The 57,671-nt window shown below is 61.2% G+C and carries 47 protein-coding genes and 3 pseudogenes (2 of these 50 only partly in view); 24 read left to right on the forward strand and 26 right to left on the reverse strand.

What is annotated here, in order from left to right; genetic code table 11:
• On the forward strand, positions 1-102 hold the 3' portion of the coding sequence (locus tag ACEWE8_RS08075) for an aldehyde dehydrogenase (protein ID WP_197888495.1). Its footprint begins 1,392 nt before the window's first position; the window shows 102 of its 1,494 coding nt (coding positions 1,393-1,494); its start codon lies off the left edge, out of view; the stop codon is at positions 100-102.
• Positions 103-153: 51 nt separating this feature from the next.
• Positions 154-1,632 carry an APC family permease gene (locus tag ACEWE8_RS08080; protein ID WP_197888494.1) on the forward strand — a complete coding sequence of 493 codons (1,479 nt, stop codon included), beginning with the start codon at positions 154-156 and terminating at the stop codon, positions 1,630-1,632.
• A gap of 400 nt (positions 1,633-2,032) precedes the next feature.
• Here the strand turns inward: ACEWE8_RS08080 and ACEWE8_RS08085 are convergent, their stop codons facing one another.
• From ACEWE8_RS08085 to ACEWE8_RS08105, 5 genes are all read right to left on the reverse strand, one after another.
• Entirely contained in the window at positions 2,033-2,353 is a 321-nt protein-coding gene (locus tag ACEWE8_RS08085; RefSeq protein ID WP_197888493.1) for a hypothetical protein, read from the reverse strand.
• Between the two features lie 668 nt (positions 2,354-3,021).
• Entirely contained in the window at positions 3,022-4,149 is a 1,128-nt protein-coding gene (locus ACEWE8_RS08090) for a TniQ family protein (protein WP_197888492.1), read from the reverse strand.
• A complete protein-coding gene (locus tag ACEWE8_RS08095) occupies positions 4,150-5,043 on the reverse strand; it encodes a TniB family NTP-binding protein (protein ID WP_232248881.1) in 894 nt (297 codons plus the stop codon).
• 4 nt (positions 5,044-5,047) lie between these two features.
• Entirely contained in the window at positions 5,048-6,913 is a 1,866-nt protein-coding gene (locus ACEWE8_RS08100) for a helix-turn-helix domain-containing protein (RefSeq protein WP_197888491.1), read from the reverse strand.
• Complete coding sequence (locus tag ACEWE8_RS08105; RefSeq protein WP_197888490.1) at positions 6,910-7,467, reverse strand: TnsA endonuclease N-terminal domain-containing protein; 558 nt, start codon at positions 7,465-7,467, stop codon at positions 6,910-6,912. The genes ACEWE8_RS08100 and ACEWE8_RS08105 overlap by 4 nt, the downstream gene beginning before the upstream one ends.
• Before the next feature lie 168 nt (positions 7,468-7,635).
• Between ACEWE8_RS08105 and ACEWE8_RS08110 the strand changes: the two are divergent.
• The 3 genes and pseudogenes from ACEWE8_RS08110 to ACEWE8_RS08120 all read left to right on the forward strand — a co-directional run.
• Positions 7,636-8,280: pseudogene (locus ACEWE8_RS08110) on the forward strand (ATP-binding protein); the annotation flags it as partial.
• 139 nt (positions 8,281-8,419) lie between these two features.
• Positions 8,420-8,680 (forward strand): DUF2790 domain-containing protein, encoded by a 261-nt coding sequence (locus ACEWE8_RS08115; protein ID WP_046786907.1) that lies wholly within the window; start codon positions 8,420-8,422, stop codon positions 8,678-8,680.
• A 219-nt stretch (positions 8,681-8,899) separates the two neighbouring features.
• Entirely contained in the window at positions 8,900-10,207 is a 1,308-nt protein-coding gene (locus tag ACEWE8_RS08120) for an Nramp family divalent metal transporter (RefSeq protein WP_012312181.1), read from the forward strand.
• A 205-nt stretch (positions 10,208-10,412) separates the two neighbouring features.
• Here the strand turns inward: ACEWE8_RS08120 and ACEWE8_RS08125 are convergent, their stop codons facing one another.
• Both ACEWE8_RS08125 and ACEWE8_RS08130 read right to left on the reverse strand, forming a co-directional pair.
• Positions 10,413-10,787, reverse strand: coding sequence for a response regulator transcription factor (locus ACEWE8_RS08125; protein WP_189339969.1), 375 nt, complete (start codon positions 10,785-10,787; stop codon positions 10,413-10,415).
• Positions 10,784-11,776: a response regulator gene (locus tag ACEWE8_RS08130; RefSeq protein ID WP_046786906.1), complete on the reverse strand. Its 993-nt coding sequence runs from the start codon at positions 11,774-11,776 to the stop codon at positions 10,784-10,786. The genes ACEWE8_RS08125 and ACEWE8_RS08130 overlap by 4 nt, the downstream gene beginning before the upstream one ends.
• 241 nt (positions 11,777-12,017) lie before the next feature.
• Between ACEWE8_RS08130 and ACEWE8_RS08135 the strand changes: the two genes are divergently transcribed.
• Positions 12,018-17,075, forward strand: a complete 5,058-nt coding sequence (locus ACEWE8_RS08135) for an AAA family ATPase (protein ID WP_367904012.1) — start codon at positions 12,018-12,020, stop codon at positions 17,073-17,075.
• A gap of 59 nt (positions 17,076-17,134) precedes the next feature.
• On the opposite strand, the gene ycaC (ACEWE8_RS08140) is transcribed toward ACEWE8_RS08135, so the two are convergent.
• Positions 17,135-17,761, reverse strand: coding sequence for an isochorismate family cysteine hydrolase YcaC (gene ycaC, locus ACEWE8_RS08140; protein ID WP_012312177.1), 627 nt, complete (start codon positions 17,759-17,761; stop codon positions 17,135-17,137).
• Positions 17,762-17,834: 73 nt separating this feature from the next.
• Positions 17,835-18,206, reverse strand: coding sequence for an AraC family transcriptional regulator (locus ACEWE8_RS08145; protein ID WP_046786905.1), 372 nt, complete (start codon positions 18,204-18,206; stop codon positions 17,835-17,837).
• 178 nt (positions 18,207-18,384) lie between these two features.
• Here ACEWE8_RS08145 and ACEWE8_RS08150 point away from each other — a divergent pair, with 178 nt between their 5' ends.
• The 6 genes from ACEWE8_RS08150 (at position 18,385) to ACEWE8_RS08175 (ending at position 24,632) form a co-directional block, all read left to right on the forward strand.
• The gene (locus ACEWE8_RS08150; protein ID WP_046786904.1) at positions 18,385-19,359 is read left to right on the forward strand and encodes a GlxA family transcriptional regulator; all 975 of its coding nucleotides are present in this window, start codon (positions 18,385-18,387) and stop codon (positions 19,357-19,359) included.
• 162 nt (positions 19,360-19,521) lie between these two features.
• Entirely contained in the window at positions 19,522-21,309 is a 1,788-nt protein-coding gene (locus ACEWE8_RS08155; RefSeq protein ID WP_046786903.1) for a monovalent cation:proton antiporter-2 (CPA2) family protein, read from the forward strand.
• A 116-nt stretch (positions 21,310-21,425) separates the two neighbouring features.
• Complete coding sequence (locus ACEWE8_RS08160) at positions 21,426-22,337, forward strand: LysR substrate-binding domain-containing protein (RefSeq protein WP_046786902.1); 912 nt, start codon at positions 21,426-21,428, stop codon at positions 22,335-22,337.
• Positions 22,338-22,455: 118 nt separating this feature from the next.
• Positions 22,456-23,718 carry an OprD family porin gene (locus tag ACEWE8_RS08165; RefSeq protein ID WP_367904011.1) on the forward strand — a complete coding sequence of 421 codons (1,263 nt, stop codon included), beginning with the start codon at positions 22,456-22,458 and terminating at the stop codon, positions 23,716-23,718.
• A gap of 367 nt (positions 23,719-24,085) precedes the next feature.
• Positions 24,086-24,355 carry a hypothetical protein gene (locus ACEWE8_RS08170; protein ID WP_039604233.1) on the forward strand — a complete coding sequence of 90 codons (270 nt, stop codon included), beginning with the start codon at positions 24,086-24,088 and terminating at the stop codon, positions 24,353-24,355.
• A gap of 4 nt (positions 24,356-24,359) precedes the next feature.
• Complete coding sequence (locus ACEWE8_RS08175) at positions 24,360-24,632, forward strand: DUF3077 domain-containing protein (protein ID WP_046786901.1); 273 nt, start codon at positions 24,360-24,362, stop codon at positions 24,630-24,632.
• A gap of 159 nt (positions 24,633-24,791) precedes the next feature.
• On the opposite strand, the gene ACEWE8_RS08180 is transcribed toward ACEWE8_RS08175, so the two are convergent.
• From ACEWE8_RS08180 to ycaC (ACEWE8_RS08195), 4 genes are all read right to left on the reverse strand, one after another.
• Positions 24,792-26,633, reverse strand: a complete 1,842-nt coding sequence (locus ACEWE8_RS08180; RefSeq protein WP_172655341.1) for an amidohydrolase — start codon at positions 26,631-26,633, stop codon at positions 24,792-24,794.
• Between the two features lie 306 nt (positions 26,634-26,939).
• Positions 26,940-27,758 (reverse strand): alpha/beta fold hydrolase, encoded by an 819-nt coding sequence (locus tag ACEWE8_RS08185; RefSeq protein ID WP_046786899.1) that lies wholly within the window; start codon positions 27,756-27,758, stop codon positions 26,940-26,942.
• Positions 27,759-27,796: 38 nt separating this feature from the next.
• Positions 27,797-28,363, reverse strand: a complete 567-nt coding sequence (locus tag ACEWE8_RS08190) for an antibiotic biosynthesis monooxygenase (protein WP_080952143.1) — start codon at positions 28,361-28,363, stop codon at positions 27,797-27,799.
• A gap of 115 nt (positions 28,364-28,478) precedes the next feature.
• Positions 28,479-29,108: an isochorismate family cysteine hydrolase YcaC gene (ycaC, locus tag ACEWE8_RS08195; protein WP_012312166.1), complete on the reverse strand. Its 630-nt coding sequence runs from the start codon at positions 29,106-29,108 to the stop codon at positions 28,479-28,481.
• Between the two features lie 304 nt (positions 29,109-29,412).
• On the opposite strand from ycaC (ACEWE8_RS08195), the gene ACEWE8_RS08200 reads away from it, so the two are divergent.
• The 3 genes and pseudogenes from ACEWE8_RS08200 to ACEWE8_RS08210 all read left to right on the forward strand — a co-directional run.
• A complete protein-coding gene (locus ACEWE8_RS08200) occupies positions 29,413-30,810 on the forward strand; it encodes a PAAR domain-containing protein (RefSeq protein ID WP_046786897.1) in 1,398 nt (465 codons plus the stop codon).
• Positions 30,811-31,196: 386 nt separating this feature from the next.
• Positions 31,197-31,820 carry a hypothetical protein gene (locus ACEWE8_RS08205; protein WP_080952142.1) on the forward strand — a complete coding sequence of 208 codons (624 nt, stop codon included), beginning with the start codon at positions 31,197-31,199 and terminating at the stop codon, positions 31,818-31,820.
• Between the two features lie 179 nt (positions 31,821-31,999).
• Positions 32,000-32,158 (forward strand): annotated as a pseudogene (locus tag ACEWE8_RS08210) (mechanosensitive ion channel protein MscS); the annotation flags it as partial.
• Positions 32,159-32,319: 161 nt separating this feature from the next.
• Here the strand turns inward: ACEWE8_RS08210 and ACEWE8_RS08215 are convergent.
• On the reverse strand, positions 32,320-33,606 hold the full coding sequence (locus tag ACEWE8_RS08215; RefSeq protein ID WP_046786896.1) for an FAD-binding oxidoreductase: 1,287 nt from the start codon (positions 33,604-33,606) through the stop codon (positions 32,320-32,322).
• Between the two features lie 141 nt (positions 33,607-33,747).
• Positions 33,748-35,238, reverse strand: a complete 1,491-nt coding sequence (locus ACEWE8_RS08220) for an aldehyde dehydrogenase family protein (protein ID WP_046786895.1) — start codon at positions 35,236-35,238, stop codon at positions 33,748-33,750.
• Positions 35,239-35,373: 135 nt separating this feature from the next.
• Here ACEWE8_RS08220 and ACEWE8_RS08225 point away from each other — a divergent pair, with 135 nt between their 5' ends.
• Positions 35,374-36,264 carry a LysR family transcriptional regulator gene (locus tag ACEWE8_RS08225; protein WP_046786894.1) on the forward strand — a complete coding sequence of 297 codons (891 nt, stop codon included), beginning with the start codon at positions 35,374-35,376 and terminating at the stop codon, positions 36,262-36,264.
• 188 nt (positions 36,265-36,452) lie between these two features.
• Positions 36,453-37,847 (forward strand): VOC family protein, encoded by a 1,395-nt coding sequence (locus ACEWE8_RS08230; RefSeq protein ID WP_046786893.1) that lies wholly within the window; start codon positions 36,453-36,455, stop codon positions 37,845-37,847.
• A gap of 89 nt (positions 37,848-37,936) precedes the next feature.
• On the opposite strand, the gene ACEWE8_RS08235 is transcribed toward ACEWE8_RS08230, so the two are convergent.
• The 3 genes and pseudogenes from ACEWE8_RS08235 to ACEWE8_RS08245 all read right to left on the reverse strand — a co-directional run bounded on the left by ACEWE8_RS08235 (position 37,937) and on the right by ACEWE8_RS08245 (position 40,980).
• The gene (locus ACEWE8_RS08235) at positions 37,937-38,797 is read right to left on the reverse strand and encodes a methyl-accepting chemotaxis protein (protein ID WP_371316822.1); all 861 of its coding nucleotides are present in this window, start codon (positions 38,795-38,797) and stop codon (positions 37,937-37,939) included.
• A pseudogene (locus ACEWE8_RS08240) lies at positions 38,795-39,865 on the reverse strand (Cache 3/Cache 2 fusion domain-containing protein); the annotation flags it as partial. The pseudogene ACEWE8_RS08240 and the gene ACEWE8_RS08235, both read right to left, overlap by 3 nt.
• A 188-nt stretch (positions 39,866-40,053) precedes the next feature.
• Positions 40,054-40,980 carry a LysR substrate-binding domain-containing protein gene (locus ACEWE8_RS08245; protein WP_046786891.1) on the reverse strand — a complete coding sequence of 309 codons (927 nt, stop codon included), beginning with the start codon at positions 40,978-40,980 and terminating at the stop codon, positions 40,054-40,056.
• Between the two features lie 150 nt (positions 40,981-41,130).
• Here ACEWE8_RS08245 and ACEWE8_RS08250 point away from each other — a divergent pair, with 150 nt between their 5' ends.
• Positions 41,131-42,519, forward strand: coding sequence for a NorM family multidrug efflux MATE transporter (locus ACEWE8_RS08250; protein WP_046786890.1), 1,389 nt, complete (start codon positions 41,131-41,133; stop codon positions 42,517-42,519).
• A 74-nt stretch (positions 42,520-42,593) separates the two neighbouring features.
• Here ACEWE8_RS08250 and ACEWE8_RS08255 read toward each other — a convergent pair whose 3' ends face one another.
• Positions 42,594-44,258 carry a bifunctional diguanylate cyclase/phosphodiesterase gene (locus ACEWE8_RS08255; RefSeq protein WP_046786889.1) on the reverse strand — a complete coding sequence of 555 codons (1,665 nt, stop codon included), beginning with the start codon at positions 44,256-44,258 and terminating at the stop codon, positions 42,594-42,596.
• 297 nt (positions 44,259-44,555) lie between these two features.
• Here ACEWE8_RS08255 and rep point away from each other — a divergent pair, with 297 nt between their 5' ends.
• Together rep and ACEWE8_RS08265 are read left to right on the forward strand one after the other, a co-directional pair.
• A complete protein-coding gene (gene rep / locus ACEWE8_RS08260) occupies positions 44,556-46,565 on the forward strand; it encodes a DNA helicase Rep (protein ID WP_046786888.1) in 2,010 nt (669 codons plus the stop codon).
• A 63-nt stretch (positions 46,566-46,628) separates the two neighbouring features.
• On the forward strand, positions 46,629-47,201 hold the full coding sequence (locus tag ACEWE8_RS08265; protein ID WP_012312153.1) for a xanthine phosphoribosyltransferase: 573 nt from the start codon (positions 46,629-46,631) through the stop codon (positions 47,199-47,201).
• 111 nt (positions 47,202-47,312) lie between these two features.
• Here ACEWE8_RS08265 and ACEWE8_RS08270 read toward each other — a convergent pair whose 3' ends face one another.
• The 5 genes from ACEWE8_RS08270 to dadA all read right to left on the reverse strand — a co-directional run bounded on the left by ACEWE8_RS08270 (position 47,313) and on the right by dadA (position 53,005).
• Complete coding sequence (locus ACEWE8_RS08270) at positions 47,313-49,172, reverse strand: acetyl-CoA hydrolase/transferase C-terminal domain-containing protein (RefSeq protein WP_046786887.1); 1,860 nt, start codon at positions 49,170-49,172, stop codon at positions 47,313-47,315.
• A 118-nt stretch (positions 49,173-49,290) separates the two neighbouring features.
• Positions 49,291-49,695, reverse strand: coding sequence for a cytochrome c5 family protein (locus ACEWE8_RS08275; RefSeq protein WP_046787067.1), 405 nt, complete (start codon positions 49,693-49,695; stop codon positions 49,291-49,293).
• 154 nt (positions 49,696-49,849) lie between these two features.
• Positions 49,850-50,398 (reverse strand): cupin domain-containing protein, encoded by a 549-nt coding sequence (locus ACEWE8_RS08280; RefSeq protein WP_039603621.1) that lies wholly within the window; start codon positions 50,396-50,398, stop codon positions 49,850-49,852.
• A gap of 110 nt (positions 50,399-50,508) precedes the next feature.
• A complete protein-coding gene (alr, locus tag ACEWE8_RS08285) occupies positions 50,509-51,582 on the reverse strand; it encodes an alanine racemase (RefSeq protein ID WP_046786886.1) in 1,074 nt (357 codons plus the stop codon).
• A 121-nt stretch (positions 51,583-51,703) separates the two neighbouring features.
• Positions 51,704-53,005: a D-amino acid dehydrogenase gene (gene dadA / locus ACEWE8_RS08290; protein ID WP_046786885.1), complete on the reverse strand. Its 1,302-nt coding sequence runs from the start codon at positions 53,003-53,005 to the stop codon at positions 51,704-51,706.
• 153 nt (positions 53,006-53,158) lie between these two features.
• Between dadA and dadR the strand changes: the two genes are divergently transcribed.
• Positions 53,159-53,647, forward strand: a complete 489-nt coding sequence (dadR, locus tag ACEWE8_RS08295; protein ID WP_003258963.1) for a transcriptional regulator DadR — start codon at positions 53,159-53,161, stop codon at positions 53,645-53,647.
• Positions 53,648-53,649: 2 nt separating this feature from the next.
• Here the strand turns inward: dadR and ACEWE8_RS08300 are convergent, their stop codons facing one another.
• The gene (locus tag ACEWE8_RS08300; protein WP_046786884.1) at positions 53,650-54,003 is read right to left on the reverse strand and encodes a YkgJ family cysteine cluster protein; all 354 of its coding nucleotides are present in this window, start codon (positions 54,001-54,003) and stop codon (positions 53,650-53,652) included.
• Between the two features lie 132 nt (positions 54,004-54,135).
• Between ACEWE8_RS08300 and ACEWE8_RS08305 the strand changes: the two genes are divergently transcribed.
• Positions 54,136-55,428 (forward strand): FAD-binding oxidoreductase, encoded by a 1,293-nt coding sequence (locus tag ACEWE8_RS08305; RefSeq protein WP_046786883.1) that lies wholly within the window; start codon positions 54,136-54,138, stop codon positions 55,426-55,428.
• Positions 55,429-55,469: 41 nt separating this feature from the next.
• On the opposite strand, the gene ACEWE8_RS08310 is transcribed toward ACEWE8_RS08305, so the two are convergent.
• Positions 55,470-55,700 carry a DUF1127 domain-containing protein gene (locus ACEWE8_RS08310; RefSeq protein WP_046786882.1) on the reverse strand — a complete coding sequence of 77 codons (231 nt, stop codon included), beginning with the start codon at positions 55,698-55,700 and terminating at the stop codon, positions 55,470-55,472.
• Positions 55,701-55,878: 178 nt separating this feature from the next.
• Here ACEWE8_RS08310 and ACEWE8_RS08315 point away from each other — a divergent pair, with 178 nt between their 5' ends.
• Both ACEWE8_RS08315 and ACEWE8_RS08320 read left to right on the forward strand, forming a co-directional pair.
• Entirely contained in the window at positions 55,879-57,309 is a 1,431-nt protein-coding gene (locus ACEWE8_RS08315) for a PLP-dependent aminotransferase family protein (protein ID WP_161872405.1), read from the forward strand.
• 60 nt (positions 57,310-57,369) lie between these two features.
• Positions 57,370-57,671 carry the 5' portion of a phospholipase D family protein gene (locus ACEWE8_RS08320; RefSeq protein ID WP_046786880.1) on the forward strand. The gene runs 1,249 nt beyond the window's last position, so 302 of the gene's 1,551 nt are visible here — the first part of the coding sequence; the start codon lies at positions 57,370-57,372; its stop codon lies off the right edge, out of view.

The raw sequence follows: 57,671 nt of genomic DNA on the forward strand, positions 1-57,671 counted from the left end.
GCGCCCTTCGGCGGATTCAAGCAGTCTGGCAACGGTCGTGACAAGTCTCTTCATGCGTTCAACAAGTACACCGAGTTGAAGGCAACCTGGATCAAATTGTAAACCAGAAAAGAAAAATAACTGCTGACAGGACATCGTCCTCAGGGTGAAACAATGAACAGCTCCGAATTTAGCGCACCGGACAGCGATGCTGCCCAGCTTCAGGCGCTTGGTTACAGCTCCAACTTCGAAAGAAGTATGAGTTTGTGGGAAAACTTTGCGTTGGGCTTCACCTACCTATCACCTGTGGTGGGCGTATATACCTTGTTCGGTTTGTGCCTGGCTGCTGGCGGCCCGCCTATGTTTTGGTCCTACCTGCTGGTTGGGCTTGGACAAATGTTGGTGTGCCTGATCTTCTGTGAGGTGGTTTCGCAGTTCCCGATCTCGGGAGGGGTGTATCCGTGGGCTCGTCGTTTGGTGGGTAAGCGCTGGGCCTGGATGGTGGGTTGGATTTATTCCGTGTCGCTGTGTGTAACCATCGCCGCCGTCTCGCTGGGGGCCGGGCCCTATATCGCAGCCATGCTTGGCTTTGAGCCAAACCCGGTGACCAACACATTCGTCGCCCTGGCTTTGACCGTAGCGGCTACCGTCCTGAATTTGAGCGGAACCAAACTTCTCGCCAAGGTCGCAATGTTCGGATTCATCTGCGAGTTGCTGGGCGCGCTCGTTATTGGTGGCTACCTGCTGATCTTCGAGCGGCACCAGCCGTTCTCGGTGTTGTTCAATACCTTCGACATCAGTATCGATGGCAGCTATTGGCCCGCATTCCTGACCGCTTCGCTAGCCGGCATGTTCCTGTATTACGGCTTTGAAGCCTGTGGCGATGTGGCTGAAGAAACGCCCAACCCGAGTAAGCGCATACCCAAAGCCATGCGCATGACGATCTACATCGGAGGCGGCGCAGCAATTTTCGCCGCGTTAGCGCTGATTCTGGCGGTTCCGGACATTGCCAAGGTCCTTTCGGGTGAAGACTCGGACCCCATGGCCACGATCATGGGCAATGCTTTCGGGCCGATTGGCTGGCGAGTCGTGACGGCGGTGATCGCGGTCTCGTTCATCTCCTGTGTGCTCAGCTTGCAAGCAGCAGCCAGTCGCCTGCTTTACTCCTTCGCTCGCGACGAAATGGTTGTGGGTAGCAAGCTGCTCAAGCGCCTCTCGCCCAATACCCGAGTGCCAACTGCAGCTTTGATTACCTGTGGCGTGATCCCGGCTGCAATCGTATGTGCTGGCTTCTATCTGGAAAATGCGATAGCGATCGTAGTCAGCTTCGCCGCTATCGGCATTTACCTGTCCTTCCAGATGATTGTAGCGGGAGCGCTGTTCGCACGTCTTCGTGGCTGGAGACCGGCAGGGCAATTCACCTTGGGTCGATGGGGCTGGATCGTGAATATCCTGGCGCTGGTCTACGGCGTGCTGGCGATCATCAACATGTCATGGCCGCGGTCGCCAGAGGCACCCTGGTATAGCAATTACGGCATCTTGCTCACTGCAGCAGTAGTCATTGCAGTAGGAGTGTTCTACATGGCGGTGTTCAAACCATACGATAAAGGCACAGCGCCGTTTGCCGATGCCTGGACGTTACACAAGCGATAGCGCTTGATTACCGGTTCCTCGGCTTTGCTTTTACCTTCACCGCCTTTAGCCTTCATGGCTTGGGGCGGTGATACACAACTATCCACACCCAGTTTGTATCCCGCGAAGATGGCAGCATGACCGGATAGTTCCAAAGTTTTTCCACACTGCCTGGGTTCAACGCGGAGGGGCTATCTACTACCGGCATCCAGGATGTCCGGACTGGTCAGCGATTCGGTCGCGCAAATATCTGGTTAGGCTGCTGTGTTTCGTCTTGAATTGATGGAGATCGTCGCTTTGATCGCCGGCGGCCACATATTTGGCAAGACCCACGATGCCGTTCCGGTACGGAGGAAAATCAGCGCGCCACATAGGAGTGATTGATCGACAGCAGGCATGGCCATGGAAGTAGTGAGCTTCCTCAACCGACTCTGTCCGCCGGGTTCACAGGAGGGAACAGCTCAACTTTTCCGCTCCTGATGGTTTTCCAACCCCACTCCCGCAGCGCCGAGTTCCGCTCGAACTTACGAATAAACTCTGTAGATGGCTCCCCTTGGCTGATGGACAGTTTATAGCAAGCTCGCATCGCATGATAAACATCGAAGCCCATTTTGCCGTGAATCAGGTGCATCATAATCTTTACGCGCTGAGGCCAAGTAAGGAATTTTCCGTTGCGGTTCGGATTTTGATAGACCATAAGGTTTAAGTGAGCCGAGGCTTCAACATAGGAAAAACTATCCATTGATAACTCCAAGCGGCGTGGCACACCTAAAGTTATAATATTATCGATGATCCAACTCACAACCTGATGAGCTACCTTTCGAGAGGCGAGCTCGATGGCGACCATAGTCAGGACGTTATGAATAACCTGTGTTGCCCGAGTCACAAATTGATCATTTTTTGATCATGCGCTTCAAGTGTTAGAGCTATTAGTCCGGCTAAAGCATCTAGACTGGCACGCCGCTCAAGTTTATCAAGTATCAGCTGGGTGCTAGGCTCACGGGCGGAGTATGTTGAGAATCCCGCATTACCCGTCGTAAACAAGACGTTCAGAACATCTATGCTTAGGCTCTTGAGAATACTGTCTTAAGTCCCATAGCTCAGCTCTGGCTATAGCTGTGCCCAAGCATAGCTCGGCGATGAGCTTGGGCATCTGATCCACTGATCATCAAAAGCGCGCGCCTGGTCACGATCACTGCAAATGACTGGTCAGATCGAATGCAATTGGGTGGTCACGTCGAATGCAAATGGGTGGTCAAGTCCATGCAATTACGCAGCTATAGAAAGAGAGAAATTTTCAAGGGTTTGAGGACAAAGGGCAATCGCCGCACTGCGAGCCAACGCTTTGCGCCTGTGAGTATCGGTCGTCGTAGCCACCTGACTCGTCCGGTCTTCACTCCCCGGTAATACCTAGCGCGTCATCTTCACCAACCGCTTTGCCCAATCTCGCTGCACGCCAAACACCTCACCCAAGGTTTCCCAATTCACCTGATCGCCCTGGCTAGTCAGATAAGCAGCCGCGGCCAGGACCTCCTGTTGGTTTGGCGAATAGACTCGCTGGTCAAGCCGAGAAACCGCATCCTCAACCCAGAAGGGGAGAAGATCGGGGTATTCACTGATTCGGCTACGTGACAAGTGGGCAACGTGACAGGCCTCGATAAATCGGTCTGGCCACTCTTGCAGCAGCCAGGCCGCTCGCAACATTAGGGTGAGCCTACGCTCACTGCGCAAGTACTCGAAATCCTGTCTGGAGGACGCTAATGCAGGCGTCCCGAGTTCCCCGCAGAAAATAGGCTCAAACCTAGGTCCATACTTGCAGTTCAGCAGCCTCAGTATGGCTCTTAGACCAGTGAAGAAAGGAATGCTGCATGGTGCATTGATCGGCAGATACCTCCAAGGGGATAGCTCTGGATGGCTGATCAATGCGATGAGGAAATTCAGTGAGTCGCTGTCCGGCCACTCAGGCTGCCTTGGCTTCACGTTGCCCAAATTCAGAGAGCACTGATAGCAGTGCCGAAGATCCTCTACATACGGGAATTTATGTCTGCCGATGCCATGGCGATGGAACATCACCGGCGCATGACATCGGGGGCAGTCATCCTCCATCACGCAATGATGGATGGGACAAATCACCGTGGACGCGATTCGCCACAACATGCGGTAGTACGGGGTCGAATCAGTCTGCAGGCACATGGGGCAGTACTGCATTCCGGCACGTTTATGGTTTCGGTGGTAGACGCCCAGCGCCAATAACCAGCTAACGTCACCATGCAGAGGCAGCTCCGAGAAAAAAGTCCCTTCATAGGAGCTCAACGTCATGCGCTGAAGCATCGAAAACGGCTGCTGTGTGTGTTGGTTAAGCAGTTGAAGCAGTTGGTCCGATGGATGTCGATCAATGTCCCGCGTCCAAACGGACCCCTTGTACTCGAGCAGACTGTTGAAGAATGTGTGTAAAGGAAAGCCGTTTGAAAAGGCCAGCCGCACTAGCCAGGACGAAAAGATTTCGTCCTCCTTAGGTTGCGGATGGATGGGCAGCATCTATATCTCCACGGCCAACTTCTTTCTTTCAGAAGGTGGTGTGTACCCGCACTTGTTCAACACTTCAGCCGTAATCCTCTCCTCGCCACTGCCTATCGCGTAGGTGCTGGCTAGGTTCAACAGCTGGGACAGCTCGCCAATCGTCCCCTCACACAAAGCCGCCAGCTTCATGGCCAGCATCGGCTCAGCCAAGCCAGAACGGTTTCTCAACGGCAGGACTTTTTCGAACGAGGCAAGCAAGCGGTTGAACTCAGCCCCGACCTTCCATCTTGGAAGAATTTCTGGCGGGAATCGGTTCTGGATCTGGGAGTCGATGCTAACTGCACTGATCAGCGTTTCGTCACCGACACCAACTATGGATATCTGAAGCTCGTTGGTCAGGTACTTAACGGCGTTCAGAAATTCACGCTGCGCAGGAGCTGTGAGAGACAGCATGTTGTGCATTTCATCGAGGACGAGAACCTTGAGCTGTATCTTCCTGAGTATCTCAACCGTCCTCGAGCGCTTGTCAGCAACGGTTCCGTGAGCGAGTCGCTTCAGCAAGGGGTTAAGAATCTCGGTGTACAAACCCACCTCGGTCGGCTTTGGTGGGGTTTGAATCGCGAGCACGGGAGCAATAATGGTTTCCTCCCCTGGATTGTCGGAGGGAAGATGCCGCGAAGCGAAGCGGTCGACCAACTCACTTTTTCCGTTGTTGGTCCGGCCGATCAGCAGCATGTTCGGCATCCGGGTGACGCGTGGGTGACTAAACAACCACTCAAGCCGCGTATCGATCTCCTTCGCGCGAGGGTATCCCAGCCATCTTGGAACTCTGAGCTGCTCAGTACGCTCTTGGTCGCTCATCTGCCGGCATCTTTCAGCAAGCGACCCCACCAGATGTTCAAAGTCGCTCATGGCATCAACCTATCTCGATCTCATCATAGGGCTCCACAGCATCCGGAGTAACCGCCGCTGGCTCCAGCGTCGATTGCGGTTCGGCTACAGTATGAACGCCTTCCCATCCCTTTCGTCTTTCGGCCATGCGCCGTTTTCGCTTTTCAGAGGAGCGAGCTTTTCGAGCCAGCCGAGTTCTCTCGATGGCTTCCTTCTCAACAGCACGCATGCGGCGTATGCCCTCGAATATCGCGACTTCGTTAACTTTTGCGCCTGGCGTTTCGAGGATGCGCCGTGTCACTTCCCGCAGCTCCCAGACGCTAATAGGGGGATGGCTAGAGTTGAAGTAGGGGACCGGATGGTAGATTTTTTCATCAGGGTCAAGAAAGTAAACGACGCTGATATCTCGAGGGTCCTGAACGAAAATGAATTTTCGCGCCTTTCCATCGGTTCCTTTTTCAACAATCCGGGTGCGTAAGACAGGCGCGTAATAGTGGATGCTTTCAATCTTTGCGCCGTGACGCTGAACGGTTCTCAAGAAGTAGGGCGTAAAATCCAGTCTGAATTTTTCTTCATTCTCGATCGGTTCAGGTAGCCCCACACCGGGCTTGTCCTTCGTACCATGCACGCACTGGCTGTAGTAGTTGATCGGTGACATACCACCAAGCCCTTTGTGCGGTTCGTTGTGGTAGACGTAAACAACGAAGATCGTGAACCACAACTCCAGCTCCTTCAGCGTCAAACAAGCCTTGCCTTCAGAGTCGTAATGGAGCTTATCGAGGGTGTTGGAGAAGGTTGTACCTGGCAGTTGGTGACCCTTGGCCATGAAGGTACGAAAGGCACGCTCGATGTGCGGGCCATAATTCGGCTGTTTTCTCGGCCGGTGTTCCAAGATCATCCCGTATTCGTCACATCCACGGGTCAAGGCTTTACCCCTGAATTCCTTGGCGTTATCGACATGAATTTTCTGCATCAGGCCATAGATCGGCCACTCCGCAGGAATATCTCGAGCCGCCAGCCAATAGCTCTTTTGCACAACAGCATGAGCGATACACAGTGCGGCCGAGTTAGCACCGACCGGATCCAACGAAAAGAAAAACCCGCCGATCATGCGCGTGTGCACGTCGATGCTCATGGTCAGGTTCGGACGACCAATCGGGAGACGGTCGATCTCGTCGACGACGATTACATCCACTGGCGTGTGGTCAATCTGCACTACTGAGTTAGGGACATCCGTTGTTGGGAACGACCCTCTGAGAGGCCGATACTTATCCTTTGCAGACCTTGGGCCGAGCCGTTTTTTGTGCCGCTCCTGCTCATCAATGGCCCGGACTCGCTGGTGAATCGTGTTGATATGCGGAGGCTGCAAGCCGAGCTCTTCACACTCGGTTGCAATATCCCCATGCAGCGTCTTTACCGTGGGCCGCTCTTCTACCATGTAGGTTTCTTTAGTCCACTTGGTAATGACGTCTTCTAGCTCCTGGTCCAACCGGAGCTGACCTTTATCCTGCCTGGCCGAGCGCAGGAGCGACGACACCAGTCCAGTCTCTTCAAACCGCTTAATCCATCGGTAGATGGTTGATACGCTTCTGCCCGATGCCGCGGCAGCAGCCTGAACTTCCTCTAGGCTTTTGCGACCATCCACCAGCAGCGGCTGAATGAGCTTGTGACGCTCAACTGCCTCGGCCCAGTCGCAGTCGTCGGCGAAAATATGTTTGGCGGTGAGTGAGGCCTCGCTCACCGGTGAAGCTCTCAATTCACCGGCACGGACAATATGCGTTGACTGATCGTCGGTCAGCCGAATAACGGCCTCCAACAGGCCTTTGAGCTCCAGAACAATGCAGGCTTGGTTACGCCAATAGGCCAAGCTGCCGGGGCGGATCGTTTTCATGATTGGGCCTCTTTCATCGGCCAGATTCGCGAGTTCATGGTGAGTTTCTGGTCCAGGTCACAGCCGATATCGCCGGTGGCGAGCATGTGCCAGAGGGTCGGGATCAATAGGGCTCGGCCCTTCGGGTCAGAAGACAGCGCATGCAGGAGAAAGTCTGGATCAGCCTCACCCAAATCCCAGAGGACATTGAGCACGTGATCCCTCATCGCAGGCTCCACCTTTCGAGCGATGTATGGCCATAGGAACTTCACATTCGCGAGATAGACGGTTCGAATCTCCAACTCTGTGTAAACCCGAAATAGCCAGCCCTTCTCTTTGCAGTAGGCCTTGGCCGCCCGAAATTTAGGCAGGTAGGTCCGCCAGGCAGAACGGAAGTCTTCTCGGAATTTTACTTCGTACAGAATTGAAGGCTCGGGAGGGTCAACGTGTTGGAATTGGATCAGCCCGTCAGGCGTGTACGAACGCGTCTTACCTTCGCCATCAAGGTACTTGATGGTCAGAGGCTGCGGACTGAACTGCCTGACCCGCCGATCAAAGCGGATGAGCTCCATCATGTCCCGCTCCAGAGTCGACTCGTACTTACCCATTTTTGGAACCAACCCAGTAACCCCGCGAGAGGTTCGGCTGATTTGTCGGACCGGCTTTCCAAATAAGTCCATGAATTATCAAATTCCAATGTATTTGATGTGTTTTTAGCATTTTATGATGGTTCTTACAGAAGCAGCCGGCCACAACCCGGTGAAATCACCCTGGCGCACCATGGGGTACTGTTTCTGGATGAGCTTCCGGAGTTCGAGCGCCGTGTACTTGAGGTGCTTCGCGAGCCGCTGGAGTCTGGCGAGATCGTGATTGCCCGGGCACGGGACAAAGTACGCTTTCCGGCGCGCTTCCAATTGGTGGCGGCCATGAACCCCTGCCCTTGCGGTTACCTGGGCGACCCCACGGGCCGCTGCCGCTGCAGCACCGAACAGATCCAGCGCTACCGCAACAAGCTTTCCGGCCCGCTGCTGGACCGCATCGACCTGCACCTGACCGTGGCGCGCGAAACCACCACGCTCAACAATCAACCTTGCGGTGAGACAAGTGCCGATGTGGCGGCCCGGGTGGCCGAGGCGCGCGAGGTGCAGCACCGGCGGCAAGGCTGTGCCAATGCGTTTCTGGACCTCGAGGGGCTGCGCCGGCACTGTGAATTGTGCGCTGCCGACCAGGCCTGGCTGGAGAGTGCCTGCGAGCGCCTGACGCTTTCCCTGCGCGCCGCACACAGGCTGTTGAAGGTAGCGCGCACGCTGGCCGACCTGGAGGGGGCCAGCACGATTGCCAGGGCGCATCTGGCCGAAGCCCTGCAGTACCGGCCCGGTAGTCATTAGCCCTGCGGCCTGCCCCTCATATGCGCACTCAATGCTGCCCATAGCAGCAATATATTTTGCGCGCCAACTAATTGCGCGCAACATTAGTTCCAGACAGCAAGCAATCGTCGCCACCCCTTACTGAATCTGGAGAACGACCATGACCCTTCGCACCGTTTTCGCACTCACCCTCGCTACCCTTGCACTGGGCACCAGCGCCGGCGCCTTTGCCCAGTCCACCGAAGCGACGCCCTACCACTACGGCATGAACCTGGACATCGCCGAAGTGATCAGCCTCGCCCCTTCGGCCACAGTCCAAGGCCAGGCTAGCACCGCGACCATGACCTACCGGGACAGCACTGGCCAGGTCCGGAGCATTCGCTACTACCAACCAGACAACGCTCAAGGCAACCAGAACTAAATGCCCATGCGAGTTCGCAGAAGGCCGTGCAAACGGCCTTTTTCATTTGCAGGATACTGGCACTTTCGAGGCATCTGCTCGCGACACCAGTAGTAACAAGGCATCACCTAAAATCTGTAATACTTAGAAACATTTGAAAACAAAATGTAGTTGTACGACATCCTATCTACTGTGTTCGACTGCGCTCGTTTAACAAGAACAATAATCGGAGACATCCCCATGTCGAGCATTCATTCGGCCGAGGGCAGTGCTGCCACACCCTCTCAAGGCCGTGTAACACGGCTGATCAAACTGCTGGGCCCAGGTATCATCGCGGTGCTGTCCTGGCTTGGCGCAGGTGATCTGATAACCTCATCCGTAGCCGGCGCCAACTACGGTTACGCCATGATGTGGGTACTGGCCGTTTCGCTGCTGCTCAGATACCTGATCGTCAACATCATCGCCCGCTTCCAGCTGTGCAATAACCAAGGCATGACCATCCTTCAGGGGTATGCGCAACTGCACCCCGTATTTGCCTGGTTCATGCTGGCCTATGCACTGCTGATGGGCCACCTGATGAACGCCTACATGATCAAGGGCGCCGGCGAAGCCTTGGCGATGCTGTTGCGCATCGACTATCCGCTGCTGTGCTCGATGGCTGTGGTGCTGGCTGTGTGGATGCTGGTCGGGCGCAACATCTACGCAATGATCGAAGGCGTGATGAAGGTCCTGCTCGCCGTGATGACGCTGGCGTTTCTGGCACTGGCCGTGATGTCTGGCCCGGATGTGGCCGGTATCGTCAAAGGTACGATCGGCTTCAGCATCCCGGCTGACGAAGGCGTGCACGGTGCGCTGCTGGTGGCAGTCTCGGTGATCGGCGCGGTGGCAGGCTCGGTGGCCAACTTCGTGCACCCGTACGTGATGCGCCAGAAGGGCTGGGTAGGCCCGCAACACAAGCGCATCCAGCGCAACGACCTGCTGTTCGCGGTGTTCGTCGGTATCGTCATCAACCTGGCCATCTGGATCGTCGGTGCGGAAATCCTGCGGCCGAACGGCATCGAAGTGAAAACCCTCGGCGACCTGGGCAAGGCGCTGGAAATCTTCTTCGGCCCGATCGGCTGGTACATCTTCTTCATCGGCGTGTTCGCCACGCTGTTTGCCAGCATTTCCGGCAAGACCACGGCCTTCCCGATGCTGATTACCGATGCCTTCCAGCATGTACAGCCGCAGCGGCGCGAGCGTTACGGCAAAGAGTTCCACAAAGACCCGATGCACAAGTGGTTCATGCTGTTCATTCTGGTCACGCCGCTGATCTGGTCGATCCCGGGCATGCCCGACTTCGTGACCCTGACCATTGGCGTCAGTGCGTTGAACATCATCGGCTTGCCCGTCATTTCGCTGGGCCTGCTGATCATGTCCAACCAAAAGTCGCTGCTCAGCAAGGAATACCGCAACAACCTGTTCGAAAACATCGCGCTGGCATTCGCGACCGGGCTGGCGTTGTGGGTGGCCTTCCAGTTGGGTGTGGATCTGCTCGGCCTGGGCTGAGAGCCCCTTGCACCATCGCCGGCAGGCCGGCGATGGTGCACTGAAGGTTAACGCTGCCTGTTCTTGGCGATCTCGATATCGTCCATCAGCGCTCTGGCCAATAGGCTAAAAGCCATGAAGGAGATCGTACCCGGTCCACCCAGCCGTAAACCCATCGCTACTCAATTCTCCAAACAGGCCAATGCTGAAGCATTTGGTTTCAGGTTCAGAAATGTCTTAAAGCTGCCAGTGCTTCTTCGACAACCCGAAGCAAAACCTCTTCGCTGAACGGTTTACCAAGGCATGCCAAGGCCCCGTTGCGCATAGAGGCCTCCACCGCCAAATCATCCCAATGCGCCGACATACAGATCACCGGCAACCGCCAACCCAGCCGCGCCATCTCCCGCTGAACCTCAAGGCCGCTCAACCCAGGCATCTTCAGATCCAACAGCACACAGCCGGCCATCGGTGCCAGGTCAGATGCCAGCAGCTCTTCACCTGAGGCGAACAGCAACGTGGCAACCCCGGTCGAACGCAACAGGTTGGCCAGGCTTTTTCGCACTGAAGCATCGTCATCAACGATACACACCGCACTGTTCATGCCGGGCCCTGGCCCTCGACACGCGATTCGATGACGTGGTGCATGGCTACCAGTTCGACCAGTGAGCGGGACTGCATCTTGTTCATGATGTTCTTCTTGTGGACCTTGGTCGTCACCTCACTGGTGCCGATCTGCTTGGCAATCTGTTTGTGCGAAAGGCCATCGACCACCAACGAGAACACCTGGCGCTCACGCTGGGTAAGGCGCTGGTATTTCTCCTTCACCTGCCGCGCTTGATGCCATTTGCGACCTTGCACCAGGGCACGTGCGCGCGCAGCGTCGAGTACCGCCAGCAACTGGTCTTCGTCAAAGGGCTTGGTCAGAAACTCCACCGCACCTGCGCGCATGGCTTGCACCGTCAGGGGGATGGTGCCGTAACCGGTCATGAAGATGATCGGCCAGGGCAGGTCGAGACGACGCAGCACATCCTGAACCTCCAGCCCGCTGGCCTCCGGTAGGTTCATGTCCAGCAACAGGCACGCGTAGGGCGTTTCGACCTGGCCTTCGAACAATTCTTCGGCCGAGGCATACAACCGATGCGCGATATCCTGCGAACGGAACAGCCGCGCCAGAGCCTTGCGCACCGACGGGTCGTCATCCACCACGAGCACCGGTACGCTCGCACTGTCGCCCATAGGCACGAGGGCCTCTGGCGCATCCTTCAAGGGCGATCTACCCAGCGCAGTGCATGGCAGATCGAGGACAACGTCGACAGCCAGCCGGTAGCCGCGGCGTGGTACCGTCTGGATCAGACCCGGGGCGCCAAAGGCTTTGCGCAGCAAAGAGATCTGCACCTGCAGGTTGTTGTCTTCAACCACCGTGCCCGCCCAGACCTGGCTGAACAGCTCGTCCTTGCCGACCACGCGGCCCTTGGCCTTGATCAAAGTGGCCAGTACCTCGAACGCGCGCCCACCCAATGGGACCGGCTTGCCGTCGACAAAGGCTTCTCGCCGCTCCAACGATACTTGGGCATTGCCTAATCGGATCATGGGCTTCTCTCGCGGGCACGGGCGGTTGCGCGGCCTTGTGCAATCTAGGCCAGCGGGCGCGATGTAACAATTATCCCGAGGGATAGGTTGGCCTTAGGACTATACAAGCGCGCGCCGCTGCACCGGGGCTCATAACGGTCAAGATGGTGCCCATTCCTGCCAAGCGGCCTGCATGCACCAAGCGCAAGGGTTTCGCTGCGTATACTCGCGCCTCTGGATGTCGCCAAGCAGGGGGTGATGGATGCTCGATGAACGCCTTGTGCAAAGGCCCGTCGATTACGCTCAGTCTATCGACGACGGCTGGTTGAGCCGGTGTGACATCACGCAACTGGACCAGGAAGGTGACCTCACCTACTTCCGCCTGCACGACCCCGTCACACGCCTGGCCTGGCTCGCCGTGCGCGCCCCGGTCGAAGCTCCAGCCGCCTGCCAATGCCTGGAGCGCGACTACCGTCTGCACCTTGACCCTGAGTGGGCGGTTCTCCCTTCGGCCTTTCTGCGCTCCGCCGAAGGCCCATTGCTGGTATACCCGGCCGGCCGTTCGATCGCTGACCTCATCGCCCAAGGCCCTGCGGCGCTTGCGCCCTTTCTCCGCGTTGCGGTAAACGCTGCGCGGGCCCTGGCGCAGGCACATGAGCACAATGTGCTGCATGGAGCCTTGCAACCGAAACACATCTGCATCGGGCAAGCGCTACGTGTTCGGCTTGGTTGCTTTCGCGCCGACACTCAAGTGCAGGGCAGCGCACAGCAAATGCCGATCGGCAACTGGTCCTATCTGGCACCAGAGCAGCTCTGCGCCCATGGCACCAGCCGCGATCAGCGCAGCGACATCTATGCCTTGGGCGCGATCCTCTACCAGTTGCTGCTGGGCGAGCTGCCCTTGAGCGGGCGCGACACACTGCACTGGCGCCAACTGCACGCCGGCGTGCAACCGCGGGCAGCCAACGAAGTCGACGCCAGGGTGCCGCTGGCGCTCAGCGACATCCTGGCCAAAGCGCTGGCCAAAGAGCCTGAAGCCCGCTACCAGAGCGCACGTGCCCTGGCCATCGACCTTGACCACTGTCAACGGCAGTGGGCCGCCTCACAGGCCATCGAAGGCTTTGAACCGGGCAGCGCGGACGGTATCGCGCCCAGCCGCGAACGCCTGTACGGTCGAGATGCCGAACAGAAGGTGATCGCTCTGCTGATGAAAGCCTTGCGCCGTGACAGCACACCGCAAGCGCTGTTCGTCAGTGGTGCCACCGGCATGGGCAAGTCACGCCTGGTCGAAACGGCGCTGAAGGCCGGCGCCGACGGTTACTGGGCCATCGGGAAATGCAACAGCCTCGAACAGGCAGTGCCCTACGCGCCCTGGATCGAAATTCTGCAGTCGCTGGCCACGCAATTGCTGGCGAAAAACAGCCAAGACCTCGAAACGCTGCGCCGCGAGATCCTGCGCCGGCTAAAAGGCCGCGGCCGACTGCTGGGCAAGCTGGCTCCAGACCTCAACCTGATCATCGGCCCACTGCCCGAACTGCCGGAAAAACCTACGCGGTCGGCACTGCAGAAGGAGCTACGGGCCATCGTCGAGTTCCTCCACGTGTTCAGCCGGCCCGGCCACCCGCTGGCGCTATTCCTGGATGACATGCAGTGGGCTGACGATGGCACACAGCACTTGCTGGCGGAGCTGTTCGCCAAGCCGCCGGGTAACCTTTTGCTGATTTTCGCCCGGCGCAACGATGCGCACCCCAGCAGCAATGCCTTCACGCCTGCTGCCGCTGTGCGCAGTACCACCTTGAACCTGCGCCCGCTTACCGTGAGCGCAGTGACAGAGCTTATTGGCGAGCGATACCACGTGCAGCAGGAGGCGGCTTTGGAGGTTGCGCAGCTGGTGCACGACAAGACCGCGGGCAACCCGTTTTTCATCAACCAGATTCTCACTGCGATGGTCGAGGATGGGCTGTTTACGTTCGACACCCAAGCCATGCGCTGGTCATGGTCACTGGAAGCGGTGGCGCGCCACCGTTATGCCGATAACGTCGCCGACCTGATGGTCCAACGCATGGCCCGCCTCCCCGCAGTCCAGCGCGATGTGCTGCGCATTGCCAGCGCCGTGGGCAACCGCTGCGATGAGCGGTTGCTAGAGCGCATCCTGGCGCTGCCTGCAGGGCTACCCGCCGAATCGCTCAAAGCACTGACTGCCGCAGGCTTCCTTCTGCCTGGGCAGAGGGGCCTTGGTTTCGCCCATGACCGTGTGCAGGACGCCGCCTACGAACTCACGCCGATGCGTGAACGGGCACAGTTGCATGCGCGGATCGCGCAGGCCATGCAGCTTACATGGCAAGACGATCTGCAAGATGCCGTCTTCGATATCGCCAACCAGCTACAACGCGCCAGCCCGAAAGCGTTCGAAACGAATGACTGCGAGGCCTTCCTGCCATTGCTGCACGAGGCCGCCCTGCGTGCGCGCGACAGTGGTGCCGTTGACCAGGCGGCCGCCTACCTGCACACCGCCGACCATGTGCTACGCGTCAGCGCGACACCCTCAGCCCATGCCGAACACGCCTTCAGCATCGCCTGCATGGCAGCGGAGTGCGACATGCAGCTGTCACGCATGCCGCAGGTTGAGGCCCGCCTCGCCGATTGCCAGAACCGGGCGAGAACGGCCCTTGACCAGGCACGGGTATGCAGGCTGCAGGCACGCCTGCATACCTTGCGCTGCGACTACCAAGCGGCCATCAGCGCAGCGGTCTACGGCCTTGAGCTACTGGGCATCACACTGGACCGCGGAAGCAATCAGGCCCAGGTCGAGGCCAGCTTTGCCCATGTGCAGGCCCTGATCGAGCGCAAAGGCCGCCACTGCCTGGAGTCACTGCCGCGTTGCAATGCGCAGGAAGTGACGGTTGCCGTGGGCCTGCTGGCGACCCTTTCATCATCTTTTTTCGTCCAGGACGATATCTGTTTCCTGCACTTGGCCAAGCTCATGGAACTGTCCTTGAGCCAAGGTGTTGCGCCAGGCAGCACGTATGGGCTCGCCTGGTACGGCGTGATGATCGCCGAGCGCTTCGGTGCCTACCACGATGGGCATGCCTGCTGCCTGGCGGCGCTGAAACTGATCGAGCGTCACGGCTTCGAGGCAGACCTGACCAGCGCGCTGCTTGCCCTGGACCAGGTCAGCGCCTGGACCGCACCCATGGAATTCGCCCGGCGCACTGCCCTGGAGGCTATTGATTCAGGCCGCCTGAGCGGCGACCTGGCAATGAGTTGCTATGCCAGCAATCACTTGGTCTCGGACTCGCTGTTCATGGGGCGCTACCTGCCGGAAGTAGCCGATGAGGTGGCACAGGGCCTGGCCACCGTGCGCAGGTACAGCTACAGCGACATTGAACATATCCTGTTGGCCCAGCAAGCATTCGTCGCCGACCTGTGTGGCAACGCCTTCTCAGGCTCGACCGTAGGGGTGAAATCACGAACGACTCTGTTCTTCAAACACCTGTTCAGCGGCATGTCGGCCTTCTATCTGGGCAACATCAAGCAGGCCATATATAGCCTCGCCTGTGCTGGCGAGCATGCCTGGGCGGCACCCGCGCACATCAACCTGGCGGACTACCACCTGTTTCATGGCCTGGCTCTGGGCAGCCCGGAAGCACCTGGCAGCCTTGCCAGTAAACTGGCCGCGCTGCAGGCAGTGCGCGTGCGCTTTGCCAGCTGGGCCAACTTCAACCCGGTTACCTTCCGCAACAAGCTGCTGTTGATAGAAGGGGTCATCGCCAAACTCAATGGCGACGGCATGGCCGCCATCCGCTGCTTCGATCAGGCGCAGATCGCCGCCACTGCGGCCGGTTTCATTCATGAACAGGCTCTGGCTCATGAACAACTGGCCGAGGTGTGCATCCCCAACGGGTTGATCTCTGGGGCCAACCTGCACCTGCGCATCGCCCGCGACTGTTTTCATATCTGGGGCGCGACCGGCAAAGTACGCCAACTCGAGACACTGCACCCGTTCCTGCGTACCCAGCCGGTACAGGAAACCCACCGTTCTTCCAGCCAGGCGCGGCTGGACCTGGAAGCGGGTATAGAAGCTGCACGGGCGCTATCCGAAGAGGTGTTGCTCGAAGGCCTCATCGAGACGCTTATGGGCCACCTGACCCAGCACTCCGGTGCCGATCACGGCGCACTGCTGATCGTCAGTGGCGCCGAGTTCCAGATGGCTGCCCTGGCCTATATCGATGATGTCGGCCTGCATGTGCGCATGGACAACTGCCAGAAATTCCTCACCCAGGCCCCGCTGTCGATCATCAACGCCACCATGCGCACCAAGAAACCGCTGGTGCTCAACGATGCCCTGAGCGAATGCCCGGAAGCCTTCCGCCAGGAGCTGCAGGCGCGTAATGCGCGCTCGGTACTGTGCCTGCCACTGGTTATTCAGGGTGTGCTGATCGGCCTGGTCTACCTGGAGAACCGCCTGGTGCCGAACCTGTTCGGCGGCCAGCGCCTGGCCATGCTGGAGATCCTGGCATCACAAGCGGCGGTGTCGCTGCAGACAGCAAAGTTCTATACCCGCCTGGCGGAAGACAACCAGACTCGCGCACAGATGGAAGCCGAACTGCGCCGTTCACGTGCGCAGCTTGCCAGCAGTGCGCACCAGCAGGTGATGAACGAGCTTTCGGCATCCATCGCCCACGAAATCAGCCAGCCGCTTCTGGGTATCGCCTCCAATGCCGCAGCCAGCCTGCGCTGGCTCAAGCGCGAAACGCCCGATCTGAAGGAAGCCATTGCCGGCCTTGAAGACATTCGCAACGACAGCGAGCGCGCAGCCAACATCGTGCGGGCACTGCGTTCGCTGGCCAAACAAACGCCGATGCAACTCAAGACGGTGAAGCTGGACGAACTGATTCTGGAAGTAGTGCGGCTGACCTCTGGCGATGCCGGCAAATGCAAGGTGGATGTGCAGACCCGGCTGCATGCAGCGGTAAGCGTGATGGCTGACCCGGTGCAGTTGCAGCAGTTGGTGTTCAACCTCATCACCAATGCGCTGGAGGCGCTGGCGGGCTATCGCAGTGATGGGCGGCTGCAGATTTCATCCGAGGTGCTGGCAGACAAAGTAGAGATCTGCGTCGACGATAACGGCCCGGGTATCGCTCCAGAGGAGCGGGATCAGGTATTCGGGGCGTTCTACACGACCAAGAGCGGCGGTTTGGGGATGGGCCTGGCGATCTGCAATTCGGTGGTACAGGCCCATGGAGGGCAGTTGCAGGCGCAGGTTTCGGCGCTTGGAGGGTGCAGGATTCGGCTTACCATCCCGGTGCAGCAGGTCTGAATTCTGCTGTCTGCACCGGCTTGCAGGCGATTGGGCCGCATAGCGGCCCTTGATTCACATCAACGCGCGCTCAACGCCGCATAGCTGTTCATCAGGTTGCGGTAGTTTGGAATGCGCTGTGACAGCAGGTTGCCCAGCCCTTCGATATCGTTGCGCCAGTCACGGTGCAGCTCACAGGCCACCGAGAACCAGTTCATCATCTGCGCGCCCGCCTCGGTCATGCGCACCCACGCTGCCTGCTGCACGGTTTGATTGAAGGTGCCCGATGCATCTGTCACCACGAAAACCTCGAAACCCTCGGCCAGTGCCGACAGGGTCGGGAACGCCACGCACACATCGGTAACCACACCGGCAATGATCAGTTGCTTGCGGCCGGTGGCCTTGATTGCCTTGACGAAGTCCTCGTTGTCCCAGGCATTGATCTGGCCAGGGCGGGCGATGTACGGCGCGTCCGGGAACATCTCTTTGAGTTCAGGCACCAGCGGACCGTTAGGACCTTGTTCGAAGCTAGTGGTGAGAATGGTCGGCAGCCCGAAGAACTTGGCAAGGTCGCCCAGCGCCAGAACGTTGTTCTTGAATTCATTTGGCGAGAAGTCCTGCACCAGTGAGATAAGGCCGGTCTGGTGGTCGACCAGCAACACCACGGCGTCGTCTTTGTTCAGGCGCTTGTAATCTGGTTGGCTCATTGGGGTAACTCCTTGGGTGGGGAAAATGGCCTCGGTACTGTCCCGAGGGCTTATACCTGTGGATAAAACCGTCTTAAGGATGTGCGTCGATGCGCACTGCCCGGCGCCAGGCCTTGGGCGGTTGGCCGACCAAGCGGCTGAAGGCGCGAGTGAAATGGGCCTGGTCACAAAAACCGCACTCCAGGCTCACATGGGTGATAGGCGCCTCGGTGGCCAACAGGCGCTTGGCCTTCTCCATCCGCGCCAGCAGTCGCCAGGCCTGGGGCGAAAGGCCGGTGTTGACCTTGAAGGCGCGGGAGAAATGGCTACGGGTGAGGTTGCACACCCCTGCGATCTCAATGATCGACAGCGAGCTGCGCAGCATCAGTTCCTTGGCCTGGCGTAACCGCGCGGGGGTCAGGGCACCGGGGGAATGAGGGTTGTCTTCGGGCGTGCCAGGGTTCATGGCGACTCTCCTGTTCAATGCAGGAAGTCTCGCCCTCGGGACATGACAAAGTCCTGAGCCAAACCTGAATACTTCTTAATTGTGCACTGCTGGCCCCGATGCCCTGCCGATAACTTAAAATGCACTCCGAATTCAGCTTCAGGCCGCACAAGCGGCCAGCATTCAAGGCGTAAGAGGTATGCAGGAAAATCCCGCTCATCGCACCGTGGTCATGGTGCTGTTCAACGATGTGCTGTTGCTGGATGTCACGGGGCCCATGGACGCCTTCGCCATCGCCAACCGGTTCTTGCCCGAAGACAGGCGCTACCGGCTGATCACCGTGGCCGAAAGCCAAAGTGCCATTCGGGGCTCCTGTGGCCTGAAGGTCATGGCAGACCTGCGCCTGGAAGACCTACCGGGCAACGTCGACCTGCTACTGGTGCCCGGCGGGCCAGGAGCCTATGACGTCGCCCTGCCCACGCTGGAGCGCTGGCTTGGGCACGCCGTGCACAGTGCCAAACGCTTCGGCGCCATCTGCACCGGAGTGTTTCTGCTCGGGCGGGCCGGGCTGCTGGGCGGCTATCGCTGTACCACCCACTGGAATTATGTGGAGCGCCTGGCCCGCGCATTCCCCGAGGCGAAAGTCGAGACCGAGCAGATCTATGTGGTCGACCGTGGCCTGATCACTTCAGGTGGTATCACCGCAGGTATCGACCTGGCGTTGGCCGTCGTCGCAGAAGATCACGGCAAGGCGCTGGCCCTGGAAGTGGCCAAGGTGCTACTGGTGGCCCGTCATCGCCAGGGCGGGCAGACGCCCTATAGTCCGCTGCTGGCAGCGGTGCCAAGGGACGGCTCGGTAACAGCACGGGTACAAGCGTATGTCGTCGACCATATCGACCAGGCTTTTACCGTGCAGAAGATGGCCGATCTGGTGGCGATGAGTGGGCGCAATTTCGCGCGTACCTTTCAGCGCGAGGTGGGCATCACGCCGTTGCAGTACCTGCAGAACGCGCGGATCGACCAGGCACGCAAACTGCTCGAAGGCAGCGACCGGCCGTTAAAAGTGGTGGCGGCGCAATGTGGCTTTGGCAGCGACCGGCATATGCGCAAAGTGTTCTGCGAGCGGATAGGGATGACGCCGGCGCAGTATCGGGCGCAGTTTGGCGGCATTTGAGCTGATAGATCTCTGTTGCCCGCAAAGAGGCCAGGCAAGACTGTCACACTTGGTGGGACAATGTTTCTCCTCTCCGGCAGATTGTCTTAGGCACCGGCAATCCCCAGAATTGCCCGCCACACTGTTCTAACGCTGCCCCGGCAGCTCATGGAGTTCGAGCCAATGCCACACGAAGGCAGCCTTCTGCAAACCGCGGTGATCTTCCTGCTCGCCGCCGTCCTCGCCGTCCCCCTGGCCAAACGCCTGCAACTGGGCGCCGTTATCGGCTACCTGCTGGCTGGCGTGGCCATCGGCCCACAGGCCCTGGGCCTGATCCGCGACACCGAAAGCGTGGCGCACATTTCCGAACTGGGCGTGGTCTTGCTGTTGTTCATCATAGGCCTGGAACTGTCGCCCAAGCGCCTGTGGCTGATGCGTAAGTCAGTGTTCGGCGTCGGTACTGCACAGGTGCTGCTGACCGGCGCACTCATCGGCGCCATCGCCCTGTTCGGCTTCGGCCAGTCACTCTCTGCCGCCATCGTGGTCGGCCTTGGCCTGGCCCTGTCGTCCACCGCATTGGGCCTGCAGAGCCTGGCCGAGAGCAAGCAGCTCAACGCCCCGCATGGCCGCCTGGCATTCGCCATCTTGCTGTTCCAGGACATCGCCGCGATCCCGCTGATTGCCCTGGTGCCACTGCTGGCCGCCAGCGGCCAGGACACCAGCGACGGTGACAGCCTGCAAAATGGCCTGAACGTCTTCGCCAGCATCGCTGTGGTGATCATCGGCGGGCGCTACCTGCTGCGCCCGGTGTTCCGCATCGTGGCCCGCACCGGCCTACCGGAAGTGTCCACCGCCACCGCGCTGCTGGTAGTGATCGGCACCGCCTGGCTGATGGAGGAAGCAGGCATTTCCATGGCCCTGGGCGCCTTCCTCGCGGGCCTGCTGCTCGCCGACTCGGAATACCGGCATGAGCTGGAATCGCAGATCGAACCGTTCAAAGGCCTGCTGCTGGGGCTGTTTTTCATGAGTGTCGGCATGGGCGCAAACCTGAGCCTGCTGCTGGAAATGCCGCTGGTGCTGCTGGGCCTGACACTGTTGTTGGTGACGGTCAAACTGGTACTGCTGATCGGCATCGGCCGTCTGGCCGGTGGCCTGCACAGCGCCAGCGCACTGCGCCTGGGGATGGTACTGGCCACCGGTGGTGAGTTCGCCTTCGTGGTGTTCAAGCTGGGCAAGGATCAGGGCCTGTTCGACACCCAGACCTACGACCTGCTGCTGATGACCATCACCCTGTCGATGGCCATCACCCCGCTGCTGATGCTCGGCTGCGCCCGCGCCCTCAAGCGCACGCAACCTGCGCGCGAAGTACCCGAGCAATACAAGGCCATCGATGCCGGTGCCCCGCGCGTGGTGATTGTCGGCATGGGCCGCATGGGGCAGATCGTCTCGCGGATCCTGCGGGCGCAGAAAATCCCCTTCGTCGCCCTGGAAACCTCGGTGGACGCCATCGAGATGACCCGCATGCTCGAACAGGCCCCGGTGTTCTACGGCGACCCGCAGCGCCCCGAGGTGCTGCATGCAGCCAAGGTCGGCGAGGCGGAGTATTTCGTCATCACCATCGACGACCCGGAAGTGACTACACGCACCGCAGAACGGGTCAAGCGCCTATACCCTCACCTTAAAGTGCTGGCCCGCGCGCGTAACCGCCAGCATGTGCACAAGCTGGTGGACGTGGGCGCAGAGCCGATTCGCGAGACGTTCTATTCGAGCCTGGAAATGACCCGCCGGGCGCTGGTCGGGTTGGGGCTGAGCAGTGAACAGGCGGCGGACCGCATCGAGCGGTTTGCCCAGCATGACGAGGAAGTGCTGGAGGCGCAGGGGCAGGTGCGTGATGACCGGGCCAAGGTGATGCAGACGGCCAAGGAAGCGCGGGTGGAGTTGGAGCGATTGTTTGATTCGGATGCGGATTAAGCTTCAGGCAAATTTCCGGATTGGCCAGCCTGTTCTCAAGGGCAACTGATTTCGCGCTCCGGCAAAAGCGATAGACTGCGAAAATTGCCCTTAGCGTTCCGCCTGGAGAACGATCATTGGAAGACCTCAACTCCCTCTACTACTTCACCCAAGTGGTCGAGCACGGCGGCTTCGCCCCGGCCGGGCGGGCGCTGGACATGCCCAAGTCGAAACTCAGCCGCCGCATCGCCGACCTTGAGGAACGCCTGGGCGTGCGCCTGCTGCACCGCACCAGCCGGCACTGTTCGCTCACCGAGATCGGCCAGGCCTACTACAACCGTTGCCTGGCCATGCGCGTAGAGGCCGAGGGCGCGGCAGAAATCATCGAGCGCAACCGCAGCGAACCGCGCGGGCTGGTGCGCATCAGCTGCCCGACTACCCTGCTCAACTCCTGGGTCGGGCCAATGCTTACCCGCTACATGCTCAAGTATCCGCAGGTAGAGCTGTTCATCGAGAGCACCAACCGCCGCGTCGACCTGCTGCACGAAGGCTTCGACGTGGCGCTGCGCGTGCGCTTCCCGCCGCTGGAAAACACCGACATGGTGATGAAAGTACTGAGCAACAGCACCCAGTGCCTGGTGGGGCACCCGCAGTATCTGGAGCACTTGCCCAAGGGCTTCGACCCGCAGTTGCTCGGCACGCTGCCCAGCGTGCATTGGGGGAGCGCCCAGCGCGAGTACCAGTGGGAGCTGTTCCAGGGCGAGGACATGAGCCGCAGCATCGTGATCCCGCACACTCCGCGCATGGTCACCGATGACCTGTTTGCCCTGCGCCATTTCGTGGTGGCCGGAGTTGGTATCGCGCACCTGCCGCGGGTGGCGGTGCGCGAAGACCTGGCCGAAGGCCGTTTGGTGGAGCTGTTGCCGCAGTGGCACCCTCGCTGTGGCATCGTGCATGCCATCTTCCCTTCGCGGCGTGGGTTGCTGCCGTCGGTGCGGTCGCTGATCGATCACCTGGCGGAGGAATTCGCGATCAGCGACATGGCCTGAGTCAGTACAGGCCCTATCGCAGGCTTGCCGGCGACAGGGCCATCTAAACCAGCACACCCTTACAAGACCCTGTTCTACGCTTCCCGCACAGTCCCGGATCATCCACCCCGGAGCCCCCATGATCCGCGCCACTCACGGACCAGGCCGCGCCCTGCTCGCCACCCTCGCCCTCTGCCCCGCGCTCAGTCAGGCAGAAGACCCCGGCTGGTCGCTGCTCAGCCGCAACTATTTTCTGCACAGCGACTTCCGCTCGCCTTCCGGCAGCGGCCAGAACTACCGCCAGGAATGGGCCCAAGGTTTCATCGGCGAGATTCGCTCCGGTTTCACCGAAGGCCCTGTCGGTGTAGGCATCGACGCACATGGTTTCCTTGGCCTCAAGCTCGACGGTGGCCGAGGCCATGCCGGCACCGGCCTGCTGCCACGTGACAGCGACGGCCGCGCCGCGTCCGACTATTCCAGCGCCGGCGCCGCCCTGAAGTTCCGCCTGGGCAACACGCAATTGCGCTACGGCGAATTGATGGTGCAAACCCCGGTGTTCGACACCGGCGACAAACGCCTGCATCCGGAATACGCCACCGGCTGGCTGCTGGAGAACACCGACCTGCCCGACTGGCACCTGCAGGCTGGGCGCTTCACCGCGTTCAACAACCAAGACAACAGCTCGACCCATGACGACTTCAGCGGCTACGGCGCCACCACCCAAGGCCGAGCCATCAGCCTGGCCGGCGCCACTTTCGCGCCTGATGGGCCGTTCGGCGGCGCGCTGTACGCCGGGCAGTTGCAGGACACCTGGCGCCAGGCCTACCTCAACCTGAACCTGGCCGAGGGCAACTGGCGCCTGGACGGCAACCTGTACCAGACCCGCGACACCGGCAACGCCAGTGCCGGCGCCATCGACACCCTCGCCTACAGCCTTTCAGGCAAATACCGCTTCGGTGCTCAAGCCGTGACCCTGGCGTACCAGAAGATCGAGGGCGACACCCCGTTCGACTTCGTCGGCGGCGACTCCATCTACCTGGCAAACTCGATCAAATACGCCGACTTCAACGGCCCAGGCGAGCGCTCTTGGCAACTGCGCTACGACCTCAATTTCGCCACCCTCAGCGTGCCCGGTCTTAGCCTGATGGCGCGTTATGTAAGTGGTAGCGCGATCGATGGCTCGCATGCTCCGGCGGGCGGTGCCTACACGGGCCAGCAGGGTCAAGGTGGGCGCCACTGGGAACGCGACATCGACCTCAAGTATGTGGTGCAGTCCGGCGCCGCCAAGGACCTCAGCCTGTCGTTCTCACACGTCAGCCACCGCGCCAACGAGGCACAGGCAGGCGACGACATTGACCGCATCTACCTGATCATCGAATACCCACTCAAAGGCAGCTTCTGACCTGAGCACCTCTTCTGCGGGAGTTTTCAGACCAAGGCTTTAGCCGTAAGACATTTCTGAACTTGAAAGCAAATGCTTCAGCATCGACCTGCTTGGGAATTATCCTACGAGCGCTGCTGAAGTATCGCTGTTGTCGGGGAAATGCCTCAGGGATAACGTTTTCGGGTCGCTCAGGCGACCGGGTGTGAGAACCTGAAAGGTAGATTTTTGGCAGCACCACTATGGTGGCCGTACGTGGGCGGGCTTTCGCCCGGCCGAGTTTTTGCCAATTTCTCCTCGGTTTTCTCACCCCACGTATGGCTGCCACCCACAATCTGTGAGAAAGATTCGAGTGGTAGTTCCCTTTCTTGAGAAATGGAATTACATCATGAAGAAGATTGTTCCTGATCCACCCAGCCGTAAACCCGTCACTACCCCATTCTTCACCGTCCAGTCCGACATGTACCCGCCCGACGCCCTGGCCCACGCCAGCGAGCTGTTGCGCGGCGTCATCGAAACCATCGACGAACACTGCCGCGCCCGCGCAGGCGAACCTGGCCTGAACATGCTGAGCAATGCCATGCATGCCAGCGAGATCGCCCATTCGCTGGTCGAGCACGTGCACGCTCGGCTGTTTGGCCAACGGACCGAGGAGTGAAGCCATGGCAGACGAACCCAAGGTCCTGACCACCGTTGGCGTGGCGACCTTCCTCGATGTGGGTAACCCGCCGACTGATCTGCTGCGTGTGCAACCCGGCATTCCGATTGACGATGCCTACGAGCAGGTGTCCGTGCTGCTCAGCTACATCAAGCACCTGGTGCGTGAAGGCGACATGGAGGATGACCACAAGCTACTGGCGGCAGCCGACTATCTGAGCCTGTTGGCCAAAGCGCTGATGGACGATATCGAGATCGCCAAGAACAGACAGCGTTGATACCCGTCAGGTAAGCGATTGGAGGCCGCTTTGCGGCTCATCGCCGGCAAGCCAGCTCCTACAGGCCCTGTGGGAGTCGGCTTGCCGGCGATGGGCTGCGTAGCAGCCCTGATAACTAACTGACTGGCATTACCGCAGAGCGCCCTTTCTTACATCAGCTCAAAACGCAAAGCACGAACACCCCAAGGCTCCCCAGAAGCCCTGGAAGTCATTCACCGGCACACTCGAATGCCGCGCCTTTTCATGGCTGTGCGCATGCACCCCGCAAGGCCCGCTGCACTGGTGCACCGCTGCAGCCAGTGATGGCGTACCCACGCGCCAGTGCCCCGGCACCTTGGCCACCGGCGACCACTCCGGCAGCACCGGCACCTGTGGCGGGCCAAGCCTGTCGAATTCGCCAGCGCCGTACACCACCTTGCCGTCAACGATAGTCAGTACCGACTCGATGCCCTTGATCGCCTCTTCATCAACGCTGAAGAAATCCAGCGACAGGGCCGCCAGGTCCGCCAGCTGGCCAACCTTGATCTGGCCTTTCTTGCCCTGCTCGCTGGAGAACCAGGCGCTGCCCTGGGTGAACAATTGCAGTGCGGTGTCGCGGCTCAGGCCTTCCGGGTACAGCTCCATACCGCCTACGGTCTTGCCGCTGACCAACCAGTACAGCGAAGTCCACGGGTTGTAGCTGGAGACCCGGGTGGCGTCGGTACCGGCGCCCACAGGCACACCCATTTCGAGCATGCGCTTGATCGGCGGGGTCTGCTCGGCGGCTTTCGCACCATAGCGATCGACGAAGTACTCACCCTGGAAGGCCATACGGTCCTGGATGGCAATACCACCGCCCAACGCACGCACGCGCTCGATGTTCTGCGGGGTAATGGTCTCGGCGTGGTCGAAGAACCATGGCAGCCCGTTGAAAGGGATGTCGCGGTTGACCTTCTCGAACACGTCGAGCATGCGCGTGATCGATTCGTTGTACGTAGCGTGCAGGCGGAACGGCCAGCGCTGCTCGACCAGGTGGCGCACCACCGGCTCCAGCTCTTCTTCCATGGTTTGCGGCAGGTCCGGGCGCGGTTCGAGGAAGTCCTCGAAGTCGGCTGCGGAGAACACCAGCATCTCACCGGCGCCGTTATGGCGCAGGAAGTCGGTGCCGCTGTGCAGCTTGACGCTGGAGGTCCACTTCCTGAAGTCGTCCAGCTCTTCCTTGGGCTTTTGGGTGAACAGGTTGTAGGCGATGCGCACGGTCAGCTGGTTATTGTCGGCCAGCTCCTGAATCACCGAGTAGTCGTCAGGGAAGTTCTGGTAGCCGCCGCCTGCGTCAATGGCGCTGGTCAGGCCCAGGCGGTTGAGCTCACGCATGAACTGGCGGGTCGAGTTGACCTGGTATTCCAGCGGCAGCTTCGGCCCTTTGGCCAAGGTTGCGTAAAGGATCATCGCGTTGGGGCGGGCGATGAGCATGCCGGTCGGGTTGCCGAACTTGTCGCGCTGAATTTCACCGCCCGGCGGGTTTGGCGTGTCCTTGCTGTAGCCCACGGCCTTGAGCGCGGCGCGGTTGAGCAGTGCGCGGTCGTACAGGTGCAGCAGGAACACCGGGGTATCGGGCGCAGCCTGGTTGATTTCTTCCAGGGTGGGCATGCGTTTTTCGGCGAACTGGAATTCGTTCCAGCCACCGACCACGCGCACCCATTGCGGGGTTGGCGTACGCGCCGCCTGGTCCTTGAGCATGCGCAGGGCATCGGCCACCGACGGCACACCTTCCCAGCGCAGTTCAAGGTTGTAGTTCAGGCCGCCGCGGATCAGGTGCAGGTGCGAGTCGTTCAGGCCCGGGATAACCGTGCGCTGCTTCAGGTCGATGATCTGCGTGGCAGCACCCTTGTGGGCCATGGCCTCGGCGTCGTTGCCCACGGCAATGAAGCGGCCATCCTTGATGGCGACGGCGGTGGCTGTGGGCTTTTCACGGTCGACTGTATGCAGCTTGCCGTTGAACAGGATCAGGTCGGCGGTCATGGAACCTCCTTGGATGGAAGCGTGGGCGGAGCCGGCGGCGCCGGTGAAGGGCAATGCGGACCAGAGCGCGCCGGCGGCACCGAGCACGGTACTGGTGGCGAGGAACTGGCGACGGGTCTTGTCGTTGGGGGCCTGGGACATCTTCTTCTCCGTCTGGGTGCGGCGGTGGCTGGGGCAACTGCGGAGCATGCCGGTTCAAGCCTGGCCAGGGATTGCAGGGGTGTGCGGTGGGTTGATGAAGGTTAGCCCTGTTCACATTTTGTGCTGCCGGGGCCGGCGATGGGCCGCAACGCGGCCCCCGCTTATTCAGCGGCTCAGGAACGCCAACAGGTCTTCATTGAGCTGCTGCGCATGGGTCACTGCAAACCCGTGCGGCGCCCCGCTGTACACCTTCAGCTCAGCCCCGCGAATCAACTCCGCAGCCCGCTTGCCGGTGGTCTCGAACGGTACGATCTGATCGTCGTCACCGTGGATCACCAAGGTCGGCACATCGATCTTGGCCATGTCCGGGCGAAAGTCGGTTTCGGAGAACGCACTCACACAATCCAGCGTGCCCTTGATCGAAGCCATCAGGGCAATGTTCAGGGTCTGCGTCTGCACACCCTGAGACACCTGCTGCCCATGGTTCAGCCCATAGAACGGCGTGGCGAAATCGGCGATGAACTGCGCCCGATCCGCCCGCAGTCCAGCCTTGATGCCGTCAAATACCGAGGTATCGACACCGTCCGGGTTGTCGTCACGCCTGCCGAACACCGGCGTCACCGCGCCCAGCAGCACCAAGCCGGCAACGCGTTCGCTGCCGTGGCGGGCAATGTAGCGGCTGACATCGCCGCCACCCATGGAGAAGCCCACCAGGGTCACGTCGCGCAGGTCAAGGTGCTCGATCAGCTGGGCGATGTCGTCAGCGAACGTGTCGTAGTCATAACCGTTCCACGGCTGGCTCGAACGGCCGAAACCACGACGGTCGAAGGCAATGGCGCGGTAGCCGCGGCTAGCCAGGTACTCCATCTGCGAGTCCCACATGTCGGCATCCAACGGCCAGCCATGGCTGAACAACACGGGCTTGCCGGTGCCCCAGTCTTTGTAATAGATCGAAGTGCCATCGCGGGTAACGAGCGTAGTCATGTCGGTATCTCCTTGAAAGTGTCGAGGTCAAAAACTGATCAGCTGCGCAGCCAGTTGGCGCAGCGACGGGTTACCCACGGCATGATGAAAAACACCACGGGCAGGATGACGAACAGGTTGACGATCAGGTTGCCGGTGATCACCCCGCCCAGTTGTGGGAAGCGTGCGAAAAACGGCGCCAGCAGTTGCGGGATGATCATGGTCATCGGGCAGATCACCAGGTAGGTCAGCAGCGCCTGCTTCCAGCGCGGTGGTTGCGCGGAGGTAGTGCTGGGCGGTGTGAACCAGAACTCCGGGTCTTCGTGCACCTGGGTGTGGTCGCCGCCTTCGAGCAGCGGCAGTACTTCATTGACCAGCGTCTGGCGCTCGCTGGAGTTGACCCAGGCCTGCAGCAGGCTGGCCTCTGCGAAGCGCACCACGGTGGTGAAGTGCAGCCCGCCGTCGTCCGGTCGGATCACATTGACATCCAGGTGCCCCGGCTGCTGCCGTGCGGTGCTGACCGTACGCTTGAGCCAAGCCTCGTAGCTGGCCAGCGCCTGGGCGCGGACCTTGTGCTGGATGACCAGGGTCACCACGTTGCGGTTGTCTTGGAGTGCGGTGTTCATCGGCGTTCCTTGGGATGAGCTTGCCCGCATCCACTGTGCAACAACGGACGGGCGGAGGATTGGATGGGTGTGCTGCCCTGCGCGGGCACCGCTGTCGGTGCCCGGGGCGGTCGGCTTACTTGCCGGCGTTGAAGGCGTTGTAGCTGGTCATCAGGTTGCGGTAATCCGGGATGTGGTTAGAGCACAGCGCCGCCAGGCCTTCAACGTCGTTGCGCCAGTCGCGGTGCAGCTCACATGCCACGCCGAACCAGGTCATCAGTTGTGCGCCAGCCTGGCTCATGCGGTCGTGGGCGGCGTCGCGGGTCATGGCATTGAAGGTGCCGGAGGCATCGGTCACCACGAACACCTCGAACTCTTCTTCCAGTGCCGACAGCGCCGGGAACGCCACACACACCTCGGTCACTACACCGGCGATGATCAGCTGCTTCTTGCCGGTGGCCTTCACTGCCTTGACGAAGTCTTCGTTGTCCCAGGCGTTGATCTGGCCAGGGCGGGCGATGTATGGGGCGTCCGGGAACAGTGCTTTGAGTTCTGGTACCAGCGGGCCGTTAGGGCCTTGTTCGAAGCTGGTGGTGAGGATGGTCGGCAGGTTGAAGAACTTGGCCAGGTCAGCCAGGGCCAGCACGTTGTTCTTGAACGCATCCGGCTCGATGTCACGGACCAGGGACAGCAGGCCAGCCTGGTGGTCGACCAGCAGAACGGCTGCGTCGTCTTTGTTCAGGCGGTTGTATTTGAAGTTGGTCATGGTCGTGCTCCTAAGGGTTTTGATGTTCAGTAAGTTGGGTGTTTCGCGTTGATGGGAGAAGATTAAAACCATCACCTTTGGAGCGGTAGATAGTGATTTTTGGCTTTAGCGTTCTATTTTGCGAACGATGATCTGGCCTTGGATTTGCCGGCACATTGAAGACGGGCAAGCTCTCGCAGGACTCCCCGAGAGCCGAAGGCGGAGAGTTTTCTCTAGTTTGCGTAGGACGTTTCCCAAAGCATCTTCAAGTGACCTCTAGGCCTATTGCGGGGTGCTAGCTTCCAGGTTTGCCTAGGACCTGGATATGAGTCGCATCAAGATGAATGGCAGAGGCCAAGCACTGGAGGGTGATCGCACCACGACGGGCGCTACCTGCCTTGCCAGCATCGGCAGCTTCCGCGTTGGTGGTCGCCGGGTACTGCGCGAAGGCGACATGACTACCCCTTGTCCGGCCTGCGACAAGAGCGGCACCATCGTGGAAGGGATGCCAGGGTTCGTGGTTGCTGGCCGGCTGGCCGCAATGGATGGAGCTCGAGTAGCCTGCGGTTGTCCGGATGGATGCCGGGTAATCGCGCCCTTGGGGGATTCCTCCCCGTCCAAGCCAACATCCGTGGCCAGGTCTGCTGAAGCAAGCCCAACACCACATGAAGCGGATTCACTGCCTACTCGCTTCAGACGAAATGTTGCAAGCTCCCCGGTGGATACCTTAGAGCCAGGTTTCTTCATCGTCCCGCGCTGCATGACCTACCAAGAAGTCCTGGTTGAACTCGGCGCTCCGCAGGCCAATCTGCCGCGCTCCCTCCTGGAGCGCCTGAATCCTACCTATCAACAGGGTTTCAAAGCGGGCGAACTATTCATCATTGGCGACGGCCTCAGCCGACCGGTCTGTACGCGCGAAGAGCTGCATGCGATGAGCGCGGCGAAACAGGCGCGGGAGGCGTTGGCAAGCCTGACGCCGGAAGAGGCGGATTTCATGATGAAGCATCAGGCAGAGATTGCCGGGTTGCTCAGTGAGGTGAGCCTCTCCGTCGGTGTGAGCGAGGCGATGATGGCCAAGACGCTGGATGACATAGGTCTCACATTGCGAAAGATTGAAGCGCTGCATCAGCAGCAATTTGCCAAGTACGGGCACCTACACAGTTCAGAGTTTTTCGCTGAACGCATGAAGTTGCTTAAGCAGTTAAATACACACCTCAAAGCGACCTTTCTGAACAAGCGGCTCAATCTTGGCAATTATGAAAGGCTGCGCCGGGACCTGGGCATCTCATCAAAAAGCCTGACTCACCACTGGAGCAAAACAGGGGCACCTGGCCAAATCCCCGGATATTCAACACATCTGGATAAATTGGCGAGCATCTCCAAGTACTTGAAGGCAGGGGGACGTGTAGGTATTGGCATTGGCGGTGTTGGTTCGGTAGTGAAGATTTCCGATGTGTGCCGAGCGGGGGATGCCAGGGCCTGCGAAAAAGTCAAAGTCACTGAGGCAGGGAATTTTTCGGGTGGGTTAGCCGGAGGCTGGGCTGGAGGCAAGGCAGCCGCTAGGGTTGCAGCAACGGTTTGCTGGATGGCCGGATCCCCTACCCGCACATTGATATGTGGGCTGGCAATCACTGGAACGGGGGCATATATCGGCAGCACCGAAGGGATGAGGACCGGTGAAAATATGGGAGATCTTATTTTCGAGACTTTCCAAGATGATTGATCACCTCGACTTCAAGTTGAAGCTATTTCTATTAGCCTCGCCGTTCTGCCTAGGCTTGGTCGGGCTTGCAATTGATCTGCGTATTGCCTGCTCCCGCGAATATAAAATAATGACTTCAGCGCTTCAGCGAAGCGATTGCCTTAACTTTGCGACCAGACTATGGGGAGAGCGAAGTATCAGCTCCAAAATATTCGTTATCTCCATGATATCAAGCGAACTCATGTCCCCCGCTTCCAGAATCCGCAGAGGCTCACTGGATGCCCAGGATTACTTGCAGTTCCCCAAACAGCTGAAAAGAAAAATAATCATTTCCGCCTGGCTAAACATCACGAGCTTCACTTGGCTAATATTAAATGGCTACATCATATAATCTGCAGAAGGCAAAGATGAATAAACCCGAGAACCCTGCACATTCACCTCACGCAAGCAGGCGCACAGAAAGCACGCAACTCAATATAATGTCCATATCAAAGCTCCTGATCATGGGCTGCTTATCCCTAGGCTTTTACTTTACCTACTGGAACTACCGCCACTGGCTTCTTATTCGGGGGCAGCACGGCTTCAGATTAATCCCTTTGTTATGCACGATTTTTGGTGGCTTTACCCTGTACTGGCTCATGAAAAATATCGTCGCTCGTAGCCGAGAAGCGAATGTAACGGTCGAGGGCACAGCGCTCAGTATCACATTGATGTGGTGGCTCCCCAGCCTGGCAATAATGGGATGGGGGCTCTGGATTTCCGAGCTTTACATTGGCAGCCTCCCTCTGTCGGTCGCGTATTTGACGCCAATCATGCTCGTCTTCACTAACTTGCTCTTCTCCACCATTGCCTTGATACAAATTCAACAGGCGGCCAATGCTTGCGGGGGAGAACCTTTGGGCTTGCAAAACTCCACTATCACGTGGGCCAATGTTCTCTGGGTAATCATCAGCTGGGTGCGGATCGCCGCTATCTCCGGCTACGTCGTCGCTTTCGACCCGCTCATGTACTTCATGAAGTACCTATCTTGAAACCCAAGGGCCCTCTCAGTGGCGGTGCTCCGACCTGTGAAGCAGGGTAATGCCTGCCTTCCCCCATTGCCTGCCCGCTCAAGCCGAAGGTAACGGTGAAGCCTCCACGCTGGAGGCGGTGGAATAAGAAGCCAGCGGCTTTGTCGCCGACAGTGGTGGCAAGACCGAGGTGCGCAACCGGGCCGGGGGAAGTGCTGGGAATCGAGGGCATCATCGGCGAGGTGCAGACGGCGTTGACCAAATTGCAACGGTTCCGGCGGCAAAGCCGGGAGTCTTTGTTACTGCAGAAACCGACCTTGATCAAGAAAGGTGGCTTCCTCAGCTGGTTGCACAGATAAACTGATTTCCCGCACGGCCTTATTTGTAGGAGCGGCCTTGCGTCGCGAAAGGGCTGCATAGCAGCCCGGGCAATTGCTGCAGCGCCGCTGAATACCTGGGGCCGCTGCGCGCCCCTTTCGCGACGCAATGCCGCTCCTACAGTCAGTGTCGTGGGACAACCTTACAGCACTACCCGCAAACACTGCCCCGCGTGGTACAGCGAGAACCCGGACTCGTAGAACGCCGTGCGCAACGACGGCGCACTCACCCCGGTCATCGGCGAGAACGGGATCGGCAGGCTGTCCGCCTCGCCCTTGAGCAGAAACTCGGCGAACGCCCGACCAATCACGGTGCCCGTGGTATTGCCCCGCCCGTTGTAGCCCGTCACCGCGACCAACCCGGGCGCCGGCTCGAACAGGCGCATCAGGTGGTCGGGGGTGAAGTCGATGCAACCGGTCCAGTGCATCTCCCACTCGACCTTGCCCAGCTCCGGGTAGTAATGGCTCTGGATACGGTCAGCCCAACTGCGCACGAACCACGCAGGCTTGTTGTCGACCCGTCCAAGGCTGCCGAGCAGCAGGCGGCCTCGATCATCGCGGCGGATGCTGCTGAGCACCGTGCGGGTGTCCCACGAGCCCTGGCCATGGGGCAGGACCTTGTCGGCTGCAGCGCCGTGCAGCGGTTTGGAGGCAACCTGATAGTAGTAACCGCGGAAAAACTGCTTTTGCAGGTTGCTCCAGTCGCCCTCGGTGTACGCGCCGGTGGAGATCACGACCTTGTCGGCGCGCACCGAACCGCGTGCAGTCTTGACCCGCCAGGCATCGCCGTCGCGCTCCAGGCCTTCGACGGCCGATTGCTGGAACAGTTTGCCACCCAGGCGCGCAACCGCAGCGGCCAGGCCCTGTGTGTAACCCATGGGGTTGATGGTGCCGGCGCGGCGGTCTAGCAGCGCGGCGGAAATCTTGTCGGTGCCGCAGTATTCCTGGCACTGGGCGCCGGTCAGCAACTCCACATCGGCACCGCGGCGGCGCCACTGTTCATGGCGTGCTTCGAGGTCAGCGATGCCTGTGGCGTTGTGCGCCATGTGCAGGGTGCCTTTGTGCTGTGCCTGGCAGTCGATGCCAAGGCGCTCGATCATGGCGAACACTTCGCCAGGGGCCTCACCGAGCACTTTGTTCAGGCGGCTGCCCTGCTTCTGGCCTAGAGTCGCCTCGACATCGTCTGGGCGGATCCAGGTGCCGGCATTGACCAAGCCTACGTTGCGCCCGGAGCCGCCGTGGCCGATCTTCCAGGCCTCCAGCAGGATCACCGACTTGCCCTGTTCGAGCAGGTGGATGGCCGCCGACAGGCCGGTAATGCCGCCGCCGATGACGCAGACGTCGGCCTTGTGCTCACCGGCCAGGGCCTGGGCGGCGACGGTCGGTTGGCTGACGTGTTCCCACAAGCATTGTTGACGCAGTTCGGACATGGCCGGCTCCAGCGATATTGTTCTTGTTGGGGCTGCTGCGCAGCCCTGTCGCCGGCAAGCCAGCTCCCACAAGGATCGCACCGAACCCTGTGGGAACCGGCTTGCCGGCGAACCGGGGGCAAAGCCCCCGGCCATGCAGCATCAGTCGAACACGATACCCTGCGCCAGCGGCAGCTCGCGCGAGTAGTTCACGGTGTTGGTCTGGCGACGCATGTAGCCTTTCCAGGCATCGGAACCCGACTCACGACCACCGCCGGTTTCCTTCTCGCCACCGAAGGCACCGCCGATCTCGGCACCGCTGGTGCCGATGTTGACGTTGGCGATGCCGCAGTCGCTGCCCGAGGCGCTCTGGAAGCGCTCGGCCTCACGGATGTCAGTGGTGAAGATGCACGACGACAGGCCTTGTGGCACTTCGTTGTTCAGGCGCAGGGCCTCTTCGAAGTCATCGTAGGCCAGCACGTAGAGGATCGGCGCGAAGGTTTCATGGCGCACCACATCGCTCTGCGCGGGCATCTCGGCGATGGCCGGCGAAACGTAATAGGCGTTCGGGAACTGGTCGGCCAGCTGACGCTCGCCACCGAATACCTGGCCACCCTCGTCGCGGGCCTTGGCCAGCGCGCCCTGCATGGCATCGAACGACAGCTTGTCGATCAGCGGGCCCACCAGGTTGTCTTTGCGTGGGTCACCGATTCGCACTTTGCCGAAAGCCGCTTTGATGCGGGCAACCACTTCGTCCTTGATCGAGCGGTGCACGATGAGCCGGCGCAGGGTGGTGCAGCGCTGGCCGGCGGTGCCCACAGCGGAGAACAAGATGCCACGCACGGCCAGGTCCAGGTCGGCGCTCGGCGCCAGGATCATGGCGTTATTGCCGCCCAGTTCCAGGATGCTGCGGCCGAAACGGGCAGCAACGCGCGGGCCGACTTCACGACCCATGCGGGTGCTGCCAGTAGCGCTGACCAGCGGCACGCGCGGGTCATCCACCAGGGCTTCGCCGGCTTCGCGGCCACCGATGACCAGCTGTGCCAGGCCAGCCGGGGCATCGCCAAAGGCTTTCAGGGCTTTTTCGAACAGCGCCTGGCATGCCAGGGCGGTCAGCGGGGTCTTCTCGGAAGGCTTCCACACCACCGAGTTACCGGCCACCAGGGCCAGCGCGGTGTTCCAGGCCCATACGGCCACCGGGAAGTTGAAAGCGCTGATCACGCCGACCACGCCTAGCGGGTGCCAGCTTTCACGCATGTGGTGGCCAGGGCGCTCGGACGCGATGGTCAGGCCGTACAGCTGACGGGACAGGCCAACGGCGAAATCGCAGATGTCGATCATTTCCTGGACTTCACCCAGGCCTTCCTGAGTGATCTTGCCGGCTTCGATCGAGACCAGTTCGCCCAGGTCGGCCTTGTGTTCACGCAGCACTTCACCGAACAGGCGCACCAGTTCGCCACGGCGCGGGGCCGGCACGCTGCGCCAGGCTTCGAAGGCACTCTGCGCCTGGTCGATGCGGGCGGTGGTCTCGGCCTTGCCAAGCAGTTTCACCGAGGCGATCTGGCTACCGTCGATCGGGGTGTGAACAGGGTAGTCGCCCTGGGTGTAAGCCGTGGCGGCAACGCCAAGGCGCTCGAGCAATCCAGCAACCATTGTGCTTCTCCTACATCGGGTGATGGGGTGGAAAAATGATGTGGATCAGTATTAATCCGATCACACCAGCGCAACAAACGACCTTTATTCCGCATATCATTCCGTCAGGTAATGATTTGAGCCGCAGAGACCGCTATGTCCAAACGCCTGGTGCCTTCCATGACCGCCCTGCAGTGCTTCGAAGCTGCAGCCCGCCACCTGAGCTTTACCCGCGCCGCCGAAGAGCTGCACCTGACCCAGAGCGCGGTCAGCAAGCAGGTCGCACAGCTCGAAGAGATGCTGCGCCACCACCTGTTCCTGCGTATCCGCCGGCGCCTGCAATTGACCCCCGCCGGCAGCCTGTACCTGGCCGAGGTCAACAAGATCCTCACGCAGGTGGACATGTCCAGCCGCTACGTTCTGACCTATGGCGAGCAGACCGAGATATTGAAGGTAGCCACTCAACCGAGTTTTGGCGTGCGCTGGTTGATCCCGCACCTCAAAGGCTTCGGCAAGCGCCACACGAATATCCACCTGGACATCCGTAACGAGATGGAGCCGTTTGCCTTGCTGCAGGGCTCGGCGGATGTGGTGTTTTTCTATGGGCAAGGCACCTGGCCGGGGGCGACCTGCGTGGAGCTGTTCCGTGAGGAAGTGGTGCCGGTGTGTGCGCCGGAGCTGCTGGCCGGGCGCACGCTGGGCGATGCTGCAGAACTGGCCGACCTGGTGCTGCTGCAAAGCACCTCGCGGCCGGAGGCCTGGCATGAGTGGTTCCTGGAGCTGGGTTTGCAGAGCGTCAGCGCCTATCACGGGCCGCGCTTCGATACGTTCTATATGGCGTTGAGCGCAGCGCAGTCCGGGTGCGGGGTGGCGCTGGTGCCGCGCTATCTGGCGGCGAAAGAGTTAAGCGAGGGTAGCCTGGTCATTCCTTGGAATCATGCGATGAACAGTGCCGGGGCGCATTACTTGGCGTATGCCGAGCATGCGGCGGAGGTGCCCAAGGTGCGGGCATTGGTGGAATGGATTCATGAGCAGCTTCAGGCTTGAGATTGCCGGGGCCGCTTTGCGGCCCATTCGCGACACAAGGCCGCTCCAAACAGCAGGAGCGGCCTTGTGTCGCGAATGGCCCTGAAGGTCGATCAAAAAAGGAATGACGCAGCCACTTTTTTTCGCTTGTGGCCATAGTGCATTCCCAGCTTTCATGTAAGCGTCCGAACCCAACCAGGAAGCTAGCGATGCCCGCCCACGATTTCGTCAGCCCCGACAGCATCCGCGCGCAGTTCTCTGCCGCCATGTCGCTCATGTACAAACAGGAAGTGCCGCTGTACGGCACGCTGCTGGAGCTGGTGAGCGAAATCAACCAGCAGGTCATGGCCCAGCAGCCAGAGGTGGCCCAGGCCCTGCGCTGGACCGGCGAGGTCGAGCGCCTGGACCAGGAGCGCCATGGCGCCATCCGCGTCGGCACAGCACAAGAGCTGGCCACCATCGCCCGGTTGTTCGCGGTCATGGGCATGCAACCGGTCGGGTATTACGACCTCAGCAGCGCCGGCGTGCCTGTGCACTCCACTGCGTTTCGCGCCGTGCACGAACAGGCACTGCACATCAGCCCGTTCCGCGTATTCACCTCACTGCTGCGCCTGGAACTGATCGACAATCCCGCACTGCGTGAGTTGGCACAGACCCTCTTGGCCAAGCGCAAGATTTTCACCGCCCGCGCCCTTGAGCTGATCGCCCAGTGCGAGCGCGATGGCGGCCTGAACGCGGCCGACGCCGAAGCGTTCGTGCAGCAAGCCCTGCATACCTTCCGCTGGCACCAGGATGCAACGGTCACCGCCGAGCAATACCAGCAGTTGCACGACCAGCACCGCCTGATCGCTGACGTGGTGGCGTTCAAGGGGCCGCACATCAATCACCTGACCCCGCGCACCCTGGACATCGATGCGATCCAGTTGGGCATGCCGGCCAAGGGTATCCCGCCCAAAGCCGTTGTCGAAGGCCCGCCCACTCGCCGCCACCCGATCCTGCTACGCCAGACCAGCTTCAAGGCACTGCAGGAGAAGGTTGCGTTCAGTGACCAACACGGTAGCGAAGGCAGCCACACCGCACGTTTCGGCGAGATCGAGCAGCGCGGCGCGGCACTCACGCCCAAAGGCCGGCAGCTGTATGACAAGCTGCTCGACGCTACCCGAGCGGCCTTGGGCGGTGCACCGGCCGAGGCCAACGCCGAGCGCTACATGGCACTGCTAAAAGAGCAGTTTGCCGAGTTCCCGGATGACCTGGCGCAGATGCGTGAGCAAGGGCTGGCGTACTTCCGCTACTTCGCGACCGAAAAGGGCCTGGCTGCACGCGAGCAGGCTGATCGCCCGACCACTTTGGAGGGTTTGATCGAGGCGGGCCATGTGCACTTCGAGGCGCTGGTCTACGAGGACTTTCTGCCAGTGAGCGCGGCAGGGATCTTCCAGTCCAACCTGGGTGACGATGCCCAGGCGGAGTATGGCAGCAACGCCAACCGCGAGGCCTTCGAGGCGGCGTTGGGGCTGCAGGTGCAGGATGAGCTGGCGTTGTATGCGCAGAGTGAGCAGCGCTCGTTGCAGGCTTGTGCGCAGGCGTTGAACCTGGCGTTGGGGTAAGGGTCAGGATTGTTGGGGGCGCCTTGCGCCCCTTTCGCGACACGAGGCCGCTCCTACCGGGGGGGGGTGTAGCAGCGGCCCCTGGGGTTTCAACGAAACCGATCGACTTCCTGGCGCAACTGCGCCGCCAGCCCTTCCAGCTCCTTGGCGGTAAAGGCCAGCTCATTGGCCACGTCGCGCTGTTCGCTATTGGCCTGGGCAATGCTCTGCAGGTTGCGGCTGAGCACGGTTGCGGTGCTGCTTTGTTCCTGGGTGGCAGTGCTGATCACGGTAAACTGCTCACCCGCGACGCGGCTTTGCTCGTCAATACGCGCCAGCGCCTCGGCCACCTTGTCGTTGCGTGCCAGGCCTTCCTGCATCAACTGATTGCCCTGCTCCAGGGTGCTGATGGCATGGCCGGTCTGCTGCTGGATACTGGCGATCATCACGGAGATTTCGTCGGTCGCTTGACGCGTACGGGCTGCCAGGCCACGTACCTCGTCAGCCACCACGGCAAATCCACGGCCCTGCTCCCCTGCGCGCGCCGCTTCGATGGCCGCGTTGAGCGCCAGCAGGTTGGTCTGTTCGGCAATGGCGGTAATCACCCCGACAATGCCGCCAATTTCCTGGGAGCGTGCACCCAGTGTGTCCATCACGGTTGCAGTGCCACCGAGAGCCTCGGCGATCTGGCGCAACGAACTCGACGCTTCATCCATCGCGCTACGGCCAATACGGGTCTGCTGGGCATTGTCACGGGCCATGCGCTCGGTGCCCGCCATGTTGTCAGCGATGTTCATCGAGGTGGCGCTGAACTCCTCTACCGCACCGGCCATGCTGGTGATTTCGCCGGACTGCTGGTCCATGCCTTCGCAGGCACCGGCCGACAGGCCAGACAGCGAGCGGGCGCGGCCGCTGACCTGCTCGGAGGCCCCGCGAATGTGTTCGACCATGGTCGCCAACGCTTCGCCCATCTTGTTGAAGCTGCGTGCCAGTTGGCCGATCTCGTCATGGCTGGTCACGGCCAGGCGGGCGCTCAGGTCGCCTGCGCCCAGCGCCTCGGCCTGGCGCACCAGGTCATCCAGCGGGCGCAACTTGCGGCGCAACAGCCACAGCGTGGCGGCCACTGCCAGCAACATCGCCAGCAAACTGCCGATGGCCAGGCGCAAGCCAACATCCCAGGTCACCGCGCGGATTTCTTCCAAGGGCATGCTGGCTACTACCGTCCAGGGGCCTTCGGCAAAGGGCGCAGAAGCGCTGTACAGAGGCTGGTCGGCATTGGCCGGGGGTACCAGCCACTTGCCCTGCTCGTCGCGCAAGGCCAGCGAGCCGGTATCGCCAATACGGAAGCGCTTGAGGTTGGCGAACTGCGCGTTCTGCGCGTCGGTATAGTCGAAGCCAACGAACAGCACCGCGATCACCCGCCCGCTGCCATCGGTCACCGGCACATAACGGGTCATGTAATTGCGCTCGAACAGCAGGGCACGGCCGACGTAGGTCTGCCCAGCCATCAGTTTCGCGTAGGCCGGGTGCTGGCGGTCGAGCTGGGTGCCGATGGCCCGGCTGCCATCCTGCTTTTTCAGGTTGGTGCTGATGCGTACAAAGTCGTCGCCGCTGCGTACGAACAGGGTCGCTACACCTGCGGTCATCTGCTGAAATTCATCGACCTGCTGGAAGTCGTTGTTGAGCAGGTGATCACCCAGGTACAGCGCCGGTGTGGCCTGGCCGGCCACCTGCACGGTTTCGCTGGCATGCAGCGACAGCCCCGAAGCGAAGCGGCGCTCGAACAGGCCGCTCAGGCGCTGGGTGTTGTCCTTGAGCGAACCGTGGAAGGTTTCAAGCTGATCGGCCAACAGTCGCGCTTCACTGGCCAGGTGTTCCTGGCGAGTGGTGAGGTTGGCGTCGTCCAGGGAACGCAGGGCGAACAGAGTACTGCCGGTGATCACCAGCGCCAGCACGATGGCGAGGGCGGTACCAAGCTGCGAGGCGATTCGGGCACGCGGTTGAGACATGGGAAGCTCCTGGCAGGCGGCCCGGATCATCCTGATCACCCCGACCGACCGCTGTTGTCAACGGAGAATCGCGCCCTCTTCCGGGACGCTGGTGCAACTAGATCGGCGTCGCTGGCAAATACTTGAGTGTCGGACCAGGATATTCGCAAACGTTTTCTTCGTCTGCACCGCCCCACCTGTAGGAGCCGGCTTGCCGGCGACAGGGCCAGTGCAGGCAATCAAATAGCCGGCAGGATGTGCACAGCCGGCAAATTCACCGCCTGCGCCTCTTCCTGCAAAAACACGCTCAACCGCCGCAACCGCTCACCACCCGGCCGGGTCCGCGGCCACACCAGGTAATAATCCATGCCGCTGGGCACCGCCGTCGGCCATGGCAGGCTCAAACGACCATGCGCGACATCTTCGGCGACCATCAGCAGGTCACCCATGGATATCCCGTAGCCACGCGCCGCCGCGATCATCCCCAGTTCCAGCGTATCGAACACCTGCCCACCCTTGAGTGAAACAGTGTCTGCCAGCCCCATGCGCTCCAGCCATTCGCGCCAGTCACGCTTGTCGGGGGTCGGGTGCAGCAGTTCGATCCCGGCCAGCCGGCGTTCGTCCAAAGGGCCGTCCTTGAGCAGCTCGGGCGCGCCCACCGGGATCAGTAGCTCGGAAAACAGCCGGCGTACCTCCCAGTCCGGCGGAAAAACGCCGTCACTGAGCAATACCGCGCAGTCGAAAGGTTCCTGGTTGAAGTCCACGTGGTCGACGTCCATCCAGGCGCTGGTCAATTGCACTTCATTGCCCGGCTGCAAGTGCCGGAACTGGCTCAGGCGCGCCAGCAGCCAACGCATGGTCAGCGTCGACGGCGCCTTCATGCGCAATATGTCGTCCTCTCCGCGCAAGGTGTCGCACGCGCGCTCCAGCGCGGCAAAGCCCTCACGCACGCCGGGCAGCAGCACCCGCGCGGCTTCGGTCAATTGCAGGCTGCGGCCGCTGCGGATGAACAGGCGGCAGGCAAAGTGCTCCTCCAGGGTACGGATGTGTCGGCTGACCGCACTCTGGGTGATCGACAGCTCCTGGCCGGCACGGGTGAACGAACTGAGCCGCGCGGCGGCTTCGAATGCGCGCAGCGCATACAGCGCAGGCAGCGGACGGGACATATGGCACCTGCATACGGGGCAGAGAAGGAATGCGTAGAATCATATATGCATGAGTTCAACTCATGCCAATCATCGTTTTTATCCTTTTGTGCAAAGTTGACCGAAGCCTCAGAATCGTCCCTCGCTCACAGAGTCGGAAGGACCGCCCCCATGCACGTTGCGCCCACCACAGAACTCAAGGCTTTGCTGCGCCTGGCCGGGCCGCTGGTTGCCTCGCAGTTGGCGCACATGCTGATGGTGCTGACCGACACCCTGATGATGGCCCGCATCAGCCCCCAGGCGCTGGCCGGCGGCGGGCTGGGGGCGGCGAGCTATTCGTTCGTGTCGATCTTCTGCCTGGGGGTAATCGCCGCGGTCGGCACCTTGGTGGCGATCCGCAAGGGTGCCAATGACATCGAGGGCGCCACCCGGCTGGCGCAAAACGGTTTGTGGCTGGCCTGGGGGCTGGCGCTGGTGGCCGCACTGGCGCTGTGGAACCTGAAACCGGTGTTGCTGCTGTTCGGCCAACAGCCTGAAAACGTTGCTGCGGCCACCGAGTTCCTTACCCTGTTGCCACTGGCGTTGCCGGGCTACCTGACTTTCATGGCCCTGCGCGGCTTCACCAGCGCCTTGGGCCGCTCGACCCCGGTGATGGTCATCAGCCTGGTCGGCACGGTGCTCAACTACCTGTTCAACGTCGCGCTGATCGAAGGCATGTTCGGCCTGCCCAAGCTTGGCCTGATGGGCATCGGCCTGGTCACCGCCGTGGTGTCGATGGGCATGGCCATCGCGCTGGCCTTGTACATCCGCTGGCACCCGGCTTACGCGGCCTACCCACTGCGCAAGGGCCTGTCGCGCCCTTCGCTGCCAGCCTTGCGCGAGCTGTGGCGCCTGGGCTTGCCGATTGGGGGCACCTACATGGTGGAGGTCGGCCTGTTCGCCTTTGCCGCCCTGTGCATGGGTGTGCTTGGCAGCACCGAGCTTGCGGCCCACCAGATTGCCCTGCAGATCGTTTCGACCGCGTTCATGGTGCCGACCGGGCTCTCGTATGCAGTGACCATGCGGGTAGGGCTGTATTACGGTGCCGGCAACCTGCTGGCGGCGCGCAGTGCCGGGCGGGTCGGCATCAGCTTTGGCGCGCTGATCATGTTCGCCTTCGCGGCACTGTTCTGGCTGCGCCCGGAGATGCTGGTGAGCCTGTTCATCGATGGCGATGATCCGGCGTTCGCGCCGATCTACCAGTTGGCGGTGAGCTTGCTGATGGTGGCGGCGTGGTTCGAGCTCTTCGATGGCGTGCAGACCATAGCCATGGGCTCGATCCGTGGGTTGAAGGACGCCAAGACCACCTTCCTGATCGGGCTTTGCTGCTACTGGCTGGTCGGAGCGCCGAGTGCGTGGTTGCTGACCTTCAACCTGGGTGGCGGTGCGGTCGGCGTGTGGTGGGGGCTGGCGTTGGGGCTGGCGTGTGCTTCGGTGGCGCTGACCCTGGCCTTTGAATGGCGGATGAAGCGGATGCTGGGGAAAGCAGGTGTAACTGGAAAAGCGGTGATACCTGCATGATTGCCGGTGCTGTCTTGCACTGCTTGTGAGCGGCCTTGCGTCGCGAAAGGAGGGCAAAGCCCTCCCCTACAGCTTCAAAGACTCACCACCTGAGCCGGGGTGCTTCTCGACAGATATTCCACCAGCTCACCCACCGGCAGTGGCTTGCTGACCAGAAACCCCTGCACCTGGTCACAGCCAAACTCACGTAGCAGGGCCATCTGCTCAGGGCTTTCAACGCCCTCGGCCACCACCTCGAGGTTGAGGTTGTGCGCCAGGTTGATCATCGCGTGCACCAGCTTGCGGTTTTCCTCGCGCATCTCCATTTCGGCGACAAAGCTGCGATCGACCTTCAGCAAGGTGATCGGCAGGCTGTTCAGGTGCACGAAGGATGAGAAGCCGGTCCCGAAGTCGTCGAGCGAGAAGCGCACGCCCAGGCGCCCGAGGGCATCCATGGTCTGGCGGACCAGCTCATTGCGGCGCATCACCGCCGTCTCGGTCAGCTCGAACTCCAGCCAGCGAGCATCGACGCCATGCTCGATGATCAGCCGGCTCAGGGTGGCCAGCAGCTGGCTGTCCTGGAACTGGCGAAAGCTCAGGTTGACCGCCATGTGCAGGGGCGCCAGGCCGCTCTCGCGCAAGGCCTGCATGTCACGCAGGGCACGGGATATAACCCAGTAGCCCAACGGTACGATCAGCCCGCTCTGCTCGGCCAGCGGCACGAACTCGCTCGGCGGCAACAGGCCGCGCTCGGTATGACGCCAGCGCACCAGCGCCTCCAGGCCGACGATGCTGCCATCGGCCAGGTTCAGTCGCGGCTGGTAGTGCAGCTCCAGTTCATCACGGCGCAGGGCTCTGCGCAGTTCGCCTTCCAGGTCGGCAAGGCTGCGGGCGTTGCGGTTGATCCGCTCATTGAACACGTGAAAGGTACAGCCCTGGCTGCTCTTGGCCTGGCGCATGGCGATGTGCGCATGCCACATCAACGGGTCGGCGCCACTTTGCGCGCGGGCGTGGGCCAGGCCCAGGCTGCAGCCAAGCAACAGGCTTTCGCCGTCGATCCAGTAAGGCTCGGCCAGGGCTTCGACGATGCGTTCAGCGATGCGCTCGGCGCGGCCGGTGTCGCGACGGGTGTCGATCAGCAGGGCAAATTCATCACTGCCCAGGCGCGCCAGCTGGTCGCCGGCCTCCAGTTGCTGCTTCAGGCGTGACACCACCTGCAGGATCAGCCGGTCGCCACCCTGGTGGCCGAGGGCATCGTTGACATGACGAAAGTTGTCCAGGTCCAGGTGCCCGAGGGCTACCCCGCGCCCGTCATTCTCAGCCAGCCGTGCCGTCAACAGGGCCTGAAAACCCTGGCGGTTGGCGATACCGGTCAGCGGGTCCTGCTCGGCCAGGCGCTGCAAGGTGGCCACCAGCACGCCACGTTCGCGCACGTGGCGCAGCGAACGGCGCAGCGCATCGGCATTGAGCTGGCTGCGCACCAGCCAGTCGCTGACGCCCGTGGGTGGGGCCACCGGCTCATCGTCGAGCAACAGGATGGTTGGCAGCTCGCAGCGCCCCGGCGCGGGTTGCAGGGCCTGGGTGGCCAAGATCACGGCCTGGCGGTCTTGGCTGAACAGGCTGTCGACTGCTGCCCAGTTGGGCGCAGTCAGCAGTACCGCCGCACCGTTCAGCGGCAGCAGGCATTCGCGCAACACGGCGGCCCATTCCGGCTCATCAGCCAACAACAGCAAACGCAAAGGTTCGACAGGCGTGGACAAGCGGGCTCCTTAAAGCGGGGACGGTGGCACGAGGGAGGCCGGGTATGCTACTGCAGAAATGAAAATGATTTTCACTTTTAGACATATCCTTGCCCACAGCGCGTCCCGACACATTTTGACGTGCATCCTGCTCGAAAGTGGTTAAACCAGCAAATACGATTTTTTCCATGAATAGCATGAGCCTGACTAATGCTATGCGCGATACAAAGTCTGACTCAGACGTCAGACGGTCGCGCCACAATGGCCCCATGCCTGTTAGAATGCGCGGCTATTTTCTGGCGACCCCCGGTTTCTAGCATGTCCCGACTCAATCCCAGGCAACAGGAAGCCCGTGACTACGTCGGCGGCCCTCTTTTGGTGCTCGCCGGTGCAGGCTCCGGCAAGACCAGCGTGATCACGCGCAAGATTGCCCACCTGATCCAGAACTGCGGCATCCGTGCTCAGTACATCGTCGCGATGACCTTCACCAACAAGGCTGCGCGCGAGATGAAGGAGCGGGTCGCCACCCTGCTGCGCCCGGGGGAAGGCCGGGGCCTGACGGTATGTACCTTCCACAACCTGGGCCTGAACATCATCCGCAAGGAGCACGACAAGCTGGGCTACAAGCCGGGCTTTTCGATCTTCGACGAATCCGACATCAAGGCGCTGCTGTCGGACATCATGCAGAAGGAATACTCCGGCGACGACGGCATCGACGAGATCAAGAACATGATCGGTGCCTGGAAGAACGACCTGATTCTGCCCGCCGAAGCCCTGGAAAAAGCGCGCAACCCGCGCGAGCAGACCGCCGCCATCGTCTATACCCACTACCAGCGCACGCTCAAGGCGTTCAACGCGGTGGACTTCGACGACCTGATCCTGCAGCCGGTCAAGCTGTTCCAGGAGCACCCCGAAGTGCTGCAGCGCTGGCAGAACCGCGTGCGCTACCTGCTGGTGGACGAATACCAGGACACCAACGCCAGCCAGTACCTGCTGGTGAAAATGCTGATCGGCATGCGCAACCAGTTCACCGTGGTAGGTGACGATGACCAGTCGATCTACGCCTGGCGTGGTGCGCGCCCCGAGAACCTGATGCTGCTCAAGGAGGATTACCCTTCCCTGAAAATCGTCATGCTCGAACAGAACTACCGCTCCACCAGCCGTATCCTGCGCTGCGCCAACGTGCTGATCGCCAACAACCCGCATGCGTTCGAGAAGCAGCTGTGGAGCGAGATGGGCGTGGGCGACGAGATCCGTGTGATCCGCTGCAAGAACGAGGAAGCCGAGGCCGAGCGTGTGGCCATGGAAATCCTCACCCTGCACCTGCGCACCAACCGCCCTTACAGCGACTTCGCCATCCTCTATCGCGGCAACTACCAGGCCAAGCTGATCGAGCTGAAACTGCAGCATCACCAGGTGCCGTATCGCCTGTCGGGCGGCAACAGCTTCTTCGGCCGTCAGGAGGTCAAGGACCTGATGGCCTACCTGCGCTTGCTGGTCAACCCGGATGACGACAACGCCTACCTGCGGGTGATCAACGTACCGCGCCGCGAGATCGGCTCGACCACCCTGGAAAAGCTCGGCAACTACGCCACCGAACGGGGCGTTTCGATGTATGCCGCCAGCGAGGAACTGGGCCTGGGCGAGCACCTGGACGCGCGTTATACCGAGCGTCTGCAGCGTTTCAAGCATTGGCTCGACGGCGTGCGCCACAAGGTCGCCCTGGAAGACCCGATTGCCGCGCTGCACGAGATGATCCGCGACATCGACTACGAAAACTGGATCCGCCAGCAGACGGCCAGCGACAAGGCTGCTGAGTTCCGCATCAGCAACGTCTGGTTCCTGGTCGAAGCGCTGAAGAACACCCTCGAGAAGGACGAAGAGGGTGACATGACCATCGAGGACGCCATCGGCAAGCTGGTGCTGCGCGACATGCTCGAGCGCCAGCAGGAAGAGGAAGAAAACGCCGAGGGCGTGCAGATGATGACCCTGCATGCGTCCAAAGGCCTGGAATTCCCTTACGTATTCATCATGGGCATGGAGGAGGAAATCCTCCCCCACCGCTCGAGCATCGAAGCCGACACCATCGAAGAGGAACGCCGCCTGGCCTACGTGGGCATTACCCGCGCCCGCCAGACCCTGGCCTTCACCTTCGCTGCCAAACGCAAGCAGTACGGCGAAATCATCGACTGCACGCCCAGCCGGTTCCTCGACGAACTGCCCCCGGACGACCTGGCCTGGGAAGGCCTGGACGATGCGCCAGTGGAAGTGAAAGCCGCGCGTGGCAACAACGCACTGGCCGATATCCGGGCAATGCTCAAACGCTGATCAACCATTACTCTTTAACTCTGCCGCTCTTTGCGGCCACCTTTGCTACATCGGAGATACACAGTGGAAGCACTGCAGCAGAAGATTCGCGACGAAGGCATCGTGCTTTCCGATCAGGTTCTCAAAGTCGATGCGTTTCTCAACCACCAGATCGACCCTGCGCTGATGCAGCTGATCGGTGACGAGTTCGCCCGCCTTTACGCCGATGCCGGTGTGACCAAGATCGTCACCATCGAAGCCTCGGGTATTGCGCCGGCGGTGATGACAGGCCTGAAGCTGGGCGTTCCGGTGATCTTCGCACGCAAGCATCAGTCCCTGACCCTGACCGAAAACCTGCTGACTGCGTCGGTGTATTCCTTCACCAAGCAGACCGAGAACACCGTGGCGATCTCGCCGCGCCATCTCAACAGCAGCGATCGCGTGCTGGTGATCGATGACTTCCTGGCCAACGGCAAAGCCTCGCAGGCGCTGATCTCGATCATCAAGCAGGCCGGTGCCACCGTGGCCGGCCTGGGTATCGTCATCGAGAAGTCGTTCCAGGGCGGCCGTGCCGAGCTGGATGGCCAGGGATATCGCGTTGAATCGCTGGCCCGGGTGAAGTCGCTGGAAGGTGGCGTGGTCAGCTTCATCGAGTGACAGCCATTGGGGCCGCTATGCGGCCCATCGCGACGCAAGGCCGCTCCTACAGGACCACCGAGCTGTAGGAGCGGCCTTGTGTCGCGATGGGCTGCAAAGCAGCCCCGGCAATCACCGCGTCGCCGCCAATCCTGCCAATAGCAACCGCTGATATAGCTCGTCTTTGAGCCCTCGTGGCTCATCCAGCTGCATGCGCGCCAACTGCGCCGCATACCCCTCCGGCCCCGGCGCATCCAGCGCTGCCTTGCCCAGCTCCAGCACCTCGCTCAACCTGAACTTGCTTTTGAGCCAGTTCAAAGCCCGCAACAAGTCCCGTTCCTCGGCCGTGAAATCAGTCCCCAACGGATACTCCGGGAACAGCCGCGCATGCCGTGCCCTGATTTGCTCAAGTCGCTCAGGCGTATTGTCGGTAAACCGCGCATCCAGCTGAAAGTCTTTTGCGAGCTTGCCGGCTTTCTTGGCCTGCTCGATCAGCTCGCCCTGGAACCTCGAATCACTGATCGCCAGCAGCCGTGCGATCACTTCGCTGTCGCTCTGCCCACGCAAGTCGGCGATGCCGTACTCGGTCACGACGATGTCGCGCAAGTGCCGGGGGATGGTGCAATGGCCGTAGGCCCAGAGCAGGTTTGAGCTGACCTCGCCTCCCGCCTCGCGCCAACTGCGCAGCAACAGGATGGATCGTCCACCCTCCAGCGCGTGCCCCTGTGCAACGAAGTTGTATTGCCCGCCCACGCCGCTGAGCACGCGGCCATCCTCCAGCTGGTCGGCTACACCCGCGCCGAGCAGGGTCATGGCGAACACTGTGTTTATGAAGCGGGCATCACGCCGCTGGCGGCGCTTCGTTTCTTCCTGGCCATACAGCTCGTTGATGAAGCTGATGCGCGTCATGGCAAACTGAGCGCGCTGCTCCAACGGCATCTCCCGCAAGCGTTGATAGAACGCCTGCGGGCCGAGGAAGAAGCCGCCGTGTACCAGCACGCCTTGCTCGTCAGCAGGGCGCCGCACCACCCCGGCTTCGGCGAGAGCCAGCAGGCCGTTGACGAACATCTCACTGCAACCGTAGAGGCCTTGGCCGAAAGCATCGAGCCCCCCTTCCCGCTCGATCAGGGTTTGCCATGGCCCTACATCCAGCTCACCCATCAGTGCCCGGTAACCAGAATTGTCGCCTTGGCGCGCCAGCAACGCAGCGGCCACGGCATCACCCATGGCGCCGATGCCGATCTGCAGGGTGCCGCCATCGCGCACCAGGGTACTGGCGTGCAGGCCGATGCAATGGTCCTGGGTGGTAACCGGCATGTTCGGTGTGGAGAACAGCCGACGTTGCTCCACCTGATCGATCAGCAGGTCGAACGCTTCCATGCCCAACTCCGAATCACCAGGCATGTAGGGCAGTTCGGCATGCACCTGCCCGAGCATGAGGATGGTTTCACCGGCCTCGCGGCGCTTGGCGATCATCGGCAGCAGGTCGAGGGTGATGTCGGGGTTGCAGGCCAGGCTCAAGTGCACCGGCTTTTCCGGCGTGGCGGCTACCAGTTGCGCAATCAGGTTGAGGCCCTTGGCGTTGATATCGCGGGCTGCATGGCTGTAGTTGCTGCTGACGTAGTCTTGCTGCGCGCAATCACTGTGCAGCAGGCCGCCGGGCTGCATGAAGAACTGCTCGACGCGGATGTTCGGCGGCAACTGGTCGTTGCGCAGGTCGGCGAGATAGGTGAGCTCCTGGTAATCGGCGAACACACGTTCGATGAAGGGCTCGAGCAAGCGCCGTTGCAAGCCGTCGCCCAAAGGTGGGCGGCCAAGCGACAAGGCCGTGTAGATCGTCAGCCGGCGCTCTGGCAGGTCACGCACCCGGGCGTACAACGCATTGACGAAGGCATTGGGTTTGCCAAGACCCAGCGGCAGGCCCATGTGGATATGCGCGGGCAAGCGCGACAAGACCTGCTCGACTGCCTGGTCGATGGAGCATAGGTGCATCGTGGCCTCCTGAATCTTCCGTGGGTTCAGGGGTTGGACATGAACCGGCGCGGGTTCGTTGCCTGCGCAAAGACAAAGCCCGCCATGCAAGGCGGGCTATTGGCAACTCAACCCAGGCTCAAAGCCCGGACATCTTCTGGATGGCCGCTTTGAGGTCTTCATCCGAACAATCGGCGCAGGTGCCCTTGGGGGGCATGGCGTTGATCCCGGTGATGGCCTTGGCCAGGATGCCGTCAAGGCCGCCCTGGTGATCGGCGCGCTCTTTCCAGGCGGCGGTGTCGCCAATTTTCGGCGCGCCGAGCAGGCCGCTGCCATGGCAGGCGTTGCAATGCTTGGCGATGATTTCATCCGGTGTCTTGGCACCGCCACCGCCAGCCGAAGCGGCCACCTCCATGCCCTTGCATTCCTGGCCCTGGACGCACACTTGGCCAACCGGCTCAAGGCGTTTGGCAATGTCATCATTGGTCGCAGCGGTTGCGCTCATTGCCCAAAGGGCGAATACGGCTGCTGGTACGGCCAGCATCTTCTTGATTTGGTTCACGCGAACACCCTCATGGTGGCTAATCACGCCCGCGGCCACGGTAATGCGAGCGTTGAAAAGTATAGCGGGAACCCGGAAGCCGTGAAACGACCCTACTCAGGAAAGGGGTATTGCCGAATCAATGCACTGCGCTGGATCAAAAGTTCGAGGGCGTTGCAGCACTGATCAGCCGCGCCGGCTCATCGAAAGGGTTGCGAAAACGGTGCGGGCGGGTGCTCTCGAAGTAGTAGCTGTCACCTTCTTCGAGGATGAAGGTCTCGGTGCCCACCACCAGTTCCAGCCGGCCTTCAAGGAGGATGCCGGTTTCTTCGCCATCGTGGGTGAGCATCTCGGCTCCGGTGTCGGCACCCGGCGGGTAGACCTCGGTCAGGAAGGCAATGGCACGGTTGGGATGCGACTTGCCTACCAGCTTCATGGTCACCGCACCGTCGGAAATGTCGATCAGTTCGTGGGCCTTGTAGACAATCTGGGCGTGGCTTTCAGCTTCCAGTTCCACCGAGAAAAACTCGACCATGGACATGGGAATACCGCTTAGCACCTTGCGCAGCGAGCTGATCGAGGGGCTCACACTGTTCTTCTCGATCATCGAGATGGTGCTGTTGGTCACGCCCGCACGCTTGGCGAGTTCACGCTGGGACAGGCCCTTGAGCTTGCGGATGGCTTGCAGTCGTTCGCCGACGTCCAAAGCTGGAGCCTCCTGAAACGGTGAGATGGCGGGGTGAATGTGAACGATATCATGGCAATGCCGTTCAGTATTTACAACACACCGCCCCTCAGGCTGTCCGCTTCAGCGTGTCATTCGCCGAAGTAGTCCAGCGGCACGCGTTTGAGGTTGCAGAAGATCTGGTAGGGGATGGTCCCTGCGTGCATGGCGACTTCACTGGCCAACACGTGCTTGCCCCACAGCTCGACCGGGCTGCCGATGTTCGCTTCGGGCACGTCGGTCAGGTCGATGCACAGCATGTCCATGGAAACGCGGCCAATCAGCTGGCTGCGCTTGCCGGCGACCATCACCGGCGTACCGGTCGGGGCCTGGCGGGGGTAGCCATCGGCGTAGCCCATGGCAACCACGCCCACCCGGGTGGGGCGTTGGCTGATGAACTTGGCGCCATAGCCCACCGGCTCGCCAGCGGGCAACTCTCGCACGCTGATCACCCGCGATTGCAGGGTCATTACCGGCTGCAGGTGCTCGGCCTGGGCTTGCGCCACCTCGAACGGTGTTGCGCCATACAGCATGATGCCAGGGCGCACCCAGTCGCTGGGGGCATGCGGCCAGGCCAGCACGCCGGGCGAGTTGCGCAGGCTGCATTCGGCAGCCAAACCCTGCCGGGCGGCCTCGAACACGGCAATCTGTTGCGCAGTGGCGTCGGCATCCAGTTCGTCGGCACGGGCGAAATGGCTCATCAGCACGATGCGCGCAACCTTGCCGCTGGCCAGCAGGCGCTGGTAAGCCTCGTGATAGTCCTTGGGGTGCAGGCCGACACGGTGCATGCCGCTGTCGAGCTTGAGCCAGAGGGTCAATGGCTTGTGCACGGGCGTCTTTTCGATGGCCTCCAGCTGCCACAGCGAATGCACCACGCACCACAGGTCATGCTCGGCGATCAGCGAAAGCTCGCTGGCTTCGAAGAAACCTTCAAGCAGCAGCATCGGAGCCTTGATACCCGCCGCACGCAACTCCAGCGCCTCTTCGATACACGCAACGGCAAAGCCATCGGCTTCGGCTTCCAGCGCGAGGGCGCAACGCACGGCGCCGTGGCCGTAGGCGTCGGCCTTGATCACGGCGAGGGCCTTGGCGCCGGTCAGTTCACGGGCAAGGCGGTAGTTGTGGCGCAGGGCTTGGAGGTCGATCAGGGCACGGGCGGGACGCATGGCGGCAGCCTTATGGTGGTTCAGGTTGAAAACAGTGTTGGATTCATCGCCGGCAAGCCGGTTCCCACAGGGTCAGTGTAGGAGCCGCCGTACCAGCGATGAGGCCGGTATAGCAGGCCGATTACTGATGCACTGGCGCCGTATGGCCTTGCTTGGCGACTTCCCGGGTTTTGCCATACCGTGAAATATCCAGCCCTTCAGCGCTGATTTGCGGCTTTTTGCGCGCAATCAGGTCAGCCAGCAGGCGCCCGGAACCACAGGCCATGGTCCAACCCAGGGTACCGTGGCCGGTGTTGAGGAACAGGTTACGGAATGCGGTGCCACCCACAATCGGGGTTCCATCCGGGGTCGCCGGGCGCAGACCGGTCCAGAAACTGGCCTGGCTCAGGTCACCGCCGCGAGGATAAAGGTCGTTGACGATCATCTCCAGTGTTTCGCGCCGGCGCGGGTTAAGCGACAGGTCAAAACCGGCGATCTCAGCCATGCCACCGACACGGATACGGTTGTCGAAGCGGGTGATGGCGACCTTGTAGGTCTCATCGAGAATGGTCGAGGTCGGCGCCATGTCGGCGTTGGTGATCGGCACGGTCAGCGAATAACCCTTGAGCGGGTACACCGGCGCCTTGATGCCCAGCGGTTTGAGCATCTGCGGCGAGTAGCTGCCCAGCGCCAGCACGTAGCGATCGGCGGTTTCCAGCTTGCCGTCGACCCATACGCCATTGATTCGGTCACCGGCGAAGTCCAGGCGCTGGATGTCCTGGCCAAAGCGGAATTCGACACCCAGCTTGAGGGCCATTTCTGCAAGCTTGGTGGTGAACAGCTGGCAGTCGCCGGTCTGGTCGTTGGGCAGGCGCAGGGCGCCGGCAAGAATGTCCTTGACCCCAGCCAGGGCCGGTTCGACGCGGGCAATGCCATCACGGTCCAGCAGCTCGTAGGGCACGCCCGACTGCTCGAGCACAGCGATGTCCTTGGCAGCAGCATCAACCTGAGCCTGGGTGCGGAACAGCTGGGTAGTGCCCAAAGTGCGGCTTTCGTAAGCGATACCGGTTTCGGCGCGCAGTTCGTCGAGGCAATCGCGGCTGTACTCGGACAGGCGCACCATGCGCTCCTTGTTCACTGCATAGCGGCTGGCGGTGCAGTTGCGCAGCATTTGTGCCATCCACAGGTACTGGTCGACGTCGCCGGTCAGCTTGATGGCCAATGGCGCGTGGCGCTCCAGCAGCCACTTGATGGCTTTGAGCGGCACACCTGGAGCAGCCCAGGGCGAGGCGTAGCCGGGCGAGATCTGGCCTGCGTTGGCGAAGCTGGTTTCCATCGCCACCGCCGGTTGGCGATCGACCACAGTCACTTCAAAACCTTGCCGGGCCAGGTAATAGGCACTGGCGGTTCCGATTACACCGCTACCAAGTACCAGAACTCGCATCGTTGATCCCTCGCACGCGGCGCACCGCATTTTTGTTGATATGGCATGGATGCGCGCAGTATAAAAATTACAGCCCAGTGCAATTCACTATATAAAAGCCTATATTTGGCGAGAATTCTCGGCAAAATCGCCTTTCACGGAGGGGCATCCCCTATGAGAACCCAGCACCAGAGCAAGCGTGAACTGGACAAGATCGACCGCAACATCCTGCGGATCCTGCAGAATGACGGGCGCATTTCCTTCACCGAACTGGGCGAGAAAGTTGGGCTTTCCACCACCCCTTGCACCGAGCGCGTGCGCCGCCTGGAGCGTGAGGGCATCATCATGGGCTACAACGCCCGGCTCAACCCTCAGCACCTGAAGGGCAGCCTGCTGGTGTTCGTGGAAATCAGCCTGGACTACAAGTCGGGCGACACGTTCGAGGAGTTCCGCCGCGCGGTACTCAAGCTGCCACACGTGCTGGAATGCCACTTGGTGTCGGGCGATTTCGATTACCTGGTGAAGGCACGCATTTCGGAGATGGCCTCGTACCGCAAGCTGCTGGGCGACATCCTGCTCAAGCTGCCGCACGTGCGCGAGTCCAAGAGCTACATCGTGATGGAGGAGGTGAAGGAAAGCCTCTGCCTGCCGATCCCGGACTGACGCTAAACCAGCACCTGTCGGGTGGTGGCGATGAACCGGTGGACGAGCTGCTCGGCTTGCGGCTCGATCATCTGTTGCGGGCCACGGCCGCGTGGGCAGGCCATGCGCGGGGTGGTGCCGAACAGGCGGCAGATCATCGGCCTTTCTTCGTATACGGTGCAGCCATTGGGCCCCAGGTGCACACAGTCCAGGCGCTGCAGCGCCGCATCCTGCTCAGCCTGCGACTTGCGCGGCAGGCGGGCCATCTCTTCGGCTGACGTGGTAACCGGGCCACAACAGTCGTGGCAACCATGCTCGCATTCGAAGGAAGGGATGAGTTCGCGCAGGAACTGGATCTTGTGGCGGTTGCAGGACATGGCGAGGAATACATTGAAGATTGAGACTGAATTATAGGCCTCATCGCCGGCTTGCCGCGAATGAGGCCGGTTGCCCGACCCCGAAAGCCCGGCTTATCCTCCCACTTCTGTCTCGATACCCAGGACCCGCCAATGATCCACAGCGCGCAGCACGCCGCCTCCTACTACGCCGCCAGCAGCGCGCCACACCCCGATCACCCGCTCCTGCAAGGCGAGCACAGCGCCGACGTGTGCATCGTTGGCGGCGGCTATTCGGGCCTGAACACCGCCATCGAGCTGGCCGAACGCGGCCTGTCGGTGATCCTGCTGGAAGCGCGCAAGCTCGGCTGGGGGGCCAGCGGGCGCAATGGCGGCCAGCTTATCCGGGGCGTCGGTCACGGCCTGGAGCAGTTCCTTGCGGTGATCGGTGAAGAAGGCGTACGCAGCATGAAGCTGATGGGCCTGGAAGCCGTGGACATCGTCCGTGAGCGGGTCGAGCGCCACGCCATCGCCTGCGACCTGGCCTGGGGTTACTGCGACCTGGCCAACAAGCCCGGCGAGCTGCAAGGCTTCGCCGAAGACGCCGATGAACTGCGCAGCCTGGGCTACCGTCACGAACTGCGCCTGGTGCATAAAGACGATATCCACAGCGTGGTCGGCTCCGACCGTTATGTCGGCGGCCTGATCGACATGGGCTCAGGGCACCTGCACCCGCTCAACCTGGCGCTTGGCGAAGCGGCCGTGGCCAGCCGCCTTGGTGTGCAGCTATACGAGCAATCGGAGGTCAGCCGCATCGAGTACGGCCCCGAAGTGAAGGTGCACACCGCCCAAGGCCGGGTGCGCGCCAAAACCCTGGTGCTGTGCTGCAACGCCTATCACAACGGCCTCAACCGCGAATTGGGCGGCAAAGTGCTGCCAGCCGGCAGCTACATCATCGCCACCGAACCGCTGGGTGAGGAACGCGCGCGCCAATTGCTGCCGCAGAACATGGCGGTGTGCGACCAGCGCGTGGCGCTGGACTACTATCGCCTGTCCGCCGACCACCGTCTGCTGTTCGGCGGTGCCTGCCATTACTCCGGGCGCGACCCACAGGACATTGCCGCCTACATGCGGCCGAAGATGCTCAAGGTGTTCCCGCAACTGGCCGATGTGCGCATCGATTACCAGTGGGGTGGGATGATCGGCATCGGCGCCAACCGCCTGCCACAGGTCGGCCGCCTGGCCAGCCAGCCGAATGTTTATTACGCCCAGGCCTACTCTGGCCATGGGCTCAACGCCACTCACCTGGCAGCGCGCCTGCTGGGTGAAGCCATCAGCGGCCAGCAAAGCGGGCGCTTCGACCTGTTCGCCAAGGTGCCACACATCACCTTCCCTGGCGGCAAACACCTGCGCTCGCCGCTGCTGGCGTTGGGGATGTTGTGGCACAGGCTCAAAGAGCTGACTTGAGACCTGAACGGTCCTGCATGGACCGCGCAGTGTCATGTTGATCAGTCTTTCCAAAAGGGTTTACGCCCCTCGGTCAAGGCCTGCTCCCAGCTCAGCCCAACATCGCGCAACTGCTCATCGGTCAACTGCAGCAACGCCCTGCGGGTGTGCCAGCGATGCAGCATCAGGCCCCAACGCCCCATCCCTTGCGGGGCGTTGAACACCTTGGCCTGCTGCCCGGCTTCCAGTTCCCTGGCCAACAGTTGCAAGCGCACATCGCTCATGCCACCCATCGCTGCGTTCTCCCATTCAGTGATTACTGTGGAGAAAGCATGCGCGCTACCAGCACCGGCAATACAGATTCAATACAGGCTTATTATTCCCATACAGAATTGGCGGATCTGCGGCTGAATGCTGTATTTTCTACGCAACTGTACTGGTCGTGCTTGCAATCGAGCACAGGAGTATGCCGTGACGCTCTACCTGAACCTCGCCGAGCTGCTCGGCACCCGTATCGAGCAAGGCCTGTACCGCCCCGGCCAGCGCCTGCCATCGGTGCGCGCCCTGAGCGTGGAACATGGGGTCAGCCTGAGTACGGTGCAGCAGGCCTACCGCCTGCTGGAAGACAACGGCATGGTGTCGCCACGCCCCAAGTCCGGCTACTTCGTCAACGACCATCGCCACCTCGCCGCACTGCCCGCCGTCAGCCGCCCTGCCCAGCGACCCGTGGACATTTCGCAGTGGGAACAGGTATTGGAGCTGGTGCGCAGCACACCTCGTCAAGACGTCATACAGCTCGGCCGCGGCATGCCCGACATCGACAGCCCGAGCCTCAAGCCCTTGTTGCGCAGCCTCGCCCAGCTCAGCCGGCGCCAGGACATGCCGGGGCTGTATTACGACAACATCCATGGCAACCTCGCTCTGCGTGAGCAGGTTGCCCGCCTGGTGCTGGACTCTGGCTGCCGCCTGGGCCCCGCGGACCTGGTGGTGACGACCGGCTGCCACGAAGCGTTGTCATGCAGCATCCGCGCGGTGTGCGAGCCGGGCGACATTGTCGCGGTCGATTCGCCGAGCTTTCACGGCGCCATGCAAACACTCAAAGGCCTGGGCATGAAGGCGCTGGAGATCCCCACCGACCCGATCACCGGCATCAGCCTGGAAGCCCTGGAACTGGCGCTTGAGCAGTGGCCGATCAAGCTCATCCAGATCACGCCAAGCTGTAATAACCCGCTTGGCTACATCATGCCCGAGGCACGCAAGAAGGCGCTGCTGAACCTGGCCCAGCGCTATGACGTCGCCATCCTCGAAGACGATGTGTATGGCGACCTGGCCTACACCTACCCCCGCCCGCGCACCCTCAAGTCGTTCGACGACGACGGTCGCGTGCTGCTGTGCAGTTCGTTTTCCAAGACGCTAGCCCCGGGCCTGCGCATTGGCTGGGTGGCGCCAGGGCGCTATCTGGAGCGGGTGCTGCACATGAAGTACATCAGCACCGGCAGCACGGCCACCCAGCCGCAGCTGGCGATTGCCGATTTCATCGCCAGCGGCCACTACCACCCCCATGTGCGGCGCATGCGCAGCCAGTACCAGCGCGGCCGCGACCTGATGAGCGACTGGGTAAACCGTTACTTCCCACCTGGCACGCGCGTCAGCCGGCCTCAGGGTGGCTTCATGCTGTGGGTGGAGCTGCCAGAGCATTTCGACACGTTGCGGCTGAACCGCGCTTTACTGGAACAGGGCGTGCAGGTTGCCGTGGGCAGCATCTTTTCCGCCTCAGGCAAGTTCCGCCACTGCCTGCGGATGAATTTCGCCGCGCGGCCAACACCACAGATCGAGGACGCGGTGCGCAAAGTGGGAGAAACCGCCCTTCGTCTACTGGATCAAAGTAACACCGACGGGTAACTTTGCGCCGCCCTATACGGTCCAACCTCTCAAGCCTTTGCCGCACAGGACGATCCACACTTGAGACTCCAGCGAGCTCTGCCCCTGCTGCTGGTGCTGCTAGGCCTTGCAGGCTGCGCCAGCGTCGGTACACCCCGCGAGACCAGCCAGGCACTGCCGGCTAAAGATTCAGCCTTCGGCCGCTCGGTGCTGCGCCAGGCCGCACCCTATGAAGGACGGTCCGGTTTCCGTCTGCTGCCCAACAGCAACGAGGCCTTCCGTGCCCGCGCCGAGCTGATCCGCAACGCGCAGGCCAGCATCGACTTGCAGTACTACATCGTCCACGACGGCCTGAGCACCCGGGCCCTGGTCCATGAACTGCT

Origin of the sequence: Pseudomonas sp. TR47, from assembly GCF_044143025.1 — a bacterium.
Classification (GTDB): domain Bacteria; phylum Pseudomonadota; class Gammaproteobacteria; order Pseudomonadales; family Pseudomonadaceae; genus Aquipseudomonas; species Aquipseudomonas putida_E.

Coding starts and splice junctions, on each gene's coding strand:
- ACEWE8_RS08080 (WP_197888494.1), top strand. CDS start 154: ATGAACAGCTCCGAATTTAGCGCACCGGACAGCGATGCTGCCCAGCTT.
- ACEWE8_RS08085 (WP_197888493.1), bottom strand. CDS start 2,353: ATGGATAGTTTTTCCTATGTTGAAGCCTCGGCTCACTTAAACCTTATG.
- ACEWE8_RS08090 (WP_197888492.1), bottom strand. CDS start 4,149: ATGCTGCCCATCCATCCGCAACCTAAGGAGGACGAAATCTTTTCGTCC.
- ACEWE8_RS08095 (WP_232248881.1), bottom strand. CDS start 5,043: ATGAGCGACTTTGAACATCTGGTGGGGTCGCTTGCTGAAAGATGCCGG.
- ACEWE8_RS08100 (WP_197888491.1), bottom strand. CDS start 6,913: ATGAAAACGATCCGCCCCGGCAGCTTGGCCTATTGGCGTAACCAAGCC.
- ACEWE8_RS08105 (WP_197888490.1), bottom strand. CDS start 7,467: ATGATGGAGCTCATCCGCTTTGATCGGCGGGTCAGGCAGTTCAGTCCG.
- ACEWE8_RS08115 (WP_046786907.1), top strand. CDS start 8,420: ATGACCCTTCGCACCGTTTTCGCACTCACCCTCGCTACCCTTGCACTG.
- ACEWE8_RS08120 (WP_012312181.1), top strand. CDS start 8,900: ATGTCGAGCATTCATTCGGCCGAGGGCAGTGCTGCCACACCCTCTCAA.
- ACEWE8_RS08125 (WP_189339969.1), bottom strand. CDS start 10,787: ATGAACAGTGCGGTGTGTATCGTTGATGACGATGCTTCAGTGCGAAAA.
- ACEWE8_RS08130 (WP_046786906.1), bottom strand. CDS start 11,776: ATGATCCGATTAGGCAATGCCCAAGTATCGTTGGAGCGGCGAGAAGCC.
- ACEWE8_RS08135 (WP_367904012.1), top strand. CDS start 12,018: ATGCTCGATGAACGCCTTGTGCAAAGGCCCGTCGATTACGCTCAGTCT.
- ycaC (WP_012312177.1), bottom strand. CDS start 17,761: ATGAGCCAACCAGATTACAAGCGCCTGAACAAAGACGACGCCGTGGTG.
- ACEWE8_RS08145 (WP_046786905.1), bottom strand. CDS start 18,206: ATGAACCCTGGCACGCCCGAAGACAACCCTCATTCCCCCGGTGCCCTG.
- ACEWE8_RS08150 (WP_046786904.1), top strand. CDS start 18,385: ATGCAGGAAAATCCCGCTCATCGCACCGTGGTCATGGTGCTGTTCAAC.
- ACEWE8_RS08155 (WP_046786903.1), top strand. CDS start 19,522: ATGCCACACGAAGGCAGCCTTCTGCAAACCGCGGTGATCTTCCTGCTC.
- ACEWE8_RS08165 (WP_367904011.1), top strand. CDS start 22,456: ATGATCCGCGCCACTCACGGACCAGGCCGCGCCCTGCTCGCCACCCTC.
- ACEWE8_RS08170 (WP_039604233.1), top strand. CDS start 24,086: ATGAAGAAGATTGTTCCTGATCCACCCAGCCGTAAACCCGTCACTACC.
- ACEWE8_RS08175 (WP_046786901.1), top strand. CDS start 24,360: ATGGCAGACGAACCCAAGGTCCTGACCACCGTTGGCGTGGCGACCTTC.
- ACEWE8_RS08180 (WP_172655341.1), bottom strand. CDS start 26,633: ATGACCGCCGACCTGATCCTGTTCAACGGCAAGCTGCATACAGTCGAC.
- ACEWE8_RS08185 (WP_046786899.1), bottom strand. CDS start 27,758: ATGACTACGCTCGTTACCCGCGATGGCACTTCGATCTATTACAAAGAC.
- ACEWE8_RS08190 (WP_080952143.1), bottom strand. CDS start 28,363: ATGAACACCGCACTCCAAGACAACCGCAACGTGGTGACCCTGGTCATC.
- ycaC (WP_012312166.1), bottom strand. CDS start 29,108: ATGACCAACTTCAAATACAACCGCCTGAACAAAGACGACGCAGCCGTT.
- ACEWE8_RS08200 (WP_046786897.1), top strand. CDS start 29,413: ATGAGTCGCATCAAGATGAATGGCAGAGGCCAAGCACTGGAGGGTGAT.
- ACEWE8_RS08205 (WP_080952142.1), top strand. CDS start 31,197: ATGAATAAACCCGAGAACCCTGCACATTCACCTCACGCAAGCAGGCGC.
- ACEWE8_RS08215 (WP_046786896.1), bottom strand. CDS start 33,606: ATGTCCGAACTGCGTCAACAATGCTTGTGGGAACACGTCAGCCAACCG.
- ACEWE8_RS08220 (WP_046786895.1), bottom strand. CDS start 35,238: ATGGTTGCTGGATTGCTCGAGCGCCTTGGCGTTGCCGCCACGGCTTAC.
- ACEWE8_RS08225 (WP_046786894.1), top strand. CDS start 35,374: ATGTCCAAACGCCTGGTGCCTTCCATGACCGCCCTGCAGTGCTTCGAA.
- ACEWE8_RS08230 (WP_046786893.1), top strand. CDS start 36,453: ATGCCCGCCCACGATTTCGTCAGCCCCGACAGCATCCGCGCGCAGTTC.
- ACEWE8_RS08235 (WP_371316822.1), bottom strand. CDS start 38,797: ATGGGCGAAGCGTTGGCGACCATGGTCGAACACATTCGCGGGGCCTCC.
- ACEWE8_RS08245 (WP_046786891.1), bottom strand. CDS start 40,980: ATGTCCCGTCCGCTGCCTGCGCTGTATGCGCTGCGCGCATTCGAAGCC.
- ACEWE8_RS08250 (WP_046786890.1), top strand. CDS start 41,131: ATGCACGTTGCGCCCACCACAGAACTCAAGGCTTTGCTGCGCCTGGCC.
- rep (WP_046786888.1), top strand. CDS start 44,556: ATGTCCCGACTCAATCCCAGGCAACAGGAAGCCCGTGACTACGTCGGC.
- ACEWE8_RS08270 (WP_046786887.1), bottom strand. CDS start 49,172: ATGCACCTATGCTCCATCGACCAGGCAGTCGAGCAGGTCTTGTCGCGC.
- ACEWE8_RS08275 (WP_046787067.1), bottom strand. CDS start 49,695: ATGCTGGCCGTACCAGCAGCCGTATTCGCCCTTTGGGCAATGAGCGCA.
- alr (WP_046786886.1), bottom strand. CDS start 51,582: ATGCGTCCCGCCCGTGCCCTGATCGACCTCCAAGCCCTGCGCCACAAC.
- dadA (WP_046786885.1), bottom strand. CDS start 53,005: ATGCGAGTTCTGGTACTTGGTAGCGGTGTAATCGGAACCGCCAGTGCC.
- dadR (WP_003258963.1), top strand. CDS start 53,159: ATGAGAACCCAGCACCAGAGCAAGCGTGAACTGGACAAGATCGACCGC.
- ACEWE8_RS08300 (WP_046786884.1), bottom strand. CDS start 54,003: ATGTCCTGCAACCGCCACAAGATCCAGTTCCTGCGCGAACTCATCCCT.
- ACEWE8_RS08305 (WP_046786883.1), top strand. CDS start 54,136: ATGATCCACAGCGCGCAGCACGCCGCCTCCTACTACGCCGCCAGCAGC.
- ACEWE8_RS08310 (WP_046786882.1), bottom strand. CDS start 55,700: ATGGGTGGCATGAGCGATGTGCGCTTGCAACTGTTGGCCAGGGAACTG.